The 46,257-nt window shown below is 44.3% G+C and carries 41 protein-coding genes, 9 tRNA genes and 1 pseudogene; 10 read left to right on the top strand and 41 right to left on the bottom strand.

The window, feature by feature from the left end; all coding sequences use genetic code 11:
• The 9 genes from AACS00_RS02720 to fkpA form a co-directional block, all read right to left on the bottom strand.
• On the bottom strand, nucleotides 1-128 hold a 128-nt coding region (locus AACS00_RS02720), incomplete at its 3' end, for a GTP-binding protein (protein ID WP_249374306.1).
• Between the two features lie 122 nt (nucleotides 129-250).
• Entirely contained in the window at nucleotides 251-2,347 is a 2,097-nt protein-coding gene (gene fusA / locus AACS00_RS02715; protein ID WP_110168406.1) for an elongation factor G, read from the bottom strand.
• 75 nt (nucleotides 2,348-2,422) lie between these two features.
• Complete coding sequence (gene rpsG, locus AACS00_RS02710) at nucleotides 2,423-2,893, bottom strand: 30S ribosomal protein S7 (protein WP_004397616.1); 471 nt, start codon at nucleotides 2,891-2,893, stop codon at nucleotides 2,423-2,425.
• Nucleotides 2,894-2,993: 100 nt separating this feature from the next.
• The gene (gene rpsL, locus AACS00_RS02705) at nucleotides 2,994-3,368 is read right to left on the bottom strand and encodes a 30S ribosomal protein S12 (RefSeq protein WP_004397617.1); all 375 of its coding nucleotides are present in this window, start codon (nucleotides 3,366-3,368) and stop codon (nucleotides 2,994-2,996) included.
• A gap of 179 nt (nucleotides 3,369-3,547) precedes the next feature.
• Nucleotides 3,548-3,826, bottom strand: coding sequence for a sulfurtransferase complex subunit TusB (gene tusB, locus AACS00_RS02700; protein WP_072671249.1), 279 nt, complete (start codon nucleotides 3,824-3,826; stop codon nucleotides 3,548-3,550).
• 17 nt (nucleotides 3,827-3,843) lie between these two features.
• Nucleotides 3,844-4,200, bottom strand: coding sequence for a sulfurtransferase complex subunit TusC (gene tusC / locus AACS00_RS02695; protein WP_072671250.1), 357 nt, complete (start codon nucleotides 4,198-4,200; stop codon nucleotides 3,844-3,846).
• The gene (gene tusD, locus AACS00_RS02690; protein ID WP_110168405.1) at nucleotides 4,197-4,604 is read right to left on the bottom strand and encodes a sulfurtransferase complex subunit TusD; all 408 of its coding nucleotides are present in this window, start codon (nucleotides 4,602-4,604) and stop codon (nucleotides 4,197-4,199) included. Before tusD ends, tusC begins: the two co-directional genes overlap by 4 nt.
• Complete coding sequence (locus AACS00_RS02685; protein ID WP_072671251.1) at nucleotides 4,601-5,323, bottom strand: helix-turn-helix transcriptional regulator; 723 nt, start codon at nucleotides 5,321-5,323, stop codon at nucleotides 4,601-4,603. Before AACS00_RS02685 ends, tusD begins: the two co-directional genes overlap by 4 nt.
• 259 nt (nucleotides 5,324-5,582) lie before the next feature.
• Complete coding sequence (fkpA, locus tag AACS00_RS02680; RefSeq protein WP_004397621.1) at nucleotides 5,583-6,347, bottom strand: FKBP-type peptidyl-prolyl cis-trans isomerase; 765 nt, start codon at nucleotides 6,345-6,347, stop codon at nucleotides 5,583-5,585.
• A gap of 140 nt (nucleotides 6,348-6,487) precedes the next feature.
• Between fkpA and AACS00_RS02675 the strand changes: the two genes are divergently transcribed.
• Nucleotides 6,488-7,468: a WD40 repeat domain-containing protein gene (locus tag AACS00_RS02675; protein WP_072671281.1), complete on the top strand. Its 981-nt coding sequence runs from the start codon at nucleotides 6,488-6,490 to the stop codon at nucleotides 7,466-7,468.
• Complete coding sequence (locus AACS00_RS02670) at nucleotides 7,465-7,698, top strand: SlyX family protein (RefSeq protein WP_181397659.1); 234 nt, start codon at nucleotides 7,465-7,467, stop codon at nucleotides 7,696-7,698. Before AACS00_RS02675 ends, AACS00_RS02670 begins: the two co-directional genes overlap by 4 nt.
• A gap of 32 nt (nucleotides 7,699-7,730) precedes the next feature.
• Here the strand turns inward: AACS00_RS02670 and AACS00_RS02665 are convergent, their stop codons facing one another.
• From AACS00_RS02665 to tsaE, 9 genes are all read right to left on the bottom strand, one after another.
• Nucleotides 7,731-7,919, bottom strand: coding sequence for a DUF2065 domain-containing protein (locus tag AACS00_RS02665; protein WP_072671253.1), 189 nt, complete (start codon nucleotides 7,917-7,919; stop codon nucleotides 7,731-7,733).
• Nucleotides 7,920-8,037: 118 nt separating this feature from the next.
• On the bottom strand, nucleotides 8,038-9,018 hold the full coding sequence (hflC, locus tag AACS00_RS02660; RefSeq protein WP_072671254.1) for a protease modulator HflC: 981 nt from the start codon (nucleotides 9,016-9,018) through the stop codon (nucleotides 8,038-8,040).
• Nucleotides 9,019-9,020: 2 nt separating this feature from the next.
• Complete coding sequence (gene hflK, locus AACS00_RS02655; protein WP_072671255.1) at nucleotides 9,021-10,205, bottom strand: FtsH protease activity modulator HflK; 1,185 nt, start codon at nucleotides 10,203-10,205, stop codon at nucleotides 9,021-9,023.
• A 45-nt stretch (nucleotides 10,206-10,250) separates the two neighbouring features.
• Nucleotides 10,251-11,540, bottom strand: coding sequence for a ribosome rescue GTPase HflX (hflX, locus tag AACS00_RS02650; protein ID WP_110168404.1), 1,290 nt, complete (start codon nucleotides 11,538-11,540; stop codon nucleotides 10,251-10,253).
• Nucleotides 11,541-11,581: 41 nt separating this feature from the next.
• Nucleotides 11,582-11,845, bottom strand: coding sequence for an RNA chaperone Hfq (hfq, locus tag AACS00_RS02645; protein ID WP_110168403.1), 264 nt, complete (start codon nucleotides 11,843-11,845; stop codon nucleotides 11,582-11,584).
• Nucleotides 11,846-12,037: 192 nt separating this feature from the next.
• Nucleotides 12,038-12,970, bottom strand: coding sequence for a tRNA (adenosine(37)-N6)-dimethylallyltransferase MiaA (gene miaA / locus AACS00_RS02640; RefSeq protein ID WP_110168402.1), 933 nt, complete (start codon nucleotides 12,968-12,970; stop codon nucleotides 12,038-12,040).
• The gene (gene mutL / locus AACS00_RS02635) at nucleotides 12,970-14,883 is read right to left on the bottom strand and encodes a DNA mismatch repair endonuclease MutL (protein WP_110168401.1); all 1,914 of its coding nucleotides are present in this window, start codon (nucleotides 14,881-14,883) and stop codon (nucleotides 12,970-12,972) included. Before mutL ends, miaA begins: the two co-directional genes overlap by 1 nt.
• Nucleotides 14,884-14,895: 12 nt before the next feature.
• Entirely contained in the window at nucleotides 14,896-16,557 is a 1,662-nt protein-coding gene (locus AACS00_RS02630; protein ID WP_375152964.1) for a LysM peptidoglycan-binding domain-containing protein, read from the bottom strand.
• A gap of 59 nt (nucleotides 16,558-16,616) precedes the next feature.
• Entirely contained in the window at nucleotides 16,617-17,081 is a 465-nt protein-coding gene (gene tsaE / locus AACS00_RS02625; protein WP_110168399.1) for a tRNA (adenosine(37)-N6)-threonylcarbamoyltransferase complex ATPase subunit type 1 TsaE, read from the bottom strand.
• 218 nt (nucleotides 17,082-17,299) lie between these two features.
• Here tsaE and queG point away from each other — a divergent pair, with 218 nt between their 5' ends.
• Nucleotides 17,300-18,412: a tRNA epoxyqueuosine(34) reductase QueG gene (queG, locus tag AACS00_RS02620; protein WP_110168398.1), complete on the top strand. Its 1,113-nt coding sequence runs from the start codon at nucleotides 17,300-17,302 to the stop codon at nucleotides 18,410-18,412.
• Between the two features lie 564 nt (nucleotides 18,413-18,976).
• On the opposite strand, the gene AACS00_RS02615 is transcribed toward queG, so the two are convergent.
• From AACS00_RS02615 to orn, 10 genes are all read right to left on the bottom strand, one after another.
• Nucleotides 18,977-19,053 (bottom strand) — tRNA-Met (locus tag AACS00_RS02615).
• 212 nt (nucleotides 19,054-19,265) lie between these two features.
• Nucleotides 19,266-19,341 (bottom strand) — tRNA-Gly (locus AACS00_RS02610).
• Between the two features lie 34 nt (nucleotides 19,342-19,375).
• Nucleotides 19,376-19,452, bottom strand: a tRNA-Met gene (locus tag AACS00_RS02605).
• 41 nt (nucleotides 19,453-19,493) lie between these two features.
• Nucleotides 19,494-19,584: transfer RNA gene (locus AACS00_RS02600), tRNA-Gly, on the bottom strand.
• A gap of 33 nt (nucleotides 19,585-19,617) precedes the next feature.
• Nucleotides 19,618-19,693 (bottom strand) — tRNA-Gly (locus tag AACS00_RS02595).
• Between the two features lie 34 nt (nucleotides 19,694-19,727).
• Nucleotides 19,728-19,804 (bottom strand) — tRNA-Met (locus AACS00_RS02590).
• 40 nt (nucleotides 19,805-19,844) lie between these two features.
• Nucleotides 19,845-19,920, bottom strand: a tRNA-Gly gene (locus AACS00_RS02585).
• A gap of 34 nt (nucleotides 19,921-19,954) precedes the next feature.
• Nucleotides 19,955-20,031: transfer RNA gene (locus AACS00_RS02580), tRNA-Met, on the bottom strand.
• A 78-nt stretch (nucleotides 20,032-20,109) separates the two neighbouring features.
• Nucleotides 20,110-20,185 (bottom strand) — tRNA-Gly (locus AACS00_RS02575).
• A gap of 214 nt (nucleotides 20,186-20,399) precedes the next feature.
• Nucleotides 20,400-20,945: an oligoribonuclease gene (gene orn, locus AACS00_RS02570; RefSeq protein WP_072671263.1), complete on the bottom strand. Its 546-nt coding sequence runs from the start codon at nucleotides 20,943-20,945 to the stop codon at nucleotides 20,400-20,402.
• A 140-nt stretch (nucleotides 20,946-21,085) separates the two neighbouring features.
• On the opposite strand from orn, the gene rsgA reads away from it, so the two are divergent.
• The 6 genes from rsgA to AACS00_RS02540 all read left to right on the top strand — a co-directional run bounded on the left by rsgA (nucleotide 21,086) and on the right by AACS00_RS02540 (nucleotide 29,118).
• Nucleotides 21,086-22,150, top strand: a complete 1,065-nt coding sequence (gene rsgA / locus AACS00_RS02565) for a small ribosomal subunit biogenesis GTPase RsgA (protein ID WP_110168397.1) — start codon at nucleotides 21,086-21,088, stop codon at nucleotides 22,148-22,150.
• A gap of 95 nt (nucleotides 22,151-22,245) precedes the next feature.
• Nucleotides 22,246-23,103 carry an archaetidylserine decarboxylase gene (gene asd, locus AACS00_RS02560; RefSeq protein ID WP_110168396.1) on the top strand — a complete coding sequence of 286 codons (858 nt, stop codon included), beginning with the start codon at nucleotides 22,246-22,248 and terminating at the stop codon, nucleotides 23,101-23,103.
• A gap of 208 nt (nucleotides 23,104-23,311) precedes the next feature.
• Entirely contained in the window at nucleotides 23,312-24,727 is a 1,416-nt protein-coding gene (locus tag AACS00_RS02555; protein WP_110168395.1) for an SLC13 family permease, read from the top strand.
• Nucleotides 24,728-24,919: 192 nt separating this feature from the next.
• Nucleotides 24,920-26,452 carry a 2,3-bisphosphoglycerate-independent phosphoglycerate mutase gene (gene gpmM / locus AACS00_RS02550; protein WP_110168394.1) on the top strand — a complete coding sequence of 511 codons (1,533 nt, stop codon included), beginning with the start codon at nucleotides 24,920-24,922 and terminating at the stop codon, nucleotides 26,450-26,452.
• A 182-nt stretch (nucleotides 26,453-26,634) separates the two neighbouring features.
• Complete coding sequence (locus AACS00_RS02545; protein WP_110168393.1) at nucleotides 26,635-27,861, top strand: DEAD/DEAH box helicase; 1,227 nt, start codon at nucleotides 26,635-26,637, stop codon at nucleotides 27,859-27,861.
• 132 nt (nucleotides 27,862-27,993) lie between these two features.
• On the top strand, nucleotides 27,994-29,118 hold the full coding sequence (locus tag AACS00_RS02540) for a murein hydrolase activator EnvC family protein (RefSeq protein ID WP_110168392.1): 1,125 nt from the start codon (nucleotides 27,994-27,996) through the stop codon (nucleotides 29,116-29,118).
• A gap of 18 nt (nucleotides 29,119-29,136) precedes the next feature.
• Here AACS00_RS02540 and AACS00_RS02535 read toward each other — a convergent pair whose 3' ends face one another.
• The 4 genes from AACS00_RS02535 to nudC all read right to left on the bottom strand — a co-directional run bounded on the left by AACS00_RS02535 (nucleotide 29,137) and on the right by nudC (nucleotide 33,135).
• On the bottom strand, nucleotides 29,137-30,102 hold the full coding sequence (locus AACS00_RS02535; protein ID WP_110168391.1) for a DHH family phosphoesterase: 966 nt from the start codon (nucleotides 30,100-30,102) through the stop codon (nucleotides 29,137-29,139).
• 152 nt (nucleotides 30,103-30,254) lie between these two features.
• Nucleotides 30,255-30,905, bottom strand: a complete 651-nt coding sequence (locus AACS00_RS02530; RefSeq protein ID WP_110168390.1) for a TetR/AcrR family transcriptional regulator — start codon at nucleotides 30,903-30,905, stop codon at nucleotides 30,255-30,257.
• Nucleotides 30,906-31,022: 117 nt separating this feature from the next.
• Nucleotides 31,023-32,087, bottom strand: coding sequence for a uroporphyrinogen decarboxylase (gene hemE, locus AACS00_RS02525; RefSeq protein WP_110168389.1), 1,065 nt, complete (start codon nucleotides 32,085-32,087; stop codon nucleotides 31,023-31,025).
• 259 nt (nucleotides 32,088-32,346) lie between these two features.
• Nucleotides 32,347-33,135, bottom strand: coding sequence for an NAD(+) diphosphatase (gene nudC, locus AACS00_RS02520; RefSeq protein WP_110168388.1), 789 nt, complete (start codon nucleotides 33,133-33,135; stop codon nucleotides 32,347-32,349).
• A gap of 184 nt (nucleotides 33,136-33,319) precedes the next feature.
• On the opposite strand from nudC, the gene rsd reads away from it, so the two are divergent.
• Entirely contained in the window at nucleotides 33,320-33,808 is a 489-nt protein-coding gene (gene rsd, locus AACS00_RS02515; protein ID WP_181397657.1) for a sigma D regulator, read from the top strand.
• Nucleotides 33,809-33,917: 109 nt separating this feature from the next.
• On the opposite strand, the gene rpoC is transcribed toward rsd, so the two are convergent.
• The 9 genes and pseudogenes from rpoC to tuf all read right to left on the bottom strand — a co-directional run.
• Nucleotides 33,918-38,120, bottom strand: coding sequence for a DNA-directed RNA polymerase subunit beta' (rpoC, locus tag AACS00_RS02510; protein ID WP_110168386.1), 4,203 nt, complete (start codon nucleotides 38,118-38,120; stop codon nucleotides 33,918-33,920).
• Nucleotides 38,121-38,221: 101 nt separating this feature from the next.
• Nucleotides 38,222-42,250, bottom strand: coding sequence for a DNA-directed RNA polymerase subunit beta (rpoB, locus tag AACS00_RS02505; protein ID WP_072671276.1), 4,029 nt, complete (start codon nucleotides 42,248-42,250; stop codon nucleotides 38,222-38,224).
• 243 nt (nucleotides 42,251-42,493) lie between these two features.
• Nucleotides 42,494-42,859 (bottom strand): 50S ribosomal protein L7/L12, encoded by a 366-nt coding sequence (gene rplL / locus AACS00_RS02500; protein ID WP_072671277.1) that lies wholly within the window; start codon nucleotides 42,857-42,859, stop codon nucleotides 42,494-42,496.
• 59 nt (nucleotides 42,860-42,918) lie between these two features.
• The gene (rplJ, locus tag AACS00_RS02495; protein WP_110168385.1) at nucleotides 42,919-43,413 is read right to left on the bottom strand and encodes a 50S ribosomal protein L10; all 495 of its coding nucleotides are present in this window, start codon (nucleotides 43,411-43,413) and stop codon (nucleotides 42,919-42,921) included.
• 271 nt (nucleotides 43,414-43,684) lie between these two features.
• Nucleotides 43,685-44,386 carry a 50S ribosomal protein L1 gene (rplA, locus tag AACS00_RS02490; RefSeq protein WP_004397647.1) on the bottom strand — a complete coding sequence of 234 codons (702 nt, stop codon included), beginning with the start codon at nucleotides 44,384-44,386 and terminating at the stop codon, nucleotides 43,685-43,687.
• Nucleotides 44,387-44,390: 4 nt separating this feature from the next.
• Nucleotides 44,391-44,819 carry a 50S ribosomal protein L11 gene (gene rplK / locus AACS00_RS02485; protein ID WP_004397648.1) on the bottom strand — a complete coding sequence of 143 codons (429 nt, stop codon included), beginning with the start codon at nucleotides 44,817-44,819 and terminating at the stop codon, nucleotides 44,391-44,393.
• Between the two features lie 130 nt (nucleotides 44,820-44,949).
• Nucleotides 44,950-45,498, bottom strand: a complete 549-nt coding sequence (nusG, locus tag AACS00_RS02480; RefSeq protein WP_004397649.1) for a transcription termination/antitermination protein NusG — start codon at nucleotides 45,496-45,498, stop codon at nucleotides 44,950-44,952.
• 12 nt (nucleotides 45,499-45,510) lie between these two features.
• Nucleotides 45,511-45,891, bottom strand: a complete 381-nt coding sequence (gene secE, locus AACS00_RS02475; RefSeq protein ID WP_072671279.1) for a preprotein translocase subunit SecE — start codon at nucleotides 45,889-45,891, stop codon at nucleotides 45,511-45,513.
• Between the two features lie 240 nt (nucleotides 45,892-46,131).
• Nucleotides 46,132-46,257 (bottom strand): annotated as a pseudogene (gene tuf, locus AACS00_RS02470) (elongation factor Tu); the annotation flags it as partial.

The following is a 46,257-nucleotide window of genomic DNA, read 5'->3' as shown; positions in this document are numbered from 1 at the left end:
TCACCGCCGTATACTTTTGCAAGTACAGTACAGATAGCTGCTGTTAGAGTGGTTTTACCGTGGTCAACGTGGCCGATAGTACCAACGTTTACGTGCGGTTTCGTACGTTCAAATTTTGCTTTAGACACGATCGTGTTCCTTCCTAGTTATGATTCGCCTTAAGTCAAGTGCACTCAAAGCGCGCCAGAAATTGCTATTTTATGCGCCAACGCTCGTTAGCGCAATAGATTCGTTATTAATCAAATAACAACTACCCACGTTCAGCAATGATTGCATCAGCAACATTTTTCGGCACCTCAGCGTACTCAGCAAACTCCATTGAGTAAGAAGCACGGCCTTGGGTCGCAGAACGTAGATCTGTTGCGTAACCAAACATCTCTGAAAGTGGAACTCGAGCACGGATAATTTTGAGGCCAGCATTGCCATCATCCATACCTTCAATGATGCCACGACGACGATTTAAATCGCCGACTACATCACCCATCCAATCTTCAGGTGTGGTTATTTCAACTTTCATTAGCGGTTCAAGAATCACTGGGTTTGCTTCTAGCGCGCCCTTCTTGAATGCCATTGAGCCGGCGATTTTAAACGCCATTTCACTTGAGTCGACATCGTGGAATGAACCGTCGAAGAGTGTTGCTTTGACATCCAAAATAGGATAGCCCGCTAACACACCATTGTTCATTTGCTCCTCGATCCCTTTCGCTACCGGGTTGATGAACTCTTTAGGAATTGCACCGCCCACGATGGCGTCAACAAAGACAAAGCCTTGTCCTAACTCTGCAGGTTCAACTTTCAACCATACGTGACCGTATTGACCACGACCACCAGACTGGCGAACAAACTTGCCTTCCACTTCCGCTTGACCACGAATGGTTTCACGATACGCAACCTGAGGTTTACCCACGTTGCAATCAACGCTGAACTCACGTTTCATACGGTCAACGATGATGTCTAAGTGAAGCTCGCCCATACCAGAAATTAGCGTTTGTCCTGTTTCCTTATCCGTTTCGACTCGGAATGACGGGTCTTCAGCCGCTAATTTACCTAGCGCAATCCCCATTCGTTCCTGATCCGCTTTTGAGCGAGGCTCAACCGCGATTTGGATAACAGGCTCAGGAAACTCCATGCGTTCAAGAATCACTTTATGATCTTGATGACAGAGCGTGTCACCGGTAGTGACATCTTTCAAGCCAATAGCGGCGGCGATATCGCCAGCACGAACTTCTTTAATTTCTTCACGTTTATTAGCATGCATTTGTACAATGCGCCCAAAACGCTCTTTCTTTTGTTTGACGGAGTTATAAACCGCATCACCAGAGTTAACCACTCCAGAATAGACACGAATAAACGTCAAAGTACCAACAAATGGGTCGGTAGCAATTTTAAATGCTAAAGCAGAAAACGGTTCATTATCGTCGGCGTGACGCTCAACTTCATTCTCGTTCTCATCAATACCTTTGATCGCCGGCACTTCTACTGGTGATGGCAAAAATTCAACCACTGCATCCAAAACGGCTTGCACACCTTTATTTTTAAACGCGCTACCACAAGTGGCAAGAACGATTTCGTTGTTCAGTGTGCGCTGACGGAGCGCTTGTTTGATTTCAGCTTCAGTAAGTACGCCGTCTTCAAGGTATTTATCCATCAATTCTTCGCTCGCTTCCGCAGCGACTTCAACTAAGTTGTTGTGCCACTCTTTAGCCAGCTCTAGCATATCATCCGGAATCGCTTCATAGGTAAAGCTCATGCCTTGATCGGCTTCATTCCAGTTGATGGCTTTCATCTTGATAAGGTCGATGACACCGCGAAAATCCTCTTCAGCACCAATATTTAATTGGATAGGAACCGGAGTTGCACCAAGACGATGTTTAATTTGATCTACTACGCGTAGGAAGTCTGCACCAGTACGGTCCATCTTATTAACAAACACAATGCGTGGAACATGGTATTTATCTGCTTGACGCCACACGGTTTCAGACTGAGGTTCAACACCAGATGAACCACAAAAGACAACCACAGCTCCATCAAGCACACGCAGTGAACGCTCTACTTCGATAGTGAAGTCAACGTGTCCAGGAGTGTCAATGATGTTAATGCGATGATCTTGGAATTGTGCATCCATACCACGCCAGAAGGCAGTTGTTGCAGCAGAGGTAATGGTGATACCACGCTCTTGCTCCTGCTCCATCCAGTCCATGGTGGCAGCACCATCGTGAACTTCGCCAAGTTTGTGAGAAAGGCCGGTATAGAACAGAATACGCTCAGTAGTGGTTGTTTTTCCTGCGTCTACGTGAGCACAGATACCGATATTACGGTAGCGCTCAATAGGAGTTTTACGAGCCACGATTGTATCCTCTTACTAAGGGAAACCTTAGAAAATAGAAATGTGCTGCGAGAGAACCTCGCAGCACAGAAGGTATTACCAGCGGTAATGAGCGAAGGCTTTGTTCGCTTCTGCCATACGGTGAACGTCTTCACGTTTCTTAACAGCAGTACCTTTGTTTTCTGACGCATCTAGCATTTCAGCTGCTAAGCGACCAGCCATAGATTTTTCACCACGCTTACGCGCAGCTTCAACCAACCAACGCATAGCAAGTGCGTTACGGCGAACCGGACGTACTTCTACTGGCACTTGGTAAGTTGAACCACCCACACGGCGAGATTTAACTTCTACCGCAGGACGTACATTTTCAAGAGCTTGTTCAAAAACAGCCAAGTGATCTTTACCAGATTTCTCAGCCATAGTGTCTAGTGCAGTGTAAACAATTTTCTCTGCAGTAGATTTTTTACCGTCAACCATAAGGATGTTAACGAATTTTGCCAGCAGTTCAGATTTGAACTTTGGATCTGGAAGGATCTTACGCTGACCAATAACGCGACGACGTGGCATGGAATATTCTCCGTTGTCTTCTTCAGGTTTTTTCCAAAACTATACAGTTTTTTCAAAATAACAAATTAATTTAGTGTTTGGCCTTACTTAACGGAATCCATTAAGACTTAGGACGCTTCACACCGTACTTAGAACGACCTTGTTTACGGTCGTTAACGCCTGAACAGTCAAGCGCACCACGAACAGTGTGGTAACGAACACCCGGAAGGTCTTTTACACGACCGCCACGGATAAGAACAACGCTGTGCTCTTGTAGGTTGTGACCTTCACCGCCGATGTATGAAGTCACTTCGTAACCATTGGTTAGACGAACACGACATACTTTACGTAGTGCTGAGTTAGGTTTTTTTGGTGTAGTAGTATATACGCGAGTACATACACCACGTTTTTGTGGGCACGCTTCGAGTGCAGGCACGTTGTTTTTTGCAACTTGCTTCACACGTGGCTTGCGTACCAACTGGTTAATAGTTGCCATTAGCTAGCTCCTGAATTTACTTAACGTAAGCTTTATGAAAAATCTAGCCCTGATTGTGATTTGCACAAATAGGGACGCAAAATTCTATGCAGCAGTGAGAGGTGTGTCAAGAAATATACAGATCTTTTTTATCCAGCAACATCAGCGTAGTGGATACTTTAGCGAACACTCGATAAAAATTAACACCAACTTATTGATTTCTCTTCACTTACTGTCATTTCAACAAAATCATTCATCGTTATTTGCTCAATAGAACTTGAGCACTTTTCTAACCATCCTCTAGCCAAAAGATCCTCACGCAGTGCATAAACTGACTCAATAGCCTGTAAATCGCTAAAATAAGGGCTCTGTGGGCTAGTGAGATAAACGGCATTTTCGATCAACAATAGTCGATCGTGAGCTTGAAAATAACGACGAACTAATTTTAGCTGTTGAGGATGTTTAATAATGTGCAGCACTCGTTTATCCCGTGGTATCAAAAAGTCACAATGTGGTCAAAAGATTGCCACATCACCCCAATCGTTTGAGGCGCAATAGGCAAAGCATCAATGATTAATGGTTCATCCGTTAACCCCCATTCGGCAAGACTTTGCTCACAGATATAGCGCTGTTCAACATCATACAAATCGAGCAATTTGAATGCGCTAATGTAATCGCGACTTAAAATAACGCTAGGATCTTGCCCGGTGACCAATTGCAAGACTCCTTCACCAACAAAAAAAACGGCTAAATCGTCACTGTAAGCCGAGGCCGCAAGCACGGCATCGAGTCCTTCACGCCCTGTACTGGTAGCGTGGGGAGGAGAATGAAACACAAAGGCGATTTTTTTCAAAATTGTACCACTCTATCCTCAGTTAATAACGCCTCGGCTAAGGCCCCTAGCCCTGCTTGTGAAAAGTCCATCGCTAAACTTGATACTGGTAATTGATGCTGTTCGGCTTCGCTTTGACTGATAATACCGCGTCGTAATGCTGCAGCAACGCAAGTTTCTAAGCGAATTTGATGCTTCTTCGCCATGGTTTGCCATGCTTTCACAAGATCAAACTCATCATTAGCAGGAACGGTTAATCCCGAGCCATTCAGCACACCTTCTTGATAGAAGAAAATACGCTTAATACTATGGCCTTTCTTGAGTGCCGATTGAGCAAAAAGATAAGCATTGCGCGCAGACTGAGTTCCATAAGCAGGGCCTGTCACCAATAGCGTATAAGTCAACGGTATGCTTTGTTGACTCACGAACACTCATCCTCTGTTTTACGTTGGCGGATATACAGATAAACCGTATGTTTGGATATATTCAACCGATCTGCCACACGATTGATCGCATCTTTGATATCAAAAATTCCCTTATCGTACAACGCCATCACAATCTGGCGATTTTTAGTATTGTTCGAGACTGATTTATCGGCATTAATTTCTTCAATGGTGCGTTCAACGGTTTGATCGACCAACTCGACCACATCACTGGCAAAGTTAACTGGCGCTGCAGCTTCTTGCGCTTCAGGTGTCGGCATAAAAGAGTGCAACACCTGTGAAAAAGGGGCGTCAAGGTTGACGTTAATGCATAACAAACCAATCACTCGATGTTCTCCATTACGAATGGCGACCGTAATAGACTTCATCAATACGCCACCTTTTGCTCTGGTAAAATACGAGCGAGAAAAGTTACGTTCGGAGCCTTCAATATCGCGCAGCATTTTTAACGCTAAATCGGTGATCGGTGACCCTACTTGACGACCCGTGTTCTCACCATTGGCGATTTTTATCGCCGAAGTATTCAGGTCTTCTAACGAATGCAAAACAATCTCACAAAAGGGACCGATTAAGCTTGCTAGACCATCGACCATTGCTTCATAGGAACGCAAAATCACTTTATCGTGCTCTGTAAATGGTTTTACATGCACAAATTCCATATCCATCAGCATATCGGCGTTAATGCTTTCTGTCGTTGTCACTGTACTTTGACCTTAGAACGTAAAATCAACAAATTGATGTAAGTTTATCAGAAAATTTTAAACGTGGACTAGGCTATCTTGCAATGCAGTGATGTAGAACAAATTATACGATGAATATCTCCCTAGCAAAGCATCAGTACTTTTACCATTTGACAAGGGATGATAAAAAATTGGTTAAAAAGTTGGTTTTACTTATAAAAAAGGCCTGAATCTTCAGGCCTTTGATACTTTTAATAAAGGATGAATCGCTATCTCTTATTTATTGCGCTGCGTCGCCATTTTCTACTTTCAACAACTCAACTTCAAAAACCAAGGTAGAGTTTGCAGGAATGGTTGGTGTATCTTGCTCACCATAAGCCAATTCTGGCGGAATGACGAACTTGTATTTAGAACCTACTTGCATCAATTGCACGCCTTCTGTCCAACCAGGGATCACACGGTTTAGCGGGAAAGTCGCAGGCTCACCACGATCGTAAGAGCTATCAAACTGAGTACCATCGGTCAGAGTGCCTTTGTAATGCACTTGTACCGTATCGGTCTCTTTTGGTGATTCACCTTGTGCTTCAGTTAAGACTTGATAAAGCAATCCAGATTCGGTTTTTTTCACCCCTTCTTGCTTCTCAAATTCAGCGCGGAACGCGTCTCCGGCTTGCTTGTTGGTGGCGGCTTTTTCAGCCGCTTGTGCTTGCATTGACGCAGCAACACGCTTATCCAACGCTTCTAATGCTTCACGAGTCTGCTGTTCATCCATTTGCGCAGCACCAGCAAAAACATGCTCAATGCCTCTTAACACCATGTCTTTGTTAAGATCGATTCCAATTTCATTAGGCTTTTCGATACTGCTGGTTAAATAATTAGCAAAAGAGACACCAATCGCGTAAGCCGCTTTATCATCCTCTGACTTAAAAGTGACACTTTGAACGGCAACAGAGGCATTTGGGGTAGCCGTTGTCTCTTCTTTTTGACAACCGGCTGCTAGCGCAACCGTAGCGGCAAGCAATGACACTTTAAAAAACGATTTCATTCAATTCTCCAACTTTGTAGGTAAACCTTTCTGTTATTGAGCACAAACCGACGGATTAAACTGGTGCACAATAGTATGTTGTACCAATATAACGGTATGTTTGGTAATTGTCTTTACTACTCAACGGATAATTAATTGTGCTGCGGATAATTTCTCATTTCATAGTACCGACGGTTGTCATTTTTCTGTTAAATGGCTGTTTCTTCTTTAATCAAGAGACTGACCGCTGGATTTTAGAACCCAATGGCTCAACCGGATTTGGTCTAAGCCGTGATGGGCGTTTTGCATTAATTTACTCCCAAGAACACCAATTGGTTTTATGGGATTTAGCACAACGTCAAATTCTAGCGGAGCTAGGCGCGCAAGACCCTGAAGCCAACCCGGTCTCGTACATTCGTATTACTGATAATGGCCGTTATGCGATAACAGCCACACAAATCAATTTTGCCGTGTGGGACTTAAGTTGGACCCAAGCCCAAGGGTTATGGTCTATCTCTGATGGTTTAATCATGGATGTCGCTCTGAGTAACGATGGGCAACAAGTTTTGCTAGGGGTGTCCAATGGTAAAGCCATCTACGTTGACTTAGTCACTGGACGACGGCTTGAGTTCCTTGCTCATCAGGAAAAAGTCAATTCTGTGGCTTTATCACCTAACGGTCGTTATGCCTTAACTGGTGGAAATGATTATACCGCTTATCTGTGGGATACTCAGAGTGGGCAGATTATCTATACTTTTGAGCATGAACAACGGGTTAACCGGGTTGCTTTACAGCGTGATGGTCAGTTAGCTTTCACTTCTGATGGTGGTAATCAATCGATTATTTGGAATTTACATACGGGTGAAAAACAAGCCAAACTACGTAGTCTTTCTAGACAGCTTATTTTCTCTAGCGCACGATTTTCAGATGATGGACGCTATCTACTCACTGGAACGCCATCTAGTCGTATCGAAATATGGTCAGCAACTAATGGTAAAAAACTCGCCCGCTTTGAAGCTAAACCACAAAAAGATGCGCGCCCCCCAAGGGCTGTGGTGTATGATGCGGTTTTCAATCCACAATACAGCGTTATTTCTGGCACGTCTGCAGGAATCGCTCAAGCTTGGGAGTTCAATCCGTGATCATACAAAACGCAGCAGAACAACAGCTACAGCAACGTATTGATGATTTAGAGTGTAAGCTGGCTTTTCAAGAACAGACCATTGACGAACTCAATTCAGCTCTGACCCAACAACAACTCTTGATTAATAAAATGCAAGATCAAATGAAATATGTGGTCGGAAAAATGAAAAATATGGATACATCAAACTTAGCGGATCCAGCCAATGAAACGCCACCACCACACTATTAATAGTCTTGATGAACTCAACAATCACGGCTTATTCAAACGATGAAGAAGTAAACTATCACCATTCCAGTGACAACTAAGCATCCTCCTATACGTCGCAATTGATTATCCTCTTGCTGTGCAAGCTGCTGCATCATATTGCGCCATCCTTGAGGCGCAATCAGCGGACCAACCCCTTCAACAACAAGCAACAATCCTACTGCAATCCATAATGATGTGGTCATTTCTACCTCACTAAAAAAAAGAAAGGCTCCTGAGGAGCCTTTCTGAATAATATTCAAATAATCCGTTTGTTATCATCTCTATAATGGCATCAAACCATTTAGAATAGGCATCGTGCGATTATTTTGCTGATGAGCCTCTAGCACTATTCATGTATTGGAAGAAGTCACTCTTTGGATCCAAGACTAAGATATCACTTTTCTGGCTAAATGAGTTTTCATACGCTTGCAAAGAACGTAAGAAACTGAAGAACTCAGGATCTTTACTATAAGCGTCAGCGTAAACTTTAGCTGATGTCGCATCCGCTTGACCACGCGTTATCCGTGCAGTTCTATCGGCTTCAGCTAAAATCGTCGCCACTTCAAGATCCGCTTGAGCACGAATTACTTCTGCTCTCTCACGGCCTTGTGAACGGTGACGACGAGCAACCGCTTCACGTTCAGCACGCATACGACGATAAATCGATTCACTGATTTCATCCGGAAGGTTGATCTTCTTCATTCTGAAATCAACAACGTAAACACCCAAGTCTTTGCTCGCGTTTACTCGGGTCTCTTTCAGAACATTGGCCATGATCTGATCACGTTGCCCATCAACTTCTAAAGCTTGTCTTGCAGCTTCAGTGGTGACTATTTCATCATCAGCACTATCAGGAAGTACCGCTTCATTACGTGGACCAGAAACAATTTGCTTAATGTCTCGAGAACCGATCTCTGCCCTGAGAACGTCGGTAACACGACGTTCAAGTAACGCTTGTGCTGTGAAAATATTACCACCGCCAGTCGCTAAGTAAAATTGACCAAAATCTTCAATTCGCCACTTAACGTAGGTATCGATAATAACGTCTTTTTGCTCAGAAGTTACAAAACGGTCTGAACGTCCATCCATGGTTTGAATACGAGCATTCAGTGTGTGTACTCGATCAAAAATAGGCATTTTAAAATGCAAGCCTGGTTCATAGATTTTAGACATTTCATTGTCATCTTGAATCACTCGTCCAAAACGAATTACGATGCCTCGTTCTCCCTCTGGAACAACAAACATCGACATCAAGAGCAATGCTAAAAAGACCACAACGACCGGGATCATTAACTTACGCATGCTTAGTTTCTCCCTTGACGAGTGTTAATTGAACGAGGAACCGTGTTGCTACTTGGATCCTGACGCTGTGACTGTAGTCCAGCTTCATCTTGTGCTGATAAAGATCGAGTTTGGCGAGACGGTGCAGCACCTTCTTGACCTGCGAGCTTATCAATCGGCAAATAGAGCAAATTGCCACTCGATTCTGAATCGATCAAAATCTTCGAGCTATTGGTATACACTTGTTCCATGGTTTCAAGATACATACGATTACGAGTAACGTCTGGGGCCGCTTGATACTCAGGTAACAGTTTCTCAAATTGAGCCACCTGACCAAATGCTTCATTAATGATTCGCTCGCTGTAACCTAATGCTTCTCGTTTAACCCGTTCCGCACGACCTGTGGCTTGAGGTAAGATCTCATTCATGTACGCCTCAGCTTCACGAATGAAACGCTCTTCATCTTCTCGAGCAGCAATCGCGTCATCAAACGCATCTTTAACTTGCTCTGGCGGACGCGATGACTGGAAGTTAACACCAACCACTAATAAACCCATATCATAATCATCGATGATTTGGTTAAGTGTTTGTTGAGTGCTTTGACGAATTTGTTGACGACCCACGGTCAAGATACTATCCATCAAGGAGTCACCAATCACCGCACGCAACGCTGAATCGGTGGCTTGATGCAAACTATCATCAGGATTAACCACTCGATACAAATACTTGTATGGATCAACGATACGATATTGGACATCCATCGCCACGTTGACGACGTTTTCATCTTTGGTCAACATGATACCCGAGGCACTCAACGAGCGAATCGCTTGAATATTGACGGGCGTTACTTCATCAATAAAACGAGGACGCCAGTTCAAACCTGGATTAACCACACGGTCGTATTGACCTAGTCTTAAGACAACACCTCGTTCGGCTTCTCCAATTGTATAGAAGCCTGAGAAAAACCAAATGGCAACAGCAAGTACGGCAATAACGCCAAAACCCATTGCTCCACCACCGGCAAAAGAAGGACCATTGCCTCCTTTGCCAAACTTTCCGCCCAGCTTCTGACTAAGTTTATTAAACACTTCGTCTAAATCTGGCGGACCTTGATCACGACCACCTTTGTTACCGCGATTATTATTTCCCCAAGGGTCATTATCGCGGCCGTTGTTGCCGTTGTTATTTCCGGGCTCATTCCACGCCATTAGAAAGCTCCATCATTTGATATGACGTTATACTCTAGCAGTCCTTTAAGTGACGATAAAGTCACGTAAAACTGCCTCTTCTCTTTTCTCTAGTCTAGACCAATCCACTTGTTGCATACGAACTGATATTAGCAGATTGCCCTCAGGATCATACTCTTCCTTTTCAATGCAGTTCATTTGGAAGAAAGTGCTCCGAATTCGACCTTGGTGCTCAGGAGGAACACATAAACAATACTGGACAATTTTACTGGCAAGCCGCTCGGTCAGAGCCGTAAACAGCAAATCCATCCCCAGCCCATCCATCGCCGAGACCCAAACAGCCCTAGGAACACCTTCATCATCTCTTTCTATACGAGGATATTGGCCTTCTAGATTATCGATTTTGTTCATAACCAGTAAACTTGGCACTTCATGTGCATCAATTTCTAGTAGAACGTCATCCACAGCTTGGATATTCTCACGAAAGCGGTCGTCACTGGCATCCACAACATGTAACAAAATGTCAGCTTGCTGAGTTTCTTGTAACGTTGCTTTGAATGCCGCCACTAAATCGTGGGGTAAATGACGAATGAACCCTACCGTATCAGCCAAAATAGCAGGCCCTACATCCAGTAGTTCGATCTTCCGCAGTGTCGGGTCTAGCGTCGCGAAGAGTTGATCAGCAGCATATACTCCAGCGGAGGTAATTTGATTAAACAGTGTCGATTTACCGGCGTTGGTGTAACCAACCAGTGAAATCGTTGGGATTTCTGCACGGTTTCTCGCTCGGCGCCCTTGTTCACGCTGTTTTGCCACTTTCTCTAAACGGCGTAAGATCGCTTTAATTCGCTCACGCAATAAACGTCGGTCAGTTTCTAACTGAGTTTCTCCTGGTCCACGCAAGCCAATCCCACCTTTTTGTCTTTCTAAGTGGGTCCAACCCCGAACTAAACGGGTCGAAATATGACGCAATTGAGCTAATTCAACTTGCAACTTACCTTCGTGAGTACGGGCTCGCTGAGCAAAGATATCCAGAATAAGACCCGTTCTATCAATCACTCGACATTGGCAAAGTTGTTCTAAGTTTCGCTCTTGGGCAGGAGAAAGGGAATGGTTAAAAATAACCACATCAGCTTCCGTTGATTGCACAGCTTGCGCAATCTCTTGAGCTTTACCCTCTCCAACGAAATATTTAGGGTGAGGAGATTGGCGACTACCAGTCACTACCTGCAGAGTTGATACTCCAGCAGAAGAGACCAACATTTCGCATTCTTTGAGATCTTCCCACTCACCCTTTTGCGTAAAGTTGATATGAACAAGTACCGCTCGCTCACCGGCTTCATAACGGTCAAACAAGCGTTCAACTCCTTAATGAATAATAATATGACGTCAAGTAATTAATCGTCTGATTTCTCTGTCGCACGCTCACCTGCAGGTCGGTCACCAGTATGGTGGCTAACTGGACGCGCAGGTACAACGGTAGAAATAGCATGCTTATAAACCATCTGATTTACGGTGTTTTTTAACAAGATCACGAATTGATCAAATGATTCAATCTGACCTTGTAGTTTAATGCCGTTTACCAAATAGATAGAAACAGGAATACGCTCGCGGCGTAGTGCATTTAAGAATGGGTCTTGTAGAGATTGCCCCTTAGCCATTTTATTTTCCTTATTTGTATTTTGTTGTAGTTATTTAGCTAGTGGTGCACATAAGTTGGTGCGGCCTTTACATCTGAGCTAAACGATAAAAACACCCTATATCACTGAGCAATCAACACAATATTGATCGATAAGTGACGGATCCTTTACAGGGTACATCACGCAAAAGCGATCACATTATACACAGCTAACTCAATCAGATGCTATGGCATTTGCAAGAGTTTCTACTGCAAGTTCAATGTTCTCACTATCCAACCAAGTTAACTCATCCCAGCTGCGTAACCAGGTGAGCTGACGCTTGGCTAATTGACGGGTGGCACAAATACCACGATAAATAGCCTCATCAAGTGTGCTATTTCCATCAAAGTAATCCCACATCTGTCGATAACCAACGCAACGTATTGAAGGCAGATCAGCGTGAAGATCATTACGATCATAGAGCGCTTTAACTTCTTCTTCAAAACCTGATTTGACCATCATCTCGAAGCGGAGTTCAATTCGACGGTGGAGTTCTGCCCTATCCATGGGCGCGATGGCGAACTGTTTAACTCGAAAAGGGATTGATTCTCCTTTCGTTTGTGTCAGTTCAGTAAGAGTTTTACCTGAAATTTGATAAACTTCCAATGCTCTCGACAATCTTTGTGGATCATTTGGGTGAATTCTTGCCGCTGAAATTGGATCAATTTGTTGCAGTTGAGCATGCAGAGCCGCCCAGCCTTGCTCTTGAGCTTGCAACTCAATTTGCTGGCGAATAACCGGATTGGCGGCAGGTAAAGGTGATAAGCCCTCCAATAAGGCTTTGTAATAAAGCATGGTTCCACCAACCAGTAACGGAATTTTCCCTTCACTGGCGATTTCCTGCATTTCTCGTAACGCATCTTGGCGAAAATCAGCGGCTGAATAAGCTTCACTAGGGTCTAAAATATCAATGAGACGATGAGGAGCCAAAGCCAATTCTTCGGTATTAGGCTTTGCTGTACCGATATCCATTCCTTTGTAGATCAAGGCCGAATCAACACTGATAATCTCGACAGGATACTTCTGACGTAAACGAATGGCTAACTCGGTTTTACCGGAGGCAGTTGGGCCCATTAAAAATAAAGCTAATGGTAGTGGTTTGATCATTAATTTAATGCTGCAATGGTTGCCGAAAAATCGACGGGTTGAATAAAATGGCCATCATGTAATGGTAATTTTCCTTGCCATAATTGCTCAAGTTCAGCAATTAATTGAATAGCTTCTGACAAAGTGTAGTCGCTTTTTTCTATCAAGACACGCTGACTAAGCCAAGTCACGATATTGTCGACACTTAACGTCAACAATCCTGAAGCGTCGTGTAACACAAGGTAAGATAACAGATCCGGAATCAAAAGCTGTAGATTTTGCTGTCTTAATGGTTGGGGAACCCCCATCACCATCACCGTCTGATTAGAGCGTGTCTCCAGATGAATCCCTAAACGTTCAAGTAACTCACGGTGCAACTCGACATTACGAATCTCTTCGTTAGAGGTTTTTATACTCAAAGGTACTAATAGCGGCTGACTCTTTAATGGCCCTTCTTGACTATTTAATTGCCCACGAACTCTCCATTCGTACGCTTTCATTAGCGCCACTAGTACACATCCTTGATCGGTCGTCATCAGCAGATATTGTCCCTCAACGACAGCGACTGCCTTACCTAATTTAGTCATCGCCACTGACAGCGTTGACGATTTTTCAGTAGTTGATGAATGGTTTTCTATCGAAACTGGTGTTTCCTTAACTCGCATTAACTGCTGATAAGCTTGGCTTTGCTCACTCATGATAGGTGAAGATAAACGAGGCTGAGCCGTTGTCGGACGGTTCCACGAGAGAGAAGCTTTTGCTTCTTGAATGACCGATTGTGATGAATGATCTGTCGTTGAGTACGGACGAGAATAGGCTTGCGTGTTACTCGTAGTACGAGCTAGTTGGTCTGGCTTCGCTAACGGCTCATTCAACATGCGGGTCGATACTGGAGCAGAAAAAGCGGCTTGGTTAAGCTCGGGAGTTTCAATAATTTGGCTATCGGCAAGAGCACCGCTTAGTGCTTGATAAATAAAATCATGCACTAAACGGGCTTGATGAAAACGAACTTCATGTTTCGCAGGGTGTACATTGACATCAACCAAATGGGGATCAAGTTCAATAAACAGCACATAAGTTGCAAATTGATCTGGTTTTAAACTGCTCTCATAACTTTGTCGAATCGCATGATTGATCAGCTTGTCACGCATCATACGTCCGTTGACATAACAATATTGTAGATCACTTTGCTGACGAGCGCCTTGCGGTGTCGTGATCCAACCATGCAATCTTAACCCTTGATGAGCTAGCTCTATTTTCAGCATATGCTTAACAAAAGACGCACCACATACCGCAGTCAGACGATTTTCTTCTTGCCGTTCACTACTCGCTGCACGGTACTGACGGATAATTTTTCCATTATGGCGCAGCGTCAAACTGACATCAAAACGGCTCAAAGCAATACGTTTTAAGAGTTCATCAATATGGGTAAACTCTGTTTTTTCTGTACGTAAAAATTTGCGTCTTGCCGGTGTATTGAAAAACAGATCTAAGACTTCAACTGTGGTCCCTACTGGATGAGCACTAGGCTGCAGTTTGACAGCCATATCGCGCCCTTCACTGTACGCCGACCATGCTTCTTCTTGAGTCGCCGGACGAGAAGTGATGGTTAAGCGAGAAACCGAGCTAATACTGGCTAGCGCCTCTCCACGAAATCCTAAACTGAGGATCGCTTCAAGATCGTCCAGTGTCTGTATTTTTGATGTCGCATGACGACTTAAGGCTAAGCCAAGCTCATCTTTATCAATTCCTGATCCATTATCACGAACTCGAATTAACTTAGCGCCACCTTTTTCAATATCAATGTCAATGCGGGTAGCCCCTGAATCCAAGCTATTTTCTACCAGCTCTTTCACTACTGAAGCGGGTCTTTCAACCACCTCCCCCGCAGCAATTTGGTTAGCCAAACGGGCGGGTAGAATACGAATCGTCATAACCTGCCTATCTTATCGGTTGGGAATAATCAGCACTTGGCCTACCGCCAATTGATCTGAGCGCAATTGATTAGCCTCACGAATACTTTGTACCGTCACATTGTACTGATTGGCGATTCGACCAAGAAACTCACCGCTCTGCACCGTGTGTTTACGCAAAGGCTTATCTTTCAAGCTCACGGTAATGTTAAGCTTTTGACCAACAAATAACGTGTCAGACTTAAGGTTATTTTCTCTGCGTATCGCATCGATAGAGACTTTATAATTTGCCGCTAAACGGCCTAAAAACTCTCCCGATTTAACCACATGGGTAATGGTTTCAGTTTCCACGGGATTATTGACTACAGGCACAGGAATCGGCCCCCGCTCTCCGCCCGGAATCGTTAACCGCTGACCCACCGTTAAGCGAGAATCTTTTAATTTATTTGCTTGCATGATCCCAGAAACGGTTGCTCCATATTTTTGGGCAATCACGGACAACGACTCACCTCGTTGTACCTGATGTTGCTGAGTTTTACCTCGGTTAGCAAATAGGGTGCCCTCTGGAGGATTTTCCTCAAAGTATTGTACCAACGCCTTACCCATTGCTCGAGCGAGCTTATCTTGATGACTACGTTGGAAAATCAATCGCTCTTCGATAGGGTTTGAAATAAAACCAATCTCCACTAATACCGAGGGAATATCAGGCGATTTCAATACCGCCAAACTGGCATTTACCGGTTCGGCTTTATGTAAGTGGGCAACTTTACCTAGCTCTTGTAAAAGATTGGTCGCCACTTTATGACCTTCTTTTTGCGAATGGCTAAACTGCAAGTCCAAGAGCGTTTGACTGACATTGCGGTCGTTATTCGTCCGCGCCAAAACTTCACCAGCACCTCCGAGTAACTCCGATTGCTGCTCATGATTTTCAACCCAACGCGCAATTTCAGTATTGGCTCGCCGAGTATTAAGCACAAAGACCGAGGCCCCTCTTGGCTGTGGAGTATGAAAAGCGTCGGCATGGACCGAAACCAATAGATGAGCGCGATTACGACGGGCAATTTCAGTCCGATTATTCAAGCTTACATAATAGTCACCCGTTCGTGTCAACACTGCTTTCATACCCGGAACCGCATTAATTTGATCTGCCAATTTTTTAGACACACTCAATGTAGCATCTTTTTCAAATTTACGAGTTGGACCAATAGAGCCTGGGTCTTCACCACCATGGCCTGCGTCAATAGCAACAATAATATCTGCAGTACCGACTAACTGAGACGCATCGCGGCTCACAACACTTGGCGAACGAGCGGGCGGACTTGAGGTCGCTGCTGCAGGTGCCTGTGAATGAGGCAAATCAATGACTAAACGATGGCCATATTGCCCACCTGGCGTTGGAGGTAATTTAAAAATGTTGGGCGTCGATTTATTCGCTAATTCAAGCACTAAACGAAAGGTAGTTTGTTCTGGAGGAGAGCTAGCACGAATCCGTTTCAATATAGCACTATCAGAGACTGTAACGGGTAAAGCCGCGCTTAATGAAGTCCGCTTTAAATCAACGACCAAACGTTCTGGGCTACTTAATGTAAAATAACTAAAGTCAGCTTCAGACTTTAAATCGATCACTACGCGAGTAGCATCAGGTGAAGGCCAAACTCTGACCCCTTCTAATACATTAGCCTGAACGCTACTCATACAGAATAATAATGCGACCAATAGCCACCAATAACGCAAAAAACGACCGTAATTAATGCTCAAAATAACTCCAACTGACTCAATAAGGTGCATCCATACTCGCTATTTGCGCTCACACTCGCCTGACGTTGCTCACCCTCGTAGCGAAGCGATATCGTTAAATCTGGTGTTGGCAATAAACCTTGACCTTTTTCAGGCCACTCCACCAAGCAAATAGCATCCTCGGTAAAATAATCACGAATTCCCATAAATTCGAGTTCTTCAGGATCCGCCAATCGATAAAGATCAAAATGATAAACCTGCCAATCCGCTAACTGATATGGCTCAACTAACGTATAAGTCGGGCTTTTCACATTTCCTTCATGGCCTAACGCCCGAATGAAACCGCGACTTAAGGTGGTTTTTCCTGCGCCTAAATCACCGTAAAGATAAATTGTCGTCTGCTGGGTACATAATTGAGCTAAGCGCATTCCTAGCATTACCGTCTGTTGTTCATCTTTTAAAGTAAAGGTTTTTATGCTCATGAATCGGATCTCTAAAGCGTCTAGCTAGCACTATATAAAAATAAAAAGAGAACGAATAGTAAACTGGGTTAGTTTTAAGAGACAAGCTCTGTTCTGTAAGTAAACAGAAAAATCTTTATATCAAATCGAATATCATTATCGCTAGCCACTCACTGGCTGGATCAATAGGACGAGATCCGTTAAGATCCGCCGCCCAATAACGATGACCAATACTGATAATGGATCTCCATTCACTAGCCGAACAAATCAAACAATGGGCGAAAGAACTCGGCTTTGATAAAGCAGGGATCTGCGACGTCGATTTAAGTCAACATGAAGCCGCCTTACAAGCATGGTTAGATGCCGGATATCATGGTGAGATGGAGTGGATGGCTCGCCATGGCATGTTACGTGCCCGTCCAGCAGAACTATTACCCGGCACACTTAGAGTGATCAGTGTCCGTATCAACTACCTTCCACCACAAGCGCAATTTGCTGCAAATTTATCGGATCCGACCCAAGCTTATATCAGTCGCTATGCACTTGGACGTGATTATCATAAATTGGTTCGTAATCAACTTAAAAAATTAGCCGATAAAATCGAGCAAGAAATCGGCCAATTGGGTTATCGCCCCTTTGTTGATTCAGCACCTATTTTAGAAAGACCTCTGGCACAAAAAGCGGGGCTAGGCTGGACGGGAAAACATTCTTTAATTCTCGATAAAGAGGCAGGGTCATGGTTCTTTTTAGGGGAATTGCTTGTTGATATTCCTCTGCCAGTCGATACACCTTCAGCGAATCAATGTGGACAGTGTCGCGCATGTATAACCTCATGCCCAACTGGCGCTATCGTGGCAGAAGGAGTCGTCGATGCTCGACGCTGTATTTCTTATTTAACCATTGAATATTCTGGCGTGATCCCTGAAGAATTTCGAACAGCAATAGGTAATCGTATCTATGGCTGTGACGACTGCCAACTCGTCTGCCCTTGGAATCGTTTTGCTGATCTCACCCAAGAAGAGGACTTCCATCGACGAGCAGTGTTAAATAATGCCGATCTTGTTACTTTGTTTTCATGGGATGAGAAAACCTTTTTACACCATATGCAAGGTTCTGCCATTCGTCGTATTGGTCACCAACAATGGCAACGTAACTTAATTATTGCGATGGGTAATGCACCTTACTCACAAAGGATCATCGATACTTTGGAGCAAAAAATAGGGGAAAGTGAGCTGTTAGATGAACATATCGCATGGGCATTAACGCAGCAGCGGGAGCAGTTAGCCAGCGTTACTAATAAACAGCAAAGGTTGATTCGAATTATTGAAAAAGGCTTACCGAGAGATGCGTGAGCATGAAATGGCACAACCCTATTGATGTACATTCTTTGACGCACTTCGCAAATTCTTAGGTGTGGAAAAAATATTAAATAAGACAGCGTTTGCTAAACTTCAAAAAAGTTAATCACATTAGCAGAAAATGACAAGGATCAATGAAAATACAGTTAATGATCGTTCACAACGTTCTAAATGGACAGGGAGAGCACAATAATTACAATTAAAATCATCAACTTAACAGAGAACACTTAGCTATAATACGCCTAACCAATAGCCAAAAGATCGTTTTTATAACTCCCTGAGCTCAAGCTAAAAACACGTTACACACCAAGTTATCCACAAAATAAAAATGTGGATAAGTCTGTGTACAGATAAAACAAGGCCTGCCTACAGCAGCGGTAGACTCTACTTTCGGTCATATTTCTAATGCGATTTCTGGCCAACATTTTCTTGGCAGAAAATAAGACGATTATCTTGATGGGTTATGCTTCACAGCATGATAAAGAGCGTTGAGATATTGTCAATTTTTAAGAATAGACAGAAAAAACCACGCCATGGCGCAGTTTTTTGTTTTTAAATTGGTTGCGGGGGCCGGATTTGAACCGACGACCTTCGGGTTATGAGCCCGACGAGCTACCAGGCTGCTCCACCCCGCGTCCGTATTGCTCATCGTTAAGCACGATGTAAGCTTTGAAACTGAGTGACTGCCGCCTGTCACTGCTAAACGCAATGAAAGCTTGAATCTGAATCGACACACGAGGTTCACTCTCTTTAAACAAAAAAGAGTGACCTCAACCTTAGCAAGGTTGCGCTCTATCAACTGAGCGAATGTCGCATCTCATTGCTAAGCGCAACGAAAGCTTGAAATTGGAGCGACACACGAGGTTCGAACTCGTGACCTCAACCTTGGCAAGGTTGCGCTCTACCAACTGAGCTAGTGTCGCATGTCATCGTTAAGCACGATAAAAGCTATTTATTTGGTTGCGGGGGCCGGATTTGAACCGACGACCTTCGGGTTATGAGCCCGACGAGCTACCAGGCTGCTCCACCCCGCGTCCGTATTGCTCATCGTTAAGCACGATGCAAGCTTTGAAACTGGAGCGACACACGAGGTTCACTTTCTTTAAACAAAAAGGCGTGACCTCAACCTTGGCAAGGTTGCGCTCTATCAACTGAGCGAGTATCGCATCTCATTGCTAAGCGCAATGAAAGCTTGAAACTGGAGCGACACACGAGGTTCGAACTCGTGACCTCAACCTTGGCAAGGTTGCGCTCTACCAACTGAGCTAGTGTCGCATGTCATCGTTAAGCACGATAAAAGCTATTTATTTGGTTGCGGGGGCCGGATTTGAACCGACGACCTTCGGGTTATGAGCCCGACGAGCTACCAGGCTGCTCCACCCCGCGTCCGTATTGCTCATCGTTAAGCACGATGTAGGCTTGAAACTGGAGCGACACACGAGGTTCGAACTCGTGACCTCAACCTTGGCAAGGTTGCGCTCTACCAACTGAGCTAGTGTCGCATGTCATCGTTAAGCACGATAAAGGCTATTTATTTGGTTGCGGGGGCCGGATTTGAACCGACGACCTTCGGGTTATGAGCCCGACGAGCTACCAGGCTGCTCCACCCCGCGTCCGTATTGCTCATCGTTAAGCACGATGTCAGCTTTGTAACTTTACCGTTTTATCGCTATCAGCAATAAAAACTAATCTGGAGCGACACACGAGGTTCGAACTCGTGACCTCAACCTTGGCAAGGTTGCGCTCTACCAACTGAGCTAGTGTCGCATCAACAACGTTTTGCGCTGTTCAGGGCTGCGAATTATAAGTGCATTTTTTTGTGATGCAAGTAGTTAAAGTAAAAAAAATCATATTTCTTTTCGTATGGCGATAAAAAAAACCACTTAATCAAAAAACACACAAATCTAGATTAAACTGCAGCCACTCGATTTAGGGAGATAAGGCAACCATAGCTTCATTCTTCCTTCGACAGCGACGATTTTCAGATTTTAAAAACGTGAGATCGATAAAATTTCAGTTCTGCGATGGATTCGCGAATATCGTCTAAGGCAAGATGAGTTCCTTGTTTACTGAATCCGGCAGCAATGTCTGGCTGCCAACGGCGAGTAAGTTCTTTAATCGTACTCACATCAATACAACGATAATGGAAATACACTTCTAGATCTGGCATATGTCGATAAAGAAAACGTCGGTCCTGACCAACACTATTACCACAAATCGGTGAGGCACCAGAAGGCACCCAGTGTTTTAGGAAATCAATCGTCTGTTCTATTGCTTGAGCTTCATTGATTGCACTATGACGAACCCGTTCGACCAAACCGCTATTAGTGTGCGTACGAGTGCACCACTCATCCATTTTCTGTAACTCAGTATCCGATTGATGAATAGCTAATACAGGGCCTTCTGCCAATATATTGAGTTGACTATCGGTAACAATAGTTGCAATTTCGATGATCTTATGGACATCAGGGTCTAACCCGGTCATCTCCAGATCAATCCAAATCAAGTTTTGATCACTAAAAGACATATAATTAAGTGCCTATAGGGGTTTGCCAATAAAAAAGGTACTATAACCTAAATTCCCCTCACCAAGATACCGCTGTGCAGCGCGCAGTGATAAATTGAGTGGGGCACCGTACTAAGTTAAAAAACTTAAAGTGAAAAACTGTGACAAAGAAAAAAAAACTCACTAAAGGTCAAGTGCGCCGAGTTAGAAATAATCAGCACCGCAAGTTAAAACAAGAAGAGTCCGTACAATGGGATGAATCGATGCTGGAAAATGCTAAGTCTGGTCTAGTGATCACACGATTTGGTCAACATGCGGATATTGAAGATCCCGACACCAAGATCATTCATCGATGTAATTTACGTCGAGGGATCGAGAGTTTAGTGTGCGGAGATCAGGTAATTTGGCGCCCCGGCGTAGAAACGCTAGCTGGAATTTCAGGCGTAGTCGAAGCCGTAGAACCTCGCAGTTCGGTTCTGACTCGCCCAGATTATTATGACGGCCTAAAACCCGTCGCCGCTAATGTTGAACAAATGATCATTGTCTCTTCTGTCTTACCTGAGTTATCGCTAAATATCATTGATCGTTATTTGATTGCTGCAGAAACTCTATCGATAGCTCCGGTCATCGTTCTCAATAAAGTTGATTTGCTCAGTGAGGCGCAGCGGACAGATTATCAACAACAACTGGCGGCTTACCAAGATATTGGCTATGACGTTATTTTTGTCAGTAAAGAAAGTGGCGAAAATATAGCATTATTGGAGAGCAAATTAAGTCATAAAATTAATATTTTTGTCGGTCAATCCGGTGTAGGTAAATCAAGCTTAGTCAATGCCTTGATGCCTCAACTCGGTATTATTGCCGAAGAAGGTAAAATCTCTGAGAACTCAGGGCTTGGACAGCATACGACTACCGCAGCTCGCTTATATCACATCCCATCGGGTGGTGATTTGATTGACTCTCCGGGTATTCGTGAGTTTGGTTTATGGCACTTAGCCGCAGAGGAAGTGACCAAAGCCTATATAGAATTTCGTCCCTATTTAGGTGGATGTAAATTTCGTGACTGTAAACATGGGGATGACCCAGGTTGTTTGCTAAGAGAAGCCGTCGAAAACGGTAAAATCAGTGCACAACGCTTTGATAACTATCACCGTATTATTGAGAGCATGTCGGAAAATAAAGCCAATCGACAGTATTCTCGTAATAAAAAAGCCGACCAACAATAGAATGTCAACGAGTGAACAGAGTCTGATGACACGCTGATCATTTTTCAGTACCATTTCGCGCCAAAACAAAGATGATAGATTGGAAATAACATACGATGGATAAATTTAAAGTTAGGCTGCAATATTGGCTGCCACAACATGCTTTAACCCGTTTAGTCGGTAAACTCGCGTCAGCGAAGGCAGGCAGTCTAACCACCGCCATCATTCGCTGGTTTATTAAACAATATAATGTCAACATGAGTGAAGCGTTACATTCCGATCCGAAGCACTTTGCGACATTTAATGAATTTTTTGTCCGTGAGTTAAAACCAGGCCTGCGCCCGGTAGTAGAAGACGAAACGACATTAGTTCACCCAGCAGATGCCTGCGTTAGTCAATTTGGTCCAATAACTGACGGACAATTAATTCAAGCAAAAGGTCATCATTACTCCGCTCAAACTCTACTTGGCGGTGATGCTAAACTGGCTGAAGAGTTTCGTGATGGTGAGTTTGCCACTCTCTACCTATCACCACGAGATTACCATCGAGTACATATGCCATGTGACGGTACATTGAGACAAATGATCTACGTGCCCGGCGATCTGTTTTCTGTTAATCCGCTAACAGCAGAAAATGTCCCCAATTTGTTTGCCCGTAACGAACGCGTTGTCTGTATTTTTGATACCGAATTTGGCCCACTGGCTCAAGTACTGGTCGGTGCAACCATTGTTGGCAGTATCGAGATGGTATGGGCAGGAACCATGACTCCGCCGCGCGGTAATACGGTGTATCGTTGGGATTACCCAGCCGAAGGTGTTAATGCTATCCATTTGAAAAAAGGCCAAGAAATGGGTCGATTTAAGTTAGGATCAACCGTTATTAATTTATTTGCGAAACAACAGATTCGCTTCGATAGTAGCATGCAATTAAATACGCCAACGTTACTCGGATCTGCCTACGCCCATAAAGCCTAATCAAGTCCCGTCCCCTTTCCCAAACGCTTTACAATAAGTCTGATCTCCATTCTTGCACAATAAGAGTGGAGCTTATGCTGACGGTGAGCTTGATCTTTCTACTGACGAACTGTGTCTAAGCTAACAATTTTTCACTCGCCATTACGATCTTTTCATAGCAATGCTTTACCCTAGATAACATTCGGATATTTTTGCAAAGGACGCTCTTATGTCAACGTTATCGACCGGGTTACTGACTCGGCTAGCGATCTGTTTTTTTATTCCTGTCGGCGTACTCTTACTCCCCATCGACATCATTCCTATTGATGAATTAACGCTCGTTCAGCATCGCTTATTGGCCATTTTTTTACTTGCCGCCCTACTCTGGGTTTTAGAACCGGTCCCTGTTTTTGCTACTTCGATTCTGATCATTGCTCTATTATTAATTATGATTTCAGACAAAGGGTTACATTGGTTCCGCTCTCCGATTGAACAACATGAAGTGGGACATTTAATTCCTTACACCGACATTCTTGGCGCCTTTTCTTCACCGATCATCATTCTGTTTATGGGTGGATTCGCCTTAGCGATCGCAGCGTCGAAATACCAACTGGATAACAACTTAGCACGTGTATTACTACGTCCTTTTGGTCATCAGCCCAAATTTATTATGCTTGGACTGATGCTCATCACCTCGGTATTCTCAATGTTTATGTCGAACACGGCGACGACAGTGATGATGTTAGCTCTGCTTGGTCCCATTGTCGCCTCAGCTCCAAAAGGTGAGCTGGGCATTAAAGCCTTAGTGTTATCCATTCCCATAGCTGCTAATACTGGGGGGATAGCAACACCAATAGGAACGCCTCCGAATGCGATAGCGCTACAATATTTAACGGGAGAAAATAGCATTGATTTTCTTTCTTGGATGATGATGGGCTTACCCTTTGTCATTGTTCAATTAACGATTGCTTGGTTTTTATTGCAATATCTATTTCCCTCATCTCAGCAACAAATGACGTTAAAATTACAGGGAACCTTCCAACGATCTTGGCGAGCCATCGTTGTGTATATCACTTTTGCCACAACGATTTTATTGTGGATGAGTACCACTCTACATGGCATGAATACTTATGTTGTCTCAATTATTCCACTGGCCGTATTTACGCTAACAGGGATCATGGGCAAAGAAGAGCTTAAACAAATAAACTGGGATGTCCTTTGGTTAGTTGCAGGCGGCATTGCGATCGGTATTGGACTAGAGCATACCGGCCTTGCGGTTGCTTTGGCTCATGCCATTGATTATGAAAGCTTATCTCCTATGTTTATCGTCATTTCACTTTCAGTGGTCTGCTGGTTGATGGCAAACTTCATGTCTAATACAGCAACAGCGAACTTGTTAATGCCAATTGCAGCAGCCATTGGTGTGTCTATGTCTAGTTTAACTGAAGTAGGCGGTCTACAAGGGTTATTAGTGGTCGTCGCGTTCTCGGCATCCTTGGGCATGATTCTTCCAGTCTCGACGCCACCCAACTCATTGGCTTATTCAACAGGCCTGATTGAAAGTAAAGATATGGCCAAAACCGGATTAATTCTTGGATTGGTCGGATTATGTATTGTATACATCGCCACTTGGGCATTAAATTGATGCAATGGGAGCGTAACGTCAACCGATGGCAGTAGTAAAACAACGAAGGTAACCAATGTTGATCCATAGACAACATTCTTCTTATTGATAGGGAGAATCATTGATCTTAACCTACTGCAAAGGGGAAAAAGTGTAGTAAAATTACGCTAGTTTTTTATTTCTCATTACCATGAATTTGACGAGGTTATAATTATGTCTGCTAAGAAGCCAATGGCTCTAGTGATCCTTGACGGTTGGGGCTACCGTGAAGATAACGCCAGCAATGCGATCAACAATGCGCACACACCTGTACTTGATGGATTAATGGCAAATAATCCTCATACGCTTATTTCTGCCTCAGGCATGGATGTTGGCTTACCTGATGGTCAAATGGGAAACTCTGAGGTTGGTCATACCAATATCGGCGCTGGCCGTATCGTTTATCAAGACTTAACTCGAATCACAAAATCAATTACTGATGGAGAATTCCAACACAACGAAGCGATTGTCAATGCGATTGATAAAGCGGTTGCTGAAGGTAAAGCGGTTCATCTCATGGGATTGATGTCGCCAGGCGGTGTTCACTCTCACGAAGATCATATCTATGCCGCCGTGGAACTGGCAGCTGCTCGTGGTGCTGAAAAGATTTATCTCCACTGCTTCCTTGATGGACGCGATACTCCGCCACGCAGTGCAGAAGGTTCACTGGCACGCTTCCAAGACCTCTTTAGCAAGCTCGGTAAAGGACGTATCGCTTCTCTGATTGGTCGTTATTATGCTATGGACCGTGATAATAACTGGGATCGCGTTGAGAAGGCTTACGATCTGCTTACTCAAGCAAAAGCAGAGTTCACTTACGACTCTGCCGTCGCTGGTCTTACCGCTGCTTACGCACGTGAAGAAAACGATGAGTTCGTAAAAGCAACAGAAATCCGCAGTGCAGATCAAGAATCAGCAGCCATGCAAGACGGTGATGCGGTACTATTTTTGAACTATCGTGCTGACCGTGCTCGTGAAATTACTCGTACCTTTGTCGCCGATTTTGATGGCTTCACTCGTCAAGTATTCCCTAAAGTCAACTTCGTAATGCTAACGCAATACGCGGCAGACATTCCACTAGCAACAGCTTTTCCACCAGCGTCACTGGATAATACCTATGGCGAATGGCTATCTAAAGCCGGTAAAACCCAACTGCGCATTTCCGAAACTGAGAAATACGCCCACGTGACTTTCTTCTTTAACGGTGGCGCAGAAAACGAGTTTCCTGGTGAAGAGCGCCAGCTAGTCGCCTCTCCAAAAGTCGCGACTTACGATCTGCAGCCAGAAATGAGCTCTAAAGAACTCACTGATAAACTGGTTGCGGCAATCAAATCCGGTAAATACGATGCGATCGTTTGTAACTATCCAAATGGTGATATGGTCGGTCATACTGGTGTTTATGAAGCGGCGGTTAAAGCTTGTGAAGCGGTCGATGAATGTATTGGCCGAGTAGTTGAAGCAATTAAAGAAGTCGATGGTCAGTTGCTCATTACCGCAGACCACGGTAACGCTGAAATGATGATTAACCCAGAAACTGGTGGCGTACATACCGCACATACCAGCTTACCCGTCCCACTGATTTATGTCGGTAATAAGTCAATTACTCTTAAAGAGGGGGGTAAACTGTCGGATCTCGCACCAACCATGTTGGCGCTAACTGACATGGAAATTCCTGCTGATATGTCAGGTAAAGTGCTTTATTCATAACGCTTATTCCTAATATACAATTTTTAACGCATTGATCCCCTTAAATTCACCATTTAAGGGGATTTTTTATCGATGACTTTTACCTAACAATTTCTTACTTAGCATCACTATCATCGTGAGTTGTCGCCAACGATGAATAGCTTTAGACTCAAACTACCGCTTCTCTCATCCATGATCTATTTATGACCTTTTCTGAGCTTAACTTGGATTCTTCTCTACTTGGTGCCCTACCCGCTGAGTTACAGACTCCGACCACAATCCAACAGTTGGCGATTCCTGTTATTTTGTCTGGTCGTGATCTGCTCGCTCTCGCTCAAACGGGCAGCGGTAAAACCTTCGCTTATGGCTTACCGTTATTACAGAAAACACTCCCAACAACAGCCTACATTCAAACGTTGATCATCGTCCCTATTCGTGAACTGGCAAGCCAAGTCAGTCAACAACTTAGCTTGGTGGCAACACCGATGAACATTGATGTCTGCGCACTTTGTGGAGGTGTAGATCAACAATCACAACAAGAACGATTAATACAAAACCCCCAGATCATCGTTGCTACGCCAGGACGATTATTGGATCTTATTGAGCAACAGATCATCAACCTATCATCGCTACAACATCTGGTACTGGATGAGGCCGATCGACTATTAGAGATGGGATTTTGGCCCGATGTACAGCGGATCATTAACCATTTACCGACTCAAAAACAGACTCTGCTATTCTCTGCTACCTTATTGCCAGACCTTGAAGAGAAAGCTCTGCAACCATTAAAAGAGCCAATAAAAATCAGTGCTAGCCCACCTAATCAAACGGTGCCCGAGATTGATGAGCAACTGTACTTAGTCAATAAAGGCAGTAAGGCTCAAGTCTTGATTGGGTTACTCAAACAACATCATTGGCCTCAAGCCTTGGTCTTTATTGGCGCTCGAGATAATGCAGAGGCACTAGCTAAAAAGCTGCTTAAAGCGGGGATTCGTGTTGCTGCACTCCATGGCAATAAAGTTCAAACGGAACGTGAACAAATCTTAGCTCAATTTAAACAACAGAAAATTGAGGTATTAATCGCAACCGATGTCTTGGCAAGAGGCATTCATATTGAGAAGCTTCCTGTCGTTATCAATTTTGATTTACCGCCAAGTCCGGCAGTGTATATTCATCGTGTTGGACGAACCGCACGGGCAGGTAAAGCCGGCCTTGCGATATCTTTAGTCTGCCATAATGAAAGTGTCACTCTCGATGCGATTCGCCAGCTCACTCAACGTCCCCTTGTGTTGCAGACGTTGGCCGATTTTCCCGTTACTGATCAACCCGCTACTGCTGCGCCAAAACGTCAACCACGAGATAAGCAAGCCAATCGACGGAGTGCTCAAAAACGCAGTGTGAAACAGTTTCAATCAAAATCATCGCGCTAAACCGGCGTTTGTTAACAACAAATGAGCAGTATGACAAAAAACCGCACAAAGTTTACATTATGCTGCTCGCCTGATAGGTGACTTTGAGTATACTGAGCATTCAACAATTTTAATGGTAATGATTGCTCAAACATGACGTTGTCTATTTTAAATCTTGCTGTACGATTATTCTCGATATACTTAGCGATCACCATTTCATCGGGTGCGGCTCACGCCGCTTCGCCACAAGAGCTGTCTGGTGTCAAAAACGAAATCTCTCGTCAACAGCAATCACTGAGTCAACGACAAAAAGAGCTGGATCAATTACAGCGTTCGCTCAGACAGCAAGAGCTGTCTATTTCTCAGCTAGAAAATCAAATTAAAAATACCCAGCGCGATTTAGTGACCGCTAATGACAATCTCGCCAACATTCAAAAAAACCGACTTGAATTAGAACAGCAGCGCCAGCAACAGACCGAAAAGCTCACCCAACTGTTACAGACTTACTATGTGACTCAACGAGCACTGGCCAGCGGCGATCTCCTCAAAAGTGGCGTCGAGCAAGACAGAATTAGTCAGTATTATCAACATTTGGCCAAAGCGCGTACGGAAACCTTACGCAGTTTACAAACGACTCATCAAGCGCTCAACGAAAGTGAAAGACAACTGCAACGCGAGCGCGATCAAATTGCCGTCTTATTACAGCAGCAAACGGATAAACGCGATAAGTTAGCCAGTACTCAAGCAGAACGACGTAAGACTGTCAATACCATTCAGCAAAGTATCTCGGGTGATCAAGTTTATCTTGCCGAACTGCAACGTAATGAAACTCGCTTAAAAGCAGAAATCGCCAAAGCAGCGAAACGTAATGCGGTACCGATGGATGGGCTGACTCAACAACGGGGGAAGCTACCTTGGCCGCTGCAAGGTAACGTGTTACATCAGTTTGGAGAGAAACAAACCGGTCAAGTCGATTGGAAAGGCATGGTGATCAGCGCCAATTATGGCCAAGCTGTCAAAGCAGTCTATCCAGGAACCGTTGTGTTTGCTGAATATTTACGTGGTTATGGATTAGTAATTTTACTCGATCACGGTAAAGGTGATATGACCTTGTACGGTTATAACCAATCACTCATGAAAAAAGAGGGCGACAAGGTCGTCGCCGGGGACACACTGGCCTTAGCCGGTGATACAGGAGGACAATCTCGTCCCGCGTTGTACTTTGAAATTCGTCGTAATAGCCGGGCAGAAAACCCACGCCAATGGCTGACTCGCTAAACCAATCATGCGTGTCAACTATAATGAAGATCGATAATAAATATCAACCATCTCAATCAGTTGATTTAATTGCGACTTAGCTAGACGATTTATGCCTCCCGCCGCTTCTCGCCCACCACCAGTAACAAACTGAGCACAAATAGCGCCTGCGCCTTGTTTATTCGCTAAAGGAGCACGCAACGACACAGTATAGCTTTCACTGTCGGCTTCAGTGAGCACCAAGTGGGCGTGATTCGGTTGCTGATTAGCCAGTAGATTTCCTAATACTCCACTGACGCGATGTGAGGCCGGTTGATCGGGTAAAATAAACACTCGCAAAACCTGACTTTGATAATATGCCTTCAGATCTTGCGCCTGCGCTATATCTTGTTGATAGGCTTGCTTGAGGCGATAGTAGGGAGAAAGCTGATCGTCGATGAGCATAAAAGGGCAAGGATAATGCAATAAACTTCGCAGCAGTTCTGCGGGATGGAAATGCAGATCTTGTAACCTTTGCCCATAGCCATTGTAATTGAGTAAAGTTCCGATTGATTGCAACTGGTTAGTTTGAGACGTCGTTAGTCCAGCTTGTGACGCAAGCTGATTGGCGGTCGCGATCAAATTATCACCATAAGCAGCGGCAATCGCCCAATGATGAAAACGGCCCGCCAGTAATCGATCAATGATCAAGCCTGTACAAATATTGGCGTTTAAATCAATGTGAGTGGTTAAATTAGCGTGGTAAGGAACATCACCGGACTGATGATGATCCGCATAAAACACTCTTGCCCCTTCGTTGAGAAGGCGCTGTAAATCAAGCGTATTCTTTGCCATCGAGATATCGAGCACGACCACAGAGTCACCGGGATTAACCGTTAGTTTTCTGAGTAACTGTATATCTCGCTTCACACCAGTGACTAGCTGACTTTCGATAGGCTCGGCTAAACGCAGTTGTAATAGCGCGATGATGCCATCAGCATCACCATTAAAAACATCATAGTGCATGGTTATTCACAGGGGTATTTAGCGGACATAAGCACACTTTATCTAAATCGAACAATAATGGGTAAGATAAAAACGTTATATCTCCAAACTTATTACTCAGCATCGCTATAACAGCCGCAATCGCATGGCAACCATTGAAAAATCAACGCATCCTAGCCAATGATGGTAGTAGCGTGCATGGCCCTGACACCTTCTTCCAACAGTTGCAATTGCTCTAATCCTTGTGCTGTTGCATTCAGTTTCATCACTGAGATAATTTGTAGCATCCCTTGATGGATAACATGCTCGGTAATGGACGCGTTAGCCGACATGGCAGATTGATACGCTAACCAGCTTGAAGCAATCAAATGCAAAGTCGTGACTAGCTTTTTCATCTCTTGTTCATCCATGGCCAAGAGCTGCATATCAATAAACACTTGCATAATGTTAATCAAATTCACTTGGAGTTTATCTTGAACTTGAATATACGATTGATGTAGCTCAGGATCACGTTGCAAAATTTCGGGCAAATTGGCGTAGAAAAATCGATATTTCCACATTAAATTAAAAATAGAATCTAAATAATGTTTCAGCAGTGTTAAACTTTCATATTGACCCTGCCAAGGACTAAAACGCTCAATAAGTTCTGCCGAGTACCAAGCAAAGATTTCACGCACAATCTCTTGTTTATTGCGGAAATGATAATAGAGATTACCGGGGCTAATTTCGATATGAGCCGCAATATGGTTGGTAGTGATCGGTCTTTCACCATGCTCATTAAACAAAGTTAACGCAGCATGAATTATTCGGTCTCTGGTTTTCATTGTCGAACCATAAGCTTAAGTGGTGAATTTATCTCAGTATATACCAAACAAAATAAAGAGGCAGACAGAGCCACCTCTTCGCGATTTAAATGAAAGCAGGCTCAATACTGAATATTTTTATCGATGATAAGGCATTGATAGCTCATGGACAGCATCAACAAACACTCCGGCATTTTCAGGCGGAACGTCTAAATGGATACCATGACCTAAATTAAATACATGCCCACTACCATGACCAAAACCTTCTAAAATACTCGCGACTTCTTGGCGAATTCGTTCTGGATTAGCATAAAGCATTGAAGGATCCATATTACCTTGTAGCGCAACTTTATCCCCCACTCGCGCTTTAGCATCAGCAATATTGATAGTCCAATCCAGTCCAATCGCATCACATCCCGTAGCCGCGATAGATTCGAGCCACATACCACCATTTTTGGTAAATAATGTCACGGGGACTCGCCTGCCTTGGTGCTCACGAATCAATCCATCAACAATTTTATGCATGTAATTCAGCGAAAAGGCCTGATAATCTCTTGGGGTTAATACGCCGCCCCAAGTATCGAAGACCATCACCGACTGCGCTCCAGCTTTTATCTGTGCATTCAAATACTCAATCACGCTATTTGCCAGCCTATTGAGTAAAAGATGCAATAAGGCCGGCTCGGCATACATCATCTTTTTGATCTTAGTGAAAGCTTTTGAGCTTCCGCCTTCCACCATATAAGTTGCTAAGGTCCAAGGGCTGCCAGAAAAGCCAATCAAAGGCACCTCACCTTGCAAATCTTTACGAATTTGGCGCACTGCATTCATGACATATTGCAACTCGCCTTCTGGATCCGGTACACCAATTTTATCGACATCCGCTTTACAGGTGATGGGACGCTCGAACTTTGGCCCTTCACCAGCTTCAAAATACAAACCTAAGCCCATGGCATCGGGAATGGTTAAGATATCGGAAAACAAAATCGCGGCATCGAGTGAAAAACGGCGCAGCGGCTGCAATGTGACTTCAGAAGCCAGCTCGGCATTTTTGCATAACGACATAAAATCGCCCGCTTGTGCACGTGTCGCTCGGTATTCTGGTAGGTAGCGTCCCGCTTGACGCATCATCCATACTGGCGTGCAATCGACAGGTTGCTTGAGCAATGCTCGCAAATAGCGGTCATTTTTTAATTCAGTCATGGCTTATTCCCATTTTTATCAAGCGGTAATCAATCGCTCATTCTAACATTGATTGACCAAGCATCGCAGAGTGCTTTGCAACCGAGATCAAGTTATTAACTTTTAAATCAATGCTTAAATTGCGTGCAAAAGCATTAACTGTTACAAATTTATTCGCTAGCGAAAACGATAATAATAGCTAGGCATTTAATGTCTAGCATCTCATAACGACATCTTACTTACCCCCTCCCTTGCGGAGGGTTTTTTTATGGTTATTGCACTAATCGATAGTGCTTTTCCCGATTCGTATATTGGCTAAAGTTTGCTCAATCAACGCTCGTGCTATCGTTCCGTGTGGAGCAAGCTCAGGTAAATGAGGTTCACTAAACCACTGCGCATCGGTCAGTTCTGAGTAATCAGGCTTTAGCTCACCACCGGCATAGTCGGCTAAAAAACCCATCATCATACTAGAAGGAAACGCCCAAGGTTGGCTGCCAATATAACGAATATTGTCGATAGCAATCCCCGTTTCCTCTTGCACCTCACGCGCGACACATTGCTCAAGGGTTTCTCCTACCTCTAAAAAACCCGCAATCACCGTGTACATCCCACCACGATGACGAGGATGTTGGGCAAGTAAAATCTGATCCTCTTTACGAACAGCAACAATAATGCATGGAAAAATACGCGGGTAATGTAAAGTGCGACACTCCTGACATTGCATTGCTAACTGATGGTGATTGAGCCGATTACGCCCCCCACATTGTGAACAAAAGCGCTGAGTCTGACTCATGTATCCATATTGAACGGCTTTACTGGCGAGTAAAAATAGCACCGAATCTATCGATAATAGCGTACGTAAATTTGTCATCGCTAAGTCATGGTCTATCTCTTGAGCATTAATCCAATAAACGGGCGCTTGATGGTAATCACCAATCAATACCGCATGCTCCGTCGGTAATTGCCATTGCTGCGCACAACCAAAAGGGATATCCCCATCAATGGTCCAGATCTCACTTCCTGAAACAACACACCAATAAGCGGCTTTTGTGTCACTGTTTTCTAACATACTCACTCCTGATTGCTTGCAGTTCGACCATTTTACTGGCAATCTAAATTCATACCAGAGTTTGTAGTCATTTGATTTTCAAACCTATAAATTCTCGTTAGGACAACAGGTTGTAGTAAAGCACTACAATGGGCGTGCAAGGAAAATCATCGATAAAAGATGATGAGATCATGAGGGCATGGTCATGCTAAATAAATTAAAGAAAACACAAGAGCAGTGGGGCGGATCCAGCGAAGTCATCGATCACTGGTTAGATAACCGTCAACACCTAATTGTTGAGTACTGCAAGCTTGCAGCACTACAGCCTTTGACTCCCGAGTCCTCACTGAATGAGTTACCCTCGCCAAAAGCATTGCACCGCTTTAGTCAGGAGCTGGTTGATTATATCTCCGAAGGCCATTTCAAAATTTATGATATGGTTATGCAAAAATGGCAAGCGACCGGTTTTAAAGCAACGGACGATATTAATCAAACCTATGGCAAAATCGTCAACACGAATGATGCCTTATTAGATTTTGCCGATAATTACGCCACCGTAGCTGACGACGATGACCTAGAAAACCTCGATAATGATTTATCGACGGTGGGTGAGGTACTTGAGTCTCGATTTGCGTCTGAAGATTACTTGATTCAGTTAATTGCAGATAGCCTTGCTATTCCACCAGGCGCTTAAATAACCGTTAGTTCTTTATTGCAAAATGAATAACTTAAAAGCAATCTGACATAAAAAATACCGTTAAAAAAAGGCACCCTAGGGTGCCTTTTTTACTCATGCGATACGATTACTCGTCCGATGAAAAACCAGCATTTAGTAGCGCTGCAAGATTGTCCGTCGCTTGTTCTGCTGACGTACCTTCTTGTTGAACTAGACGCTTCGCTTGACGATCTTGATGGTACGCAAAACCCGTACCGGCAGGGATCAAACGACCTACGATTACGTTCTCTTTTAGACCACGTAAATCATCGCGTTTGCCCGATACCGCCGCTTCTGTCAGTACGCGTGTTGTTTCTTGGAACGACGCCGCTGAAATAAACGATTCGGTTGCCAGAGAGGCTTTGGTAATACCTAATAGTTCGCGTTCGAAACGAGCAGGTTCTTTACCATCAGCTTCTAATAAACGGTTAGCAATCTTAACTTGAGCGTACTCAATTTGCTCACCAGGTAAGAATTCCGAATCACCTGAATGGGTGATGGTACACTTACGTAGCATCTGACGAACAATCGTTTCAATATGCTTATCGTTTATCTTAACGCCTTGTAGACGGTAAACTTCCTGAACTTCGTTAGCAATGTATGAAGTCACGGCGTGGATACCACGTAGACGCAGAATGTCATGCGGTGACTCTGGGCCATCAGCAATGACATCACCACGTTCAATTCGCTCACCTTCGAACACGTTGAGCTGACGATGCTTAGGAATCATCTCTTCATACACATCACCGCTATCGCGAGTGATCAGTAGACGACGCTTACCTTTAGTCTCTTTACCGAATGAAACGGTACCCGTGTGCTCAGCAAGAATCGCTGGCTCTTTTGGCTTACGCGCTTCAAACAAATCAGCTACGCGTGGTAGACCACCTGTGATATCTCGGTTACCGCCAGATTTTTGTGGAATACGTGCTAACGTGTCACCGATGTTTACTTCTGCGCCATCTTCGATGTTTACAATCGCCTTGCCAGGTAAGAAGTATTGCGCTGGCATATCAGTACCAGGGATCAAGACATCTTTACCTTTCGCATCAACCAGTTTAATCGCAGGACGCATATCTTTACCTGCAGCTGGACGAGCGGCGGCATCAGTCACTTCACTTGAAGATAGACCCGTTAGATCATCAGTTTGACGAGAAACGGTTACACCATCAATCATATCCACGAACTGGATACGACCAGCCACTTCAGTAATGATAGGCAGTGTATGCGCTTCCCAGTTAGCAATCACTTCACCGGCGTCAACTGCATCGCCATCGGCTTTGCTTAATAACGAACCGTAAGGCAGTTTGTGCTTCTCTTTGGTGCGACCAAATTCATCAATAATCGTCATCTCTGATGCACGTGAAGTGATCACCAGTTTACGATCTTTATTGATTACGAATTTAGCATTATGCAGTTTCACAGAACCTTTATTCTTCGCTTGAATACTGTTCTCTGCTGCCGCTGTTGATGCAGCACCACCGATGTGGAAAGTACGCATCGTTAACTGTGTTCCTGGCTCACCGATAGATTGAGCAGCAATAACGCCGACTGCTTCACCTTGGTTAACCAAGTGACCACGAGCCAAATCACGGCCATAACACAATGCACAACAACCAAAGTCAGCATCACAAGTTACTACCGAACGAACGCGGATACGGTCAACCGAGTTATCGTTAATGATCTGACACCATTTTTCATCCAGTAAAGTATTACGTGGAATCAAGACTTCTTCAGTACCAGGCTTAACAATATCTTCTGCAACAACACGTCCAAGTGCTAACTCAGTCAGAGCAACTTTAACGTCACCACCCTCGATATGAGGCATCATATCAACGCCTTCATGGGTGCCACAGTCGTGTTCTGTAACCACAACGTCTTGTGCTACGTCAACCAAACGACGAGTCAAATAACCTGAGTTTGCCGTTTTCAATGCGGTATCGGCTAGACCCTTACGCGCACCGTGGGTTGAGATAAAGTACTGGAGTACGTTCAGACCTTCTTTAAAGTTCGCGGTGATTGGCGTTTCAATGATCGAACCATCTGGACGAGCCATTAGACCACGCATACCTGCTAACTGACGAATCTGAGCCGCAGAACCACGAGCACCTGAGTCGGCCATCATGTAAATACTGTTGAAAGACTCTTGACGCTCTTCTTCACCATCACGGTTAATGACTAACTCAGAAGAGAGGTTTTCCATCATCGCTTTCGCAACGCGATCATTGGTTGACGCCCAAATATCGATCACTTTGTTGTAGCGTTCACCAGCAGTAACTAGACCAGATTGGAACTGCTCTTGAATTTCGCGCACTTCTTCTTCTGCATCAGCAATTTCAGTGTACTTAGCTGCAGGAACGACCATATCGTCGATACCAACAGATACGCCAGAGAGTGCTGCATAAGCAAAGCCGGTGTACATGATTTGGTCAGCAAAAATAACCGTGTCTTTCAGACCCAGCTTACGATATGCCTCGTTAAGTAGGTTAGAAATTTGCTTCTTACCTAATTTTTGGTTAACGATGCTGTAAGGTAAACCTGTCGGTACAATCTGCCACAACATAGCACGACCAATCGTTGTATCGACCAATTGGGTATTAGTGGTGCTGTGACCATCTTCATCCACTACCGTTTCGGTAATACGTACTTTAACACGTGCATGCAATTCAGCATTTTTAGTGCGGTATGCCTTTTCAGCCTCTTCTGGGCCAGCAAGGTACATACCTTCACCTTTTGCATTGATCTTTTCACGAGTCATGTAGTACAGACCCAATACAACGTCCTGAGAAGGAACGATGATCGGATCACCCGATGCAGGTGACAGAATGTTGTTGGTCGACATCATCAGCGTACGTGCTTCAAGCTGTGCTTCTAGAGTTAGAGGCACGTGTACCGCCATTTGGTCACCATCGAAGTCCGCGTTATACGCTGCACACACGAGTGGATGCAACTGAATCGCCTTACCTTCAATCAGAACCGGTTCAAAAGCTTGAATACCTAAACGGTGCAGTGTTGGTGCACGGTTAAGCAATACTGGATGTTCACGGATCACTTCATCCAAAATATCCCAAACAACCGCTTCTTCACGCTCAACCATTTTCTTCGCAGCTTTGATCGTCGTTGCTAGGCCACGAGTCTCAAGTTTGCTGTAGATAAATGGTTTAAATAGTTCAAGTGCCATCTTCTTAGGAAGACCACACTGGTGTAGACGCAAGTATGGACCTACGGTAATAACCGAACGACCAGAGTAATCGACACGTTTACCCAGTAGGTTCTGACGGAAACGACCTTGCTTACCCTTGATCATATCAGCAAGAGATTTCAAAGGACGCTTGTTAGAACCAGTAATAGCGCGACCACGACGACCGTTATCTAATAGTGCATCCACCGACTCTTGTAACATACGTTTTTCGTTACGTACGATGATATCTGGTGCAGCAAGCTCAAGTAGGCGCTTCAAACGGTTGTTACGGTTGATTACTCGACGATACAGATCGTTCAGATCCGACGTAGCAAAACGTCCACCGTCAAGTGGAACTAGAGGACGAAGATCCGGCGGCAGTACAGGCAAAACAGTTAAGATCATCCATTCAGGCTTATTGCCTGAAGAAAGGAAGGCTTCAACTAGCTTCAAACGTTTAGTCAGTTTCTTACGCTTGGTTTCAGAGTTAGTGGTTTCTAACTCTTCACGCATTTGCTCAGTTTCAACCTGAAGATCCATTGAAGACAAAAGATCTTTGATCGCTTCTGCACCCATCTTAGCGGTAAATTCATCACCCCACTCTTCAAGACGATCCAAATACTCTTCTTCAGTGAGCATTTGTCCTCTTTCAAGATCGGTCATACCTGGCTCAGTCACTACGTACATTTCGAAGTAAAGAACACGTTCGATATCACGCAATGGCATATCCATCAACAAACCGATACGAGACGGTAGTGATTTTAAGAACCAGATGTGTGCAACAGGAGAAGCTAGTTCGATATGGCCCATACGGTCACGACGAACTTTAGTCTGGGTTACTTCAACGCCACACTTCTCACAAATCACACCACGGTGTTTCAGACGCTTATATTTGCCACAAAGACACTCGTAGTCTTTTACCGGACCAAAAATACGCGCACAGAATAGACCATCACGCTCAGGTTTGAACGTACGATAGTTGATGGTCTCAGGTTTTTTCACTTCACCGAATGACCATGAACGGATCATATCTGGAGAAGATAGACCGATTTTGATTGCATCAAATTCTTCGGTCTTATGCTGTGCTTTTAGAAAGTTTAATAAGTCTTTCACAATCAGCTCCTGTAAGGAGTTAAAAGGGCCCGCTGCTTAATGTAACGAGCACCTTCCTACCAGAAAACCAGTTAGGCTCCCCGAAAGGGGAACCTTAAGGTTTACTCTTCGTCTTCTAGCTCGATGTTAATACCTAGCGAGCGAATCTCTTTCAACAATACGTTGAACGATTCAGGCATACCAGGTTCCATCGCGTGGTTACCGTCTACAATGTTCTTATACATCTTAGTACGGCCGTTAACGTCATCAGACTTAACGGTGAGCATTTCTTGTAACGTGTAAGCGGCACCGTAGGCTTCTAGTGCCCACACTTCCATCTCACCAAAACGCTGACCACCGAACTGTGCTTTACCACCCAGAGGTTGCTGAGTCACCAAGCTATAAGAACCTGTTGAACGAGCATGCATCTTATCGTCCACTAAGTGGTTCAATTTCAGCATGTACATATAACCAACAGTAACCGGACGCTCAAAGGCATCTCCCGTGCGGCCATCAAACAGAGTTAACTGTCCAGAAGTCGGCAGGTCAGCCAATTGCAACATCTCTTTAATGGAAGCTTCATTCGCACCATCAAAGACTGGAGTTGCAACCGTTAGGCCATTGCGTAGGTTATTAGCTAAAGTACGTACTTCATCATCAGATAACGTTGCGATGTCAACCGACTGACGAGTATCGCCAAGGTCGTAAACCTTTTGTAGGAACTCACGCAGCTTCGCTAGCTCTTGTTGTTCCTTGATCATCTGGTTGATCTTATCGCCGATACCTTTGGCCGCGAGACCTAAGTGAACTTCTAAGATCTGACCGATGTTCATCCGCGATGGTACACCTAGTGGGTTCAGTACGATATCGACTGGCTGACCATTCTCATCATACGGCATGTCTTCCACAGGGTTGATCTTCGAGATAACACCTTTGTTACCATGACGACCCGCCATCTTATCACCCGGCTGGATACGACGCTTAACCGCTAAGTAAACTTTCACGATCTTAAGAACACCAGGTGCTAAATCATCACCTTGAGTGATCTTACGACGTTTAGTTTCAAACTTCTTATCAAAGTCGGCTTTTAACTCATCCCACTGTTCAGCAAGCTGTTCAAGTTGGTTTTGTAGCTCCTCGTCTTCCAAGGTTTGCTCTAACCATTTCTTGCGTTCAATAGAATCCAGTCTCGCATCTGAGTAACCACCGGCTAACAATACAGAGCGAACACGAGCTAATAGACCACCTTCAAGAATCTGGAATTCTTCAGTCAGATCTTTTTTAGCTTCTTTCAATTGCATGTGCTCAATTTCAAGCGCACGCTTGTCTTTCTCGACACCGTCACGAGTGAAAACTTGCACGTCAATAACCGTACCAGCCACCGAGTTAGGTACACGTAATGAAGTATCTTTAACGTCAGAAGCTTTCTCACCAAAGATAGCGCGTAATAGCTTCTCTTCTGGAGTGAGCTGAGTTTCACCTTTTGGTGTTACTTTACCCACAAGGATGTCGCCACCCTTAACTTCTGCACCTATATAAACGATACCTGACTCATCAAGCTTAGATAATGCCGCTTCACCAACGTTTGGAATATCTGCAGTGATCTCTTCAGCACCAAGCTTAGTATCACGAGCCACACAAGACAGTTCTTGAATGTGGATAGTAGTAAAGCGGTCATCTTGCACAACGCGCTCTGAAACTAAGATTGAGTCTTCGAAGTTATAACCGTTCCAAGGCATGAATGCGATACGCATGTTCTGGCCTAGTGCTAGCTCACCTAAATCCGTAGATGGACCATCTGCCAATACATCGCCACGTCCCACAGGTTCACCAGGCATCACACAAGGACGCTGGTTAATACAGGTGTTTTGGTTCGAACGGGTATATTTCGTTAAGTTATAGATATCAATACCAGCTTCGCCAGGGATTAACTCTTCTTCATTAACCTTAACCACGATACGAGAAGCATCAACCGACTGAATGATACCGCCTCGGCTAGCGACAACCGTTACGCCTGAGTCAACGGCTACGTTGCGCTCAATACCAGTACCGACAAATGGCTTTTCAGCACGTAATGTGGGTACTGCTTGACGTTGCATGTTTGCACCCATCAAAGCACGGTTCGCGTCATCGTGTTCTAGGAACGGAATCAAAGAGGCTGCTATCGATACTACTTGGTTAGTCGCAACGTCCATGTAATCAACATGTTCGCGCGGGTGAAGACCAGATTCACCTTTCTGACGAGCAGTGATCAGTTCATCAGCAAAACGGCTATCATCGGTAAGCTTGGCGTTTGCCTGAGCGATAACAAATTGGCCTTCTTCAATCGCTGATAAATAATCGACTTCATCAGTCACAATGCCATCAACAACTCGACGGTATGGTGTCTCAAGGAAGCCATATTCATTACAACGAGCAAAAGCCGACAAAGAGTTGATCAGACCGATGTTTGGACCTTCAGGTGTTTCGATCGGACATAAACGGCCATAGTGGGTCACGTGTACGTCACGAACTTCAAAACCAGCACGTTCACGAGTCAAACCACCCGGACCTAAAGCAGAAATACGGCGTTTATGCGTAACTTCTGATAACGGGTTGTTCTGATCCATAAACTGAGACAGCTGTGAAGAACCAAAGAATTCTTTTACAGCAGCAGAAATTGGTTTCGCATTGATTAAGTCTTGTGGCATCACGTTATCAAGATCACCTAAGCTTAGGCGTTCTTTTACTGCGCGTTCAACACGTACTAAACCAACACGGAATTGGTTTTCTGCCATTTCGCCAACACTACGAATACGACGGTTACCTAGGTGGTCAATATCATCAACCTCCCCTTTACCGTTACGAATCGCGATCAGCTTTTTCATCACTTCAATGATATCAGTTTCATCGAGTGTGCCTTGCTCTTCTGCATCTGTACGTTCAATAGAACTATTGAACTTCATACGACCTACCGTTGATAAGTCATAACGTTCAGGAGAGAAGAATAAACTTTCAAATAGCGCTTCAGCCGCTTCTTTCGTTGGCGGCTCGCCAGGGCGCATCATGCGGTAGATTTCAACTAACGCTGAAATTCGGTCAGAAGTACTGTCAACACGTAGTGTTTCAGACATGAACGGACCGTTATCGAGATCGTTAGTAAAGAGAACTTCCAGCTTTTTGTATCCCGCTTGAGATAAATTCGCGAGTACTTCCAAAGTAACTTCTTGGTTAGCTGCAAGGATCACTTCACCCGTTGCTTCGTTGATGTAGTCTTTCGCTGAAATCTTACCGACAATATAGTCAACAGGGACTTCAATAAAACTCACTTCATCTTTTTCTAGCTGACGAATGTGACGCGCAGTAACACGACGACCTTTTTCGACATAAACCTTACCATTAGATTCAATATCAAACGTTGCCGTTTCACCACGTAAACGTTCTGGCACCAACTCCATCATCAGAGTTTGGTCTTTGACTTCAAACTTCACTTTGTCAAAGAAAATGTCTAGAACTTGTTCTGTGGTTTTACCTAGCGCACGCAAAATAATTGACGCAGGTAGCTTACGACGACGGTCAATACGTACGTATAGGTTATCTTTAGGATCGAACTCAAAGTCGAGCCATGAACCACGGTAAGGGATCACGCGTGCGTTATAAAGCACTTTACCAGAAGAGTGGGTTTTACCCTTATCGCTGTCGAAGAACACGCCTGGGCTTCGGTGCAGCTGGGATACGATAACCCGCTCAGTACCATTAATGACAAAGGTACCATTATCTGTCATGAGTGGAATTTCACCCATGTAGACTTCTTGTTCTTTAATATCTTTAACCGTGCCTGCCGGCGCGTCTTTGTCAAAGATCACTAAGCGTAGTTTTACGCGTAGAGGTTTAGAATAAGTTACACCACGGATTTGACATTCTTTAACGTCAAAAACTGGCTCACCAAGACGGTAGCTAACGTATTGCAGCTCTGAATTGCCGTTGTAGCTCTGGATTGGAAATACAGAACGAAAAGCAGCTTCAAGACCGTATTGCCCTTCTGGATCCTGTTCGATAAATTTTTCGAACGAATCAAGCTGGATCGATAGCAGGTATGGAATGTCCAATACTTGTGGACGAGTACCAAAGTCCTTACGGATGCGCTTTTTCTCGGTATAAGAGTAAACCATGGGGTTCCTCAGCTCGCTGATAAGTGACCCAAACTGCCCGCCTTTAATTAATAAAGGGATAGGACAGTGACTAAATCGCTGTTTACTGTAGTGGCATCTCGTATCGTTATGATTTAGATGCTTTTTGCAAGAATATGGAACGCTTAAACAGCGGGAAAATTCGCCCATACCCTACAGCGCAAAAAGGCTGGTGGTCAATAAACCACCAGCCATTAGCCTTTCGGCTAAGGAATTAAGTAATAATTACTTAACTTCAACAGTTGCACCAGCTTCTTCTAGCTGAGCTTTAAGAGCTTCAGCTTCAGCTTTGTCGATGCCTTCTTTAAGAGGTGCTGGAGCGCCGTCAACTAGTGCTTTAGCTTCTTTTAGGCCAAGACCAGTTGCGCCACGTACTGCTTTGATAACAGCAACTTTGTTCGCGCCAGCAGCAGCTAGAATTACGTCGAATTCAGTTTGCTCTTCAACTTCAGCAGCAGCAGCGCCGCCAGAAACTACTGCAGCTGCAGCAGAAACACCGAACTTCTCTTCCATAGCAGAGATAAGTTCAACAACTTGCATTACAGACATTTCTGCAATAGCGTCTAGGATTTGCTCGTTAGTAATAGACATAACAATTCTCTTTTAAGTCAACAATAAGTTTATTTAGCAACCAATAAAGTGCAAGGCAATTAAGCCGCTGCAGCTTCTTTTTGATCGCGGATTGCAGCGATAGTACGCGCCAGCTTGCCAGCAGAAGCTTCTTTCATGCACATCATTAGGCGTGCAATTGCTTCGTCGTAAGTTGGTAGTGTCGCTAGTACTTCAGCGTCAGTAATTACACCTTCAAATGCAGCTGCTTTGATCTCGAAAGCTTTATTCTCTTTAGCGAAGTCTTTAAAAAGACGCGCTGCAGCACCTGGGTGCTCGTTAGAGAAACCGATCAAAGTAGGACCTACGAATACGTCTTTCAGACATTCGTAAGCTGTGCCTTCTACAGCGCGACGTGCTAGAGTATTACGAACAACTCTCAGGTAAACACCCGCTTCACGCGCTTGTTTACGTAGAGAAGTCATCGCGCCTACTTGAACGCCACGAGAGTCAGCAACAACTGCAGAAAGTGCACCACTGGCCGCTTCGTTGACTTCAGCAACAATTGCTTTTTTGTCTTGAAGATTTAAAGCCATCTTGGATTGCTCCTGGTTGTCGTTACACCACTCACTATTATCACAACAGTGAGAGATTATTAGGTGCAGTCCCAGAAGAAAGGTAACTTATAAAAATTAGAGCTTTCTGTCAGTTCGGGCACCATCTACGTAGGTTTTATTAAGTTATCTGATTGATAACGCCTACGGTCTTGGACGGAGACTGTGTCATAGTTCAAAGAACCAAAGTTCAGCCCCAACCACAAATATTAGGCGCAAAATTATACATAAATTTCGCGCCTAAGCAAAGGAATTATATTTTAGTGTTCAGCGTTAGCTGATCAACAGCAACACCTGCACCCATCGTCGTAGAGATGCTTACTTTCTTCACGTAAGTACCTTTTGCTGATGATGGTTTTGCTTTCTTAAGCGCAACAAGCAGAGCTTCTAAGTTCTCTTGCAGTTGGTTAGCTTCGAAAGTTACTTTGCCGATAGTGCTGTGGATGATGCCGTTCTTGTCGTTACGGTAACGAACCTGACCTGCTTTAGCATTTTTCACTGCTTCAGCAACGTTAGGGGTTACAGTGCCAACTTTCGGGTTTGGCATTAGGCCACGAGGACCAAGAATGGTACCCAATTGACCAACAACACGCATTGCATCTGGAGAAGCAATCACAACGTCGAAGTTCATTTCGCCTTTTTTCACTTGCTCAGCAAGATCTTCCATACCCACTAGGTCTGCACCAGCAGCTTTAGCCGCTTCAGCATTAGCACCTTGAGTGAATACTGCAACGCGAACATCACGACCAGTACCGTGAGGTAGTACAGTTGCACCACGTACGTTTTGATCAGATTTACGAGCATCGATACCAAGGTTTACTGCAACATCAACCGACTCAACAAATTTAGCAGTTGCTAGTTCTTTAAGAAGTGCAACGGCTTCGTTGATTTCGTACTCTTTAGTTGCGTCAACTTTTTCACGAATTGTACGCATGCGCTTAGTTAATTTTGCCATGATCTTAACCCTCTACCACTAGGCCCATTGAACGAGCAGTACCCGCAATAGAACGTTTCATCGCTTCAATATCAGCACCAGTCATATCAGCAGCTTTTAGTTCTGCGATTTCTTGGATTTGTGCGTCAGTGATCGTACCCACTTTTTCAGTGTTTGGACGACCAGAACCAGACTTAAGGCCAGCCGCTTTCTTAAGCAGAACAGCTGCAGGAGGAGTCTTAGTGATGAACGTGAAAGAACGGTCGCTATATACAGTGATAACAACAGGAGTCGGTAGACCTTTCTCCATTGATTCTGTTTTTGCGTTAAACGCTTTACAGAATTCCATGATGTTAACACCTTTTTGACCTAGTGCAGGACCAACTGGTGGACTTGGGTTCGCCATACCAGCTGCAACTTGCAACTTGATATAAGCTTCAACTTTCTTAGCCATGATATTTCCTAATGATTGGGTGCAAACGCTAATATATTTATCAGCTCCCCAGTTTTACATAATGCCTGTAAAAAGGCGCGAAATTATAATCTTATCTCACGCTTTTCACAAGACTAAAATAGATGCTATTTTAGTCAAGTTTTTCGACTTGACCAAATTCGAGCTCAACAGGCGTTGCACGACCGAAGATAGATACAGAAACTTTCAGGCGACTTTTATCGTAATCAGTCTCTTCTACCGTACCATTGAAGTCAGCAAACGGACCTTCTGTAACGCGAACCACTTCACCCACCTCAAACATCGTTTTCGGACGTGGCGCTTCACTCGCTTTTTCTAAACGGTTCAAGATCGCATCGGCTTCTTTATCAGTAATGGGTGCAGGTCTATCCGAAGTGCCACCAATGAAGCCCATTACACGAGGAACACTACGTACCAAATGCCATGACTCGTCATTCATAACCATTTGTACCAGCACGTAACCTGGGAAGAATTTACGTTCGCTCTTACGACGTTGGCCTGCGCGCATCTCAACCACTTCTTCCGTTGGAACAAGCACTTCACCAAAGTGTTCTTCCATCGCATGCATTTTTATATGCTCACGAAGCGATTGAGCGACACGACCTTCAAACCCAGAAAAGGCTTGAACGACATACCAGCGTTTTTTTGGAGCTTCACTCATGTATTAAACCCTCTATACTCCAGTCACAAAAGACACTAGACGGACCATAATTCCATCAATGCCCCAAAGTGCTAAAGCCATTACAATACTTACAGCTAACACGATTAATGTTGTTTGCATGGTTTCTTGACGCGTAGGCCATACCACTTTACGAACTTCCATCCGAGATTCGCGTGCAAAAACAATCGCAGCTTGACCTTTTACTGTGGTTGCCGCGACGCCAAGAGCGCCGGCAATTAACACAATGACACCTGCAGCACGTGCGACTACAGACCACTCACCATACAGGTAATTACCTACAACAGCAGCGGCCAGCAATACGAAAGTGATGACCCACTTCACCGTATCTAGCGCATTTGAGCTATCAGGAGTTTCAGCATTATTAGCTTTCATAAACCAACCTGTCACAAGTCTTACTATAGACGACAACAGCCCCGCTGTTGCAGGGCAAATCCATTTCATCAGCTACACGGCTGATATACTGATTTTGACCAAGAAATAGTCTCGGCCCCTAAATTTCATGCTAGCGCTTGATGATAAAACAAACAAAGTGACTAATTGCGTAGAAAAAGGGCATCAAATGATGCCCTTTTTGCTACTGGATAGTCAAATCATTCTTCACAGAAACTGTGATTAAGCGATAACTTTAGCTACAACACCAGCGCCTACTGTACGGCCACCTTCACGGATAGCGAAACGTAGACCTTCATCCATCGCGATTGGTGCAATTAGCTCTACAACCATCTTGATGTTGTCGCC

Origin of the sequence: Vibrio sp. 11986-1-5, assembly GCF_963878025.1 — a bacterium.
Taxonomy (GTDB): domain Bacteria; phylum Pseudomonadota; class Gammaproteobacteria; order Enterobacterales; family Vibrionaceae; genus Vibrio; species Vibrio injensis.
This window is presented reverse-complemented; position numbering and strand designations above follow the sequence as displayed.

Excerpts from the sequence above, each read along its gene's own strand:
- rpsG (WP_004397616.1), bottom strand. The coding sequence starts at position 2,893 with ATGCCACGTCGTCGCGTTATTGGTCAGCGTAAGATCCTTCCAGATCCA.
- rpsL (WP_004397617.1), bottom strand. The coding sequence starts at position 3,368 with ATGGCAACTATTAACCAGTTGGTACGCAAGCCACGTGTGAAGCAAGTT.
- fkpA (WP_004397621.1), bottom strand. The coding sequence starts at position 6,347 with ATGAAATCGTTTTTTAAAGTGTCATTGCTTGCCGCTACGGTTGCGCTA.
- AACS00_RS02665 (WP_072671253.1), bottom strand. The coding sequence starts at position 7,919 with ATGACCACATCATTATGGATTGCAGTAGGATTGTTGCTTGTTGTTGAA.
- hflC (WP_072671254.1), bottom strand. The coding sequence starts at position 9,018 with ATGCGTAAGTTAATGATCCCGGTCGTTGTGGTCTTTTTAGCATTGCTC.
- hflK (WP_072671255.1), bottom strand. The coding sequence starts at position 10,205 with ATGGCGTGGAATGAGCCCGGAAATAACAACGGCAACAACGGCCGCGAT.
- hfq (WP_110168403.1), bottom strand. The coding sequence starts at position 11,845 with ATGGCTAAGGGGCAATCTCTACAAGACCCATTCTTAAATGCACTACGC.
- miaA (WP_110168402.1), bottom strand. The coding sequence starts at position 12,970 with ATGATCAAACCACTACCATTAGCTTTATTTTTAATGGGCCCAACTGCC.
- mutL (WP_110168401.1), bottom strand. The coding sequence starts at position 14,883 with ATGACGATTCGTATTCTACCCGCCCGTTTGGCTAACCAAATTGCTGCG.
- AACS00_RS02630 (WP_375152964.1), bottom strand. The coding sequence starts at position 16,557 with ATGAGTAGCGTTCAGGCTAATGTATTAGAAGGGGTCAGAGTTTGGCCT.
- tsaE (WP_110168399.1), bottom strand. The coding sequence starts at position 17,081 with ATGAGCATAAAAACCTTTACTTTAAAAGATGAACAACAGACGGTAATG.
- queG (WP_110168398.1), top strand. The coding sequence starts at position 17,300 with ATGGATCTCCATTCACTAGCCGAACAAATCAAACAATGGGCGAAAGAA.
- orn (WP_072671263.1), bottom strand. The coding sequence starts at position 20,945 with ATGTCTTTTAGTGATCAAAACTTGATTTGGATTGATCTGGAGATGACC.
- asd (WP_110168396.1), top strand. The coding sequence starts at position 22,246 with ATGGATAAATTTAAAGTTAGGCTGCAATATTGGCTGCCACAACATGCT.
- AACS00_RS02555 (WP_110168395.1), top strand. The coding sequence starts at position 23,312 with ATGTCAACGTTATCGACCGGGTTACTGACTCGGCTAGCGATCTGTTTT.
- gpmM (WP_110168394.1), top strand. The coding sequence starts at position 24,920 with ATGTCTGCTAAGAAGCCAATGGCTCTAGTGATCCTTGACGGTTGGGGC.
- AACS00_RS02545 (WP_110168393.1), top strand. The coding sequence starts at position 26,635 with ATGACCTTTTCTGAGCTTAACTTGGATTCTTCTCTACTTGGTGCCCTA.
- AACS00_RS02540 (WP_110168392.1), top strand. The coding sequence starts at position 27,994 with ATGACGTTGTCTATTTTAAATCTTGCTGTACGATTATTCTCGATATAC.
- AACS00_RS02535 (WP_110168391.1), bottom strand. The coding sequence starts at position 30,102 with ATGCACTATGATGTTTTTAATGGTGATGCTGATGGCATCATCGCGCTA.
- AACS00_RS02530 (WP_110168390.1), bottom strand. The coding sequence starts at position 30,905 with ATGAAAACCAGAGACCGAATAATTCATGCTGCGTTAACTTTGTTTAAT.
- hemE (WP_110168389.1), bottom strand. The coding sequence starts at position 32,087 with ATGACTGAATTAAAAAATGACCGCTATTTGCGAGCATTGCTCAAGCAA.
- nudC (WP_110168388.1), bottom strand. The coding sequence starts at position 33,135 with ATGTTAGAAAACAGTGACACAAAAGCCGCTTATTGGTGTGTTGTTTCA.
- rsd (WP_181397657.1), top strand. The coding sequence starts at position 33,320 with ATGCTAAATAAATTAAAGAAAACACAAGAGCAGTGGGGCGGATCCAGC.
- rpoB (WP_072671276.1), bottom strand. The coding sequence starts at position 42,250 with ATGGTTTACTCTTATACCGAGAAAAAGCGCATCCGTAAGGACTTTGGT.
- rplL (WP_072671277.1), bottom strand. The coding sequence starts at position 42,859 with ATGTCTATTACTAACGAGCAAATCCTAGACGCTATTGCAGAAATGTCT.
- rplJ (WP_110168385.1), bottom strand. The coding sequence starts at position 43,413 with ATGGCTTTAAATCTTCAAGACAAAAAAGCAATTGTTGCTGAAGTCAAC.
- rplA (WP_004397647.1), bottom strand. The coding sequence starts at position 44,386 with ATGGCAAAATTAACTAAGCGCATGCGTACAATTCGTGAAAAAGTTGAC.
- rplK (WP_004397648.1), bottom strand. The coding sequence starts at position 44,819 with ATGGCTAAGAAAGTTGAAGCTTATATCAAGTTGCAAGTTGCAGCTGGT.
- nusG (WP_004397649.1), bottom strand. The coding sequence starts at position 45,498 with ATGAGTGAAGCTCCAAAAAAACGCTGGTATGTCGTTCAAGCCTTTTCT.
- secE (WP_072671279.1), bottom strand. The coding sequence starts at position 45,891 with ATGAAAGCTAATAATGCTGAAACTCCTGATAGCTCAAATGCGCTAGAT.